We start from the raw sequence: 54,415 nt of genomic DNA on the forward strand, positions 1-54,415 counted from the left end.
TAGCCTTCGAGTTCGCCGGGGGCGTCATCGACATCGAGCAAGGTCAGCACCGGGACGGTGACGTGCACCTGGGCCTGGATCCCGTTCCACCCGTGGGGCTCAACCGGCCGGCCCGGAACCCTACCCGCACCGCCCGCATCTGCGCTGCCCGCGCCCGCCCGGGCCGCATCTGCACGGCCCGCGCCCGCGGGAAGGGACGCGGTGTTTGCGGGGCCGGGGCAGGTGTGGGTGAGCAGGTCGGTGAGCACGTCGGTGCGCAGCTGGGTGAGGGTCCGGGTTTCCTCGGTGCACTGCAGCGCCCGGGAGAGCCGGGTCAGGCGCCCGTCGATGGCCACTGCCTTTTCCGCCGGTAGGTACACGTTCAGCCAGGCCATCCCGTCGTCGTCGGGGTGGAACTCCACCCGGCGGTGCGTCTGCGCCGACTGGGTCCGCTTGCTGATGGCCTCCGGATGCATTTCCGCACGCAGCCGGCGGGCCCGATACGCCAGCCGCGCGGCCGTCGTGTCCTGCGCGACCGGAACGAGCTTCTGCTCGAAGTAGGGCAGGGCGAAGTCCGGGATCCCGGCGCACTCATCGACCAAGGTGAGCGCGTGCCGCCAGGAGATGGCCCCGGTTTCCAGGGCCTCGAGGGTTGCAGGGAGATGTCCGGTGAGCACGAAGGCGTGCTGGATCAGGGACCCGGCGGTGCGCTCGGGGATCCGCAGGGCGCAGGCGACCTCCGAGGCGGCCAGGGTATCGGCCAGGGAGCCGGCCTGCATGCCGCGTTCCTGGAGGTGTTCTTCGGTGAGGATCCGGACCCGCTCGGTGAACCTCACGGTCTGGGCATCGGCCCAGTTCTTCAGCCGCGCCATGGCCTGCAGCCCGCCGATCGCCTCATCGAGCCCGGCGGTGTCCGGGGCGCCGCCGGTGAGGAACCCGGCACCGAGGATCTCCGCGGCCGCCTCAAGCCACCCGGGGTCCTGCGCTGGGGGATCCACCCCCGAATCGGGGGAGCCTGCCCTTTCCATAACCCAAGAATGTCACCCCCCACCGACATTCTTCGGTCGGAAAGTCAGCAGGAAAACCACCCGTAAACCAGCCGAACCGCCCGACTTCAAGGCGGCACCACTGGCCCGCCCATCAACAGGGAAGCCAGTCCGGACACTAAGGCAGGAAGCCGGCCCGCCCATTAGCAGGAAAGCCAGTCCGGACATTAAGGCAGGAAGCCGGCCCGCCCATTAGCAGGAAAGCCAGTCCGGACATTAAGGCAGGAAGCCGGCCCGCACATTAGCAGGAAAGTCAGCCCGGACATTAAGGCAGGAAGCCGGCCCGCCCATCAACAAGGAAGCCGTCCCGGACAATAAGGCAGGAAGCCAGCCCGGACAGCAAGGCGGAAGCAGGGGCGACAGCTGACAACCGGGCTGAGAACCCGCCGGAGAACCAGCCCCCGGGGCCGAAGCGTGCCAGACGCCGATGACCGGTCCGGTAGGCGTTCACCCCCTCCGGCGGGTACTGCTGGGCGCTCGACGGTGGCGTCACCGCGCCCGGTTAAGCTGGGACTATGCTGCCGTCCGCCACCACTCCGCCCGACCCGGTCAGGGTCGACGTCATCTCCAACGGCACGCCGTGGTGGGAGGTGGTCAGCTCGTTCGGACCACTGGCGATCCTCCTGACGGCGGTCATCACCGGAGTGATCGCGTGGCGCAACGTGCGGGACCGCCGGGAGGCGGACCAGCGTTCCCAGTGGTGGGCCCGGGCCGAATGGGCGCTTGATGCGGCCATGTCCGAAGACCCTCCGCGCCAGGAGATCGGGCTGGGCGTCCTGGACAGCCTCGCCGCCAGCGACCTCGCCGGCCCCGAGGAGGTCGCGATCCTCGAGGTCGCCTGGGCCCGGTTCCTCCCGTCGGAAGTGGACGGGGTTGACGGCGTGGGAGACAATGGAGCAGCAGGGGAACCGATCGTGGAGGAGGCAGGGCAATGAGCGCAACCACAAGCCGCAATGTGAACGCTGGACGCCGCCAGCCCGCCGATCACCCCGCCCAGGGCGACGAGCAGCGGGTCCGGATCCGTGCGGCACGCCTGCGGCTGACCACTGACCGGAAGCTGGGCAAGGAAACGCCCTCCTGGGTGAAGCAGCTGGCCAAGAAGCCGCTGTAGGACGCACCCCGGGCGGACGGGGCAGCACGTCGGCTGTGCTTGGATGATTTCATGGCTTTCACACCCCTGACGCTCACCGGTTCCCGGGTTGTCCTCGAACCCCTCGCCCACCGCCATTACCAGGGGCTGGTGGATGCCGTCCGTGACGGTGAGCTGTGGAAGCTTTGGTACACGAGCATTCCCTCTCCCGAAGGCATGGCGGAGGAAATCGACCGGCGGCTAGCACGTCAGGCGGAAGGAGAAATGCTTCCTTTTGCGACCTTGGACGCACAGACCGGAGCGGTGCTGGGGATGACGACCTTCTGCGACATCGACAGGGCGACGCCGCGCGTGGAGATCGGCTACACCTGGAACCGGTTGTCGACCCAGCGGACCGGGACCAATGCCGAAAGCAAGCTCCTGATGCTGACCCACGCCTTCGAAACCGAGGGCTGTGCCTCCGTCACTTTCACCACCCACTGGCACAACCTCCAGTCGCGGGAGGCCATTGCCCGGCTGGGGGCCCGCCAGGACGGTGTGCTCCGGGCGCACAGCCGGATGGCCGACGGCACCCTGCGGGACACCGTTGTCTTCTCGATCACCGCTCCCGAATGGCCGGCGGTCGCCTCCGGCCTCCGGCACCGCCTGGAGCGCGCCAGCTGACACCTCCAGGCGGAAGGCTGTCCGCCGTCCCGAGCGTCAATGCCCTCAGGTCCGCCTGACCGTCGCCGTCAGTCGAAGGCGGCGGCCACCACGAAGCTGAACACTGGACGCGGATCGGCTTCGTCGTGCCGGGCGATGCGGTGCAGCAGGAGACCTTCGAAGCAGGCCATAACCGCTGCGGCGGAGGTGCGTGGGTCCCGCGCCCCCAGCCCTGCGAGGGCCGGCAGTAGCGCTGACTCCATGGCGGCCCTGCCCCGCACGACGGCGTCCCGGATGGCGGTATCGTGCCCCGCCTCCATGAACAGGGCCAGGCGTGCCGCCGTCAGGGTCCGGTTGGCGCCGCTTGTCTGCTCGAACAGGAGGCAGAGCCCGTCGACGAATTCGGGCGCGGTGCCCGGAGCGAGCTGCGGGCCGTACGCATCGAGTTCCCTCTCCACGATGCGGTCCACCACGCCCGCCAGCAGCGCCCGGCGGGTCCGGAAGTAGTTGGAGGTCGATCCCCGAGGCAGCCCCGCCCGCTCATCGACCCGGGCATGCGACAGCGCGCGCAGGCCGGAGGAACCCAGGAGGTCGACGGCGGCGTCGAGGGCGCGGAGACGGATCGGTTGCATGAACCTACTATAAACATAGTGATTTTCCACTATGAAAGTAGTAACCTGCTTCCATGTCATCCGATGCGATGCATCTCCCCCAGCCGGACTCCTCCAACGCTGGCAACCCGGAGGCGCCGAATTCCGGCGTGTACTCGCGGCTTCTCGGGGCGCTTGAGCATGCAGACGGCCTGGACAGGTACGTCGACGCCGCGGCCCCCGCAGCCCAGCGCCTCATCGTCCGCGAGCGCGCACGACGGCTATTCCACGGCGACACCTCGGGCATTCCCCTGCACATCATCGTCAAGGACCTTCCATTCGGCGCATGGTTCATGGCCCAGTTCCTCGACCTGTTTCCCGATCCCGGCTCACGGCAGGCAGCCACCCGGCTCGTGGCGCTCGGGCTCGCCTCCTCCGGGGCGGCGGGGATCACCGGCTGGGCCGAGTGGGCGATGGCCGACCGGCCTACTCGCCGCGTGGGAATTGTGCACGCGGCAGCCAACGGCATGGCCGTCCTCGTCTTTTTCGGTTCCTGGTATGCGCGCATACGGGGCCGGCATGGCATCGGCGTGGGTCTGGGCCGGGTTGGCGGAGCGCTCCTGGTGATTGGCGGCTTCCTTGGCGGACATATGGGCCGGGGACGGGCGGCCCGCCCGTAGCATCAGGGTCCCGGGCGTGGATGGACCCCGGCCGGGGCCGCGCACCTCCTCTGGTCGGACGTGTGCCGCCTATAGGCTCCGTCCATGCACATCACCTTGAGGGCCATGGGTTCCGGCGATGCCGACGCCGTGGTGGAGTTCCTCGCCTCCAACACCTTCCCCTTCCACGTCCTGGCCTCCCCCACCCCCGGCGGCCTCCGTCCCGGTGTGGAGACGGGCCGCTTCTGGAACGAGGAAACCCAGGGTTACTGGATTGACGATGCCGGACACTGCATCGGCATGGCCGTCCTCCAGGACCTGCGCGATGACACTCCGATGTTCGACCTGCGCCTGGGCGACTCCCACCGGGGACGGGGTGGCGGGACCGCGGCCCTGCGGGCGTTGTGCGCGCTCGTGTTCACCTCAATGCCGGACGTCGTCCGCTTCGAGGGCCAGACGCGCGAGGACAACATCGCGATGCGCAGGACCTTCCTGCGTGCCGGCTTCCTGAAGGAGGCGCACTACCGCCTGGGGTGGCCAACCGCCGATGGTGAGAGGCTCGCCTCCGTGGCGTACTCGATCCTCCGGCAGGACTGGGAGTCGAACACCGTGACCCCGTTCGACTGGAATGACCTCCCCGACTGAAAGAAAGGCTGCCGGCGGGTTCAGCTGCGAGCGGCAAGCCTCTGGCGGAGCCAGCCGAGGACGGCGTCCCCCTGCTGTCGCTGGAAGGTCCGCAGCGTGGGCAGTCCGGCCGGTGGCGGCTGGCGGGCGGCGTCGGTGAAGTAGGCACCGAACCCCGAAAGGACACCGTCGATGCTCTCGGGTGCCACCCCGTCGAAGATCGGGTGGCCCGACAGGATCGGCTCCACCTCAAAGGCCGGGTCGAAGACCCGGGTGTTGATTAGGACACTCAGCGCGTCGAACCACGCGGCTCCGACGCATGCCCACGGCCAGTCGACCAGCACCGCCGCGTCGGCCGGGGTGATCAGGATGTTGTCCGCCCTCAGATCGGTATGTACGAGGCACTCGCCCCGGAGGTCCCCCACTCCGCGCGCCGCCAGCCGTTCGAGGACATCGAGGTTCTCCAGAACCCAGCCGGCGGCGTCCTGCGGCGGATTGGCCCGGACGCGCTCCCAGCCGGCGAACTCGGGGCCGACGTCCGAGGCCAGGTCGGGAAGGTGGTCCAGCGCCGGGAGGACAGGTGTCCGGGCTACCGTCAGCAGGGCATCGAGGACCAGCCCCACCTCGCGGAGCTCCCACGGCAGGTGGGGGTGGCGTCCGTCCACGTCGGTGAGCACGAGGGCGATCCATTCGCCGTCGTCGAAGGTGCCGATTAGGGACGCTGTGGGCAGGGTCCCGGGCAGGACGGCGGCGACAGCCGCTTCCTTCCGGTGAATCCCCGGTGAAGCGGCGTTCAGGGCCGGCCCCACAGCCTTGACGAACGCCCTCCGGCCGGTGGGGGTTACCACCCGGTCCGCGCTGCCGGGCGAGAATCCTCCCTGCTGACCGGTGAACCCGGCCACAGGCTCCCCAAGGACTCCTTCGACGCCGGCCCGGACGTGCGCGGGCAGGTCGTTCCAGCCGATCCGGGGGGTCCACTGTGGCTGCATGCGCCTCATTATGCCTGCCGGTTCTCCGTCGGTGAGCAATGTCGACGCGTGGCATCGCCCCCAGCCCACCGAAAGGGACTAGGTTGTGCCAATGGAGTTGGAAGCGGAGGCGTTCTACATCGACGGACGGCGGACCGGTGCGTTGGTGCGTGAGACCGGAGGTGGCGCGCTCCGGACCACGGTCGCGTTTGTGCTTCCGGATGGACAGCTTGTCCACCTAACCCAGGAGACACGCTATGAAGGTGATGTCCTCGGCTGGACCTCATACCGCTATGTGGATCACCGCTCCGACATCGATATCACCGGAGTCCAGGCAGGCGACGCGGGCGGGACAGGCCCCCGCCCGGTGCCGAGCTACGCGGCACACCTGCTCCTGGTGCAGGCGCTGCGGGCGGGGAAAGATCGGCTGGAGTTCAGCCAGTTCGTTGAGGACGGGGACCGGAGGGCTCGCGACGCCGTCTTCGCCGTGCAGGGGCCGGAGACGATCGACACCCCGTGCGGCCGGCACGAGGCACTGAAGGTCCAACTGGAAGTCGAAGGAGAGCCGCGGAACACGTTCTGGTGGGACGGGAATACGGTCGTCAGAACCGACTGGCAGGGAGGCATTTCCTATGCGGCCCACGACCTGCCCCTCCTCCTCAGTGGGCTCGACCCGAGGGTGCTGTCCGCTCTGGATTCCGCACTTTCTCGGCCGGTGTGTCCGGAACGCCGGACGGGCTTCGGCGGAACGGGCGCCCCGGAGTGATCCCCGTCAGGGGGCAGGTGCCAAGGGATCCGGGACAGGAAGCGCAGCGATGGCCTCGACCTCCACCAGTTGGTCCTGGTATCCAAGCACCGCGACGCCGAGAAGCGTACTCGGCACGTCCCGGTCCCCCATCCTTGCCCGAACGACGTTCCAGACCTCGGCCAGGTCCTCACGGTCGCTCGATGCCACGAAGACGGTGGTCTTGACGAGATGGGAGAAGTCGGCGCCGCCGGCGGCGAGCGCGAGTAGAAGGTTGTCCATCACCTTGGCCGCCTGCCCCCGGTAGTCGCCGACGGCCGCCGTCGATCCGTCAGGATCCAGTGGACACGCCCCGGCAGTGAAGATCAGGTGCTCCCCTATAGGCACTCGTGCTGCCGCCGCATACTGCGCTCCCGTATAAAGCATGGAGCTGCGCAGGAAGGTCGTTTCGCTCATCGCCCTACAGTACAAGTGCCTGCGGAACGGCCGGTCTCGTCCGCGACTCACATAAGGGAGAGCACGAAAGACAGCAGGAAGCCTGCCGCGGTGCTCAGCGCCACGGCGGGCCCGCCGTTCTCATAGGCCTCGGGCATCAGGGTGTCGGCCAGGGAAGCGATCACCGCGCCGGCTGCAAAGGCAAGCGGGATGGAGATGGTTTCGGGGCCGCTGCCCGACAGCGGTCCGGCCCCAATGAGGACGGCAATCACCAGCAGCGCGGCACACCCCACCCACAGGCCGACGATCGCTGCCGAGGATTTCCCCTGGTCGCGCATCGAGGATGCGCCAACGAGGGCCTCCGGAAAGTTCGAGACGAAGATGGCGGCAAGGAGGGCCAGTCCCCCGGTGCCTTCCCCCAGGGCGACGCCCAGGGCGACGTTCTCGGGAACGCCGTCGAGGGTCACCGCCGCCAGCAGCGCCAGGCCCGCGGCCCCCTTCGTCGAGGCCTTCGAGGACGGACGGTCCTGGGCGGCGGAGTCTGTGTCGAGTTTGGCACTGCCCTGATATTCGTCGGCCGGGGTGTCGTGGGTCCCGGCCTGGGCCCACCGGTCGAGCAGCGCACTGAGGACAGTGAAGACGATGGCCCCTGCGGCGAGCCCGATCGCGGCCCGCCAGATCCCGCCGTGCTCAAACGCGTCCTCGAACAGCTCGAACGCCAGCGCCGTGATCAGCGAACCGGCGGCGAAGGACAGGAGAATGGCCAGCAGTCGCTTGGGAAGGTTGAAGCGCACCCCGATGAGCGCCCCAATCACCAGGGCGCTCGATGCCACGACACCGAACAGGAGCGACATTGCCACACCGAAAGTATAAAAGCCGCCCGCAGAAGCGGTAGGGCTCGCACCTGTTGACTTCCGGGAAAGATCCGGGTTGGCGGACGGCGCCGGCTGGTTCGGCAGGCATCGGAGGCACTCCGCCCGGGTTACCCGGAGGAAGGGTGCCGGGGGCACGCTCTGCTGGGTGTAGTGTCAACGCACGGAACCCCCTGGTTCCTCCTAGGGAGCAACGATGATCCAGACCTGCCCACATTCGGTCCCACCGAGGCCCTCGACCGCGTCCCCACCGGGAACACGGGATACGGCGACGGCGGCCCCCGCCGGACCCGGGAGGGCGTGAACCATGACGGAACTGCGCCTTGGTGTCCTCTCCCTCTCCAGCAAGCCGGACGAACGACGGCTTCCTCTCCACCCTCACCACTTCGAACGTATAGACGCCGCGATCCGCGGGCGGATGCGCGTTGAGCAGGGCTACGGTGCCCAGTTCGGCCTCTCCGACGCGCAGTTGGACCCGCTGGTCGGGCCCCTGCTGAGGCGCGAGGAGATCATCGCCTCCTCCGACGTCGTCCTGCTCCCCAAACCGCAGGCGTCCGACCTCGCCTCCCTGGCCGACGGCCAGGTGCTCTGGGGATGGCCCCACTGCGTCCAGGATCGTGAGATCACCCAGCTGGCCATCGACAAGCGGCTCACGCTGATTGCCTTCGAGGCGATGAACCACTGGACGGAGGACGGCGGGTTCTCCCTCCACGTCTTCCACAAGAACAACGAACTGGCGGGCTACTGCTCGGTCCTTCATGCGCTGCAGCTCTCCGGCCTCACCGGGGATTACGGCCGCAGGCTCACCGCGGCCGTCATCGGCTTCGGTGCAACCGCCCGGGGCGCCGTCACCGCCCTGAACGCCCACGGCGTCAGCGACGTGCAGGTCCTGACAAGCCGCGGCGTGGCGGCCGTCGGGTCACCCATCCACTCGGCACGCATCGCCCAGATCGAAGCCACCGCCGAGGATCCGCAGCTGAGCGAGGTCCTGACTGAGGAAGGCCGCGTGCCCCTGGCCCCCTACCTGGCCCGTCATGACCTGGTGGTGAACTGCACCCTGCAGAACCCCAACGCGCCGCAGATGTACCTCAAGGAAGCCGACCTTCCCCTGTTCTCCAGTGGCAGCCTCATCATCGATGTCTCCTGTGACCGGGGCATGGGCTTCAGCTGGGCCCGGCCCACCTCGTTCGCCGAACCGGTATTCGAGGTCGGGGACCACGTCCGCTACTACGCCGTCGACCACACCCCGTCCTACCTGTGGGACTCGGCCACCTGGGAGATCAGCGAGGCGCTGCTGCCGTTCCTCGGCCCGGTTCTGGAGGGGCCGGAGGCCTGGAATGCCAACGAGACGCTGAGGCGCGCCATCGAAATCCGGGATGGCGCGGTAGTCAACCCGGCCATCCTCGACTTCCAGGGCCGCGGTGCGCAGTATCCGCATCAGGTCCTTGCGGGACGTGGCTGACCCGGGGCCGGAACCCACACCGGGTCAGCAGGACAGGCCTATCGGCTGGTGGCTCAAGAAGGCCGACCGGCAGCTCGACAGCGCCTTCGAACGTGCCCTTGAGGGCCAGGGAAGCGACCGGCGGTCCTGGCAGGTGCTGGCCTCCCTGACACGGCGGCCCGAGAGCCGCGCCGGCCTGGTGGACCTGCTGAGCCCCTTCGATCCGCCGACTGTCGTCGCGGGCGTCGTCGCCGACCTGACGGAGCGCGGCCTGGTTGAGGAAACCGCCGGCCTGCTACGCCTGACGGAGGCAGGCAGGCACGTGCACGAGGCACTCTGCGTGCCCGTCGCCGACGTGCGGCGGCGGGTCGGCGAGTTGCTGCCCGGTGAGGACTACGCCACCCTGCTGCGCCTTCTGGGCAGGCTCACCGAGGGCCTGGCAGGGAAGGCCGGCTGAGCCGGCCGCCAGGGCGCGGCTAGACCTCAAAGTGGGTTTTCGGCGTCGATTTGCCGGTGGAGGCCACGATGGCGGTGGCGATGTCGCGCAGCTTCATGTTGCGGGTGTTCGAGGCCGACTGGAGGATTCCGAACGCCTCATCCTGGCTGCAGCGGTTCTGGCCCATGATAATTCCGACGGCGAGGTCGATGGTGGTCCGTGCTTCCATCGCGGCCTTGAGGTCATTCGCGGATTCGGTCAGCCGGGCGATCCGCACAGCGAGCCGCAGGGCCTTCGACGCCTCGTCCGCGAAGGTCTCGGCCGCGGCGACGGCATCGTCGTCGAACGCGTCGACGTGGTTCGAATAAAGGTTCAGCCCCGCGTTTGCGTCGCCCTCAAGCAGGATCGGGACTCCGAGGATCGAGCGGATGCCGTGCTCGGCGATGGCATCCCGGTACTCGGGGAACCGGGTGTCCCTGGTGATGTCCGGGACGTGGACGAGCTTCTCCTCCCTGGCGGCGCGCAGGCACGGCCCATCCCCGAAGTTGTACTGGATCTCGTCCATGTTCCGGGCGTGCTCGCTGCTGCTGGCCACGGTGCCCGTCCGCTTCGGACGCAGCAGGGTCACACCGCAAAGCATCTCGCCGTGCCCCCCCTCCAGGGTTGCGGCCGCGAGCTTCACCAGTTCGGTCAGGAACTCCTCGACATCGGTGCTGTCGAGCACCATGTCCTGGAGGAGGGTACCCACCTGCAGGGTGGGCGAATCGCCCTTGTCCTCAGCCATGCCCTTGCCTCCGCTTGTCCGCACTGATCAGCCGCCCTCTAACGACGCCCGGCTCCGGTCCGGGCAATAGCCCCACAATAGACCGCCTCGCTCAGCGAGCGACAGGCCCCACCCCTCAAGAAACCATTTTGTCGGCGATGGCGCGGATTCCGACCAACGTCTCCTCGAATGACGTGGTCAGCGGGGACAAGCCCAGGCGGATGCCGGAGGGGTTCCGGTAGTCGGGGATGATCCCCTGCTCCCAAAGGCCGGGCACCATGGTGGCGAACGCCGGATGGTCGATGGTGATATGGCCGCCGCGCTCACCCGGTGCGCGCGGCGAGGCCACCACTACACCGGCCGGCCCCAGGAGGGCGTCGACGGCCTCGATGGCGAAACCGGTCAGGGCCACCGACTTCTCCCGCACCGCCCCGATCCCGGCCTTCTCCAGCACATCCAGCATGTCGCGCAGGGCGAGCATGCCGAGGATCGGCGGAGTGCCGGACACAATCCTGCGGATGCCCGGCGCCGGCTCATATGACCCGCCCATGGCGAACGGATCGGCGCTGCCGAGCCAGCCCTGGATGGGCTGCTCGAAGGAATCGAGGTGCCGTTCGGCGACGTACGCCCAGGCGGGGGCGCCCGGACCTCCGTTGAGGTATTTGTAGCTGCAGCCGGCGGCGTAGTCGACATTCCAGGCATCGAGTTCAAGGGGCACCGAGCCCACCGAGTGGCTCAGGTCCCACAGGACCAGGGCGCCTGCGTCGTGCACCACCGAGGTGACGCCGGGAACGTCGGCGGCGTGGGCGGACCGGTACGCCACGTGGCTCAGGACCACGAGGGCGGTCGAGGGCCCGACGACGCCGGCAACGGCCTCGGCGCTCGCCCCGCCGTCGTAGGGAACGTCGAGCCACCGCACGGTAAGGCCGCGCTCGCGGGCGATGGCCTCCATCAGGAACCGGTCGGTGGGGAAATTGTCACGGTCAATCACAATCTCGGTGCGGCCCGGCCGGGCCGAGACCGCGGCGCGCGCCAGTTTGTACAGCAGGACGCTGGTGGAGTCGGCGACGATGCACTGCCCCGGCGCTGCGCCGAGGACGATGCTCCCCAGCCGGTCACCGATGCGTTCGGGCAGCTCGAGCCAGCCCTCATCCCAGCCGCGGATCAGGCGGGACCCCCACTGGTGCCTGACGAAGTCGGCAAGGCTCTGTTCGGTCGCCGCGAGGGGGCGGCCCAGGGAGTTTCCGTCGAGGTAGGCGGCAATGCCGTCGGCGTCGTCGATGATGAACAGGTCACGGTACCCGGCCAGCGGGTCCTTGTCATCGAGTTCGCGGGCGCGCTGCAGGAGCGGATCGTCAACCATGGGCCCAGTCTAAGGCGACGCCGGGTCCACCGCCTCCGGAGTGACCCATCCGGTGAAGGACGGCCGCTTCGCGCCGGGCGCCCAGCCGGTGACCTCAGTGCGCCGGACGGACCCGTCGAGTGGCTCCCCGGGACGGACGGCGACGGCGAGCGTGCCCGGGAGCAGTGCCGGCGACAGGAAGTCCACGCCCCACGACAGTGCCTCCGGCGCCGCTGGCTCCGCCATTTCCACCATGCGCGCGGCAAGGTACACTCCATGCGCGATGGCGCGCTTCATCCCCAGCAACCGTGCCGAGGGCGCGCTCAGGTGGATCGGATTCCAGTCCCCGGACACGGCCGCGTAGGCCCGGCCGGTGTCGGAGGCCAGGTGCCACTGTGCAGTGGGCACCGGCGGGGTGAAGGCGTCCCCGTTCCCGGGCAGGGCAGAGTCCCTCCTGTCGCCACCGACCGCCGGGCCTGCCCCCGTGGACCCCTCCGGGGAGGGCACCGGATCTGCTTCCCGGCCGCCGGCGGTCCGGATGCCGCGGGCAAGGTAGACCGAGCGGCCCGTCCAGATGCGCTGCCCGTCCACGGACACCTCGGTGACGAGGTCCACCGAGGTTCCGGACCGGTGCGGAGTCAGGTTCTCGGCGTAGGCCACCGACTCGAACTCCTCCCCCACGCGCAGCGCCCGGGTCTGCACCACCGTGTTGCTCAGATGGACCATACCCAGCATCGGGAGCGGGAAGTCCGGGCGGGCCATGACGCTCATGGCCACCGGGAAGGCCAGGGTGTGGACGTAGGCCGAGGGGACGGCGTCGCGTGCCGCCTGCCCGACGAGATGCTGGAAGGCGGTGAGCCGCTCCCGGTCCACAGGGCCGCCGGAGGCACGGTGGCGGTTCTCCGGCAGCGCCGTCGCGGGCCTGCGGCGGCCGGCCCGGCGCAGCACGGCGCCGAGTGCCGCCTGGCGGTACAGGCCCGCCAGCGCCGGCATGGCCGGCAGGAGGACCTCGTTCATGCTCCCACCAGGTTCTGTCCGCAGACCCGGAGAACCTGGCCGTTGATGCCGCCCGCCGGCCCGGACGCGAGGAACGCGATGGTCTCGGCGACGTCCACCGGCTGCCCGCCCTGCTGCAGGCTGCTGAGCCTGCGGGCCGCCTCACGGGTGAGCATCGGCATCTTCGCGGTCATATCGGTCTCGATGAACCCGGGGGCGACGGCGTTGATGGTGCGACCGGGCCCAGCGAACGCGGCCGCGGTGGCGCGGACCATGCCGATCACCCCGGCCTTGGAGGCGGCGTAGTTGCTCTGTCCGCGGTTTCCCGCGATGCCGCTGGTTGAGGCGAGGCTGATGATCCGGCCCTCGGGCGAGAACACCGGGGAGGCAAGCAGTTCGTCGTTGATGCGCAGCTGCGAGGAGATATTGACCGCGATGACCGCGCTCCACCGTGCCGGATCCATATTGGCAAGAAGCTTGTCCCGGGTGATGCCCGCGTTGTGCACGAAGATGTCGAGGGTGCCGTGGCGCTCCTTCACGTGGCTCAGGATCCGGGCGGCAGCGTCGGGAGCGGTGATGTCGACCTGGAGTGCCGTTCCCCCGACCCGGTTGGCGACCTCCGCAAGCTTGTCACCTGCCGCGGGCACGTCAACGACGACGACCGTTGCCCCGTCCCGGTTCAGGACCTCGGCGATCTTCGCTCCGATGCCCCGCGCCGCGCCGGTCACCACGGCGGTCCTGCCGGCCAGCGGAGCGGCGGCGTCGGCCGGCTCCTCCGACGCGGGCACGGCGGAGACCCGCAGGAACTGGCCGTCGACGTAGGCGCTGCGCCCGGAGAGCAGGAACCACAGGGCACCCAGGGCGCCGGGGCTGTCCGCCGCCGCCCCGTCCAAAAGCACGATCCCGTTGGCGGTGGCACCGGCCCGCAGTTCCTTGGCGACCGAACGCACGGCGCCGTCCACGCCCTGGCGGGCGGCGGCGGTGGCGGGGTCCCCGGCCTCCTCCGCCGGCCGGGCGACCGAAACGATCCTCCCGCCGGGCAGCAGGGCGCGGACGGCCGGGCCGAGCTCGAGCAGGGGCGCACCCAGGTCCTCCGGACGCGACACCGCATCGAGGGCCACGACCACCGCTCCGAGCTTCTCCCCCGGGCGCAGGTGCCGGCGGACGTCCTGGTCCCAGCCGAGCAGGGCCTCCGCCAGGGTGTCGGCGCCGGGGCCGCTGCCCAGGACCAGCACCGGGCCGGGGACGAGCGGGTCGCCGGGGGTGTAGCGGCGCAGCACCGCCGGGCGCGGCAGCCCCAGCGTCTTGGCCAGCTTGCCCGGCAGCGGCGTGTTGACGAGGCCGAGATAGGTATCCGCCACCTCAGCGCGCCTCGAGGATGGCAACAACGCCCTGCCCGCCGGCGGCGCATACGGAGATCAGGCCGCGGCCCGAGCCCTTCTCCGCCAGCGCCTTGGCCAGGGAGGCCACGATCCGCCCGCCGGTGGCGGCGAAGGGGTGGCCGGCGGCCAGCGAGGAGCCGTTGACGTTGAGCTTGCTCCTGTCGATCTTGCCGAGTGCGCCGTCGAGGCCCAACCGGGTCTGGCAGAACTCCTCGCTCTCCCACGCGGCGATGGAACTGAGGACCGTGGAGGCGAAGGCCTCATGGATCTCGAAGAAGTCGAAGTCGTCGAAGTGCAGACCGTTGCGCTGGAGCAGCCGCGGCATCGCATAGACGGGGGCCATCAGCAGGCCCTCCTGACCGTTGACGAAGTCCACGGCGGCGGCCTCGGCGTCGACGACGTTCGCGAGCATCGGCAGGTTGTTGGCCCGCGCGTAGTCCTCCGAGCCGAGCAGGACGACGGCGGCGCCGTCGGTCAGCGGCGTGGAGTTGCCCGCCGTCATGGTGGCCGGCGTATCGAGCCCGGCGCCGAACACTGGCTTCAGCTTCGCCAGCTTCTCCAGCGACGTGTCGGCGCGCAGGTTCGCGTCCCGGGTGAGCCCGCGGTAGGGGGTCATCAGGTCTTCGAAGAACCTGCGCTCGTAGGCCGCGGCGAGGTTGGCATGACTGCGATAGGCCAGTTCGTCCTGGGCCTCGCGGGTGATGCCCCAGGCCGCGGTGGTCAGCGCCTGGTGTTCGCCCATCGAGAGCCCCGTTCGGGGTTCACCGGTGGTTGGGGCGTTCGGTGCCAGGTCCCGGGGGCGCAGCCTGCTGACCGCGGCGAGCTTCTGCTTGGGCGTGCGGGCCCGTGAGAGGTCGAGAAGCACCCGGCGCAGGCCCTCACTGACCACGATGGGCGCGTCGGAGGCCGAATCGACGCCGCCGGCGATGCCGGAGTCGATCTGGCCCAGCTTGATCTTGTTGGCGAGGCCCACAACGGTCTCCAGCCCTGTGGCGCAGGCCTGCTGGAGGTCGTACGCCGGGGTGTGCGCGGAGAGGGCGGAACCCAGCACCGCCTCGCGGGTGAGGTTGAAGTCCCGTGAATGCTTGAGGACGGCGCCTGCTGCCACCTCGCCGATGCGTTCGCCCTGGAGGCCGAACCGTGCGACGAGGCCGTCGAGGGCCGCAATGAGCATGTCCTTGTTCGACGAATGGGCGTAGGCCCCGCCCGAGCGCGCAAACGGAATGCGGTTGCCGCCGATGACGACGGCGTTGCGGACGGTGGTGGTGCCCGCGCCTGCTCCTGGCTGGTTCGACATGAGGGATCTCCTGGTAGTGGTGGTGGATTACCGATACCCAGCGTACCTGATACGCTGAGTATCATGAACACTTCGTCAACGGTTTCCGCCGTGCCCGCCGGAACGGGGGCGGTGCCCGACGGCCGGTCAAGCCGATGGGAGGAACACCGTGCCGAGCGCCGGCGCGCGCTGATCAGCACCGCCCGCCGCGCCGTCGACACCCTCGGCCACGGCGCCTCCATGGAGGACATCGCGGCGGCGGCCGACACCTCCAAGTCCGTGTACTACCGCTACTTCGGTGACAAGACCGGCCTTCAGCAGGCCATGGCCGAGGTCGTCACGGGCCAGATGCAGCAGAAGATCCTTGCGGCGGCACGGCAGGCCCAGACGCCCCGCGAGGGCCTGCGCGCCATGATCTACGTCTACCTGCAGATGGCACAGACCTCACCGAACGTGTACGCGTTCGTCACACGGGTCGGCCCGGCCGACCTGGCCGCGGGCCCGACCGATGAGGCCCGGCCCGCCGACCCCCTGACCCACTTCCTCGAGGCCGTCACCGAGATGCTGGCCCGCCCCATGCGGGCCTACCTGCGGTCCTCGCCCCACCTGAGCGGCCCCGCCGACCCCCGGCTCGCGTACTGGCCGCGGGCCGCCATCGGCATGGTCCGCTCCGCGGGTGAGCTATGGCTCGCGACGCCCGCCGGCCCAGGCAAGCCCGGCGTGGAGCAGCTCGCCGACCAGTTGACCGACTGGCTCTTCGAAGGCATCAGCCACCAGGTGCCCACCGGGCAACCGTCCCGCCCGGCACCGGACTCCACCACCTCCTCCCCTGCAAAGGACAACTCATGACGCACACAGCAGCCGCCCCCCGGCGCGAGGTTCCCGCAGCGGGCACCATCACAGACAACGACGCGGCCGTTCTCGACCCCGCTGTGCTCGGGGAACTGCTCCTCGGCAAGTGGGCCTCGGTGCGCCGGACCGCACGGGAGCTCGCAGGGCGCCCCGAAGTGCACAAGATCGAAGGACTCACCTCGGCCGAGCACCGCAGCCGCTGCTTCGACCAGCTCCACTACCTGGTGAAGAACCAGGCGGTGCACAGGGCCTTCCCGACCTCGCTGGGGGGGCACGACGACCACGGCGGCAACGTCGCTGGGTTCGAGGAACTGGTGGTCGCCGATCCCTCCCTGCAGATCAAGGCGGGCGTCCAGTGGGGCCTGTTCGGTGCGGCGGTGCTCCACCTGGGCACCGAGGAGCACCACGAGGCGTGGCTGCCCGGCATCATGAACATGGACATCCCGGGCTGCTTCGCCATGACGGAGACCGGGCACGGCTCGGATGTGGCAAGCATCGCCACGACCGCCGTCTACTCCCCCGAGGATGAATCCTTCGCACTGAACACCCCCTTCCGGGCGGCCTGGAAGGACTACATCGGCAATGCCGCCGTCGACGGCCGAGCCGCCGTGGTCTTCGCCCAGCTCATCACCCGGGGCGTCAACCACGGGGTGCATGCCTTCTACGTCGAACTGCGCGACGCCGACGGCGCCTTCCTGCCCGGCATCGGCGGCGAGGACGACGGCCTCAAGGGCGGCCTGAACGGCATCGACAACGGCCGGCTCCACTTCGAGGACGTCCGGGTGCCCCGGACGCACCTGCTGAACCGGTACGGCAGCGTCGCCCCCGACGGCACCTACAGCTCCCCCATCGCCTCGCCGGGCCGCCGCTTCTTCACCATGCTCGGCACGCTCGTCCAGGGCCGCGTGTCCCTCGACGGCGCGGCCGTCGCAGTGAGCAAGATTGCGTTGAAGACCGCCATCACCTACGCCTCCGAGCGGCGCCAGTTCAACGCGTCCTCGGACCTCTCCGAAGAGGTCATCCTCGATTACCAGCGCCACCAGCGGCGCCTCCTGCCACGGCTGGCCGCCACTTATGCGGCGTCCTTCGCGCACGAGGAACTGCTTGAGAAGTTCGACGGCGTGTTTTCGGGAACCTCCGATACCGACGCCGACCGCCAGGACCTCGAGACCCTCGCCGCGGCCTACAAGCCGCTGTCCACCTGGCTGGCCCTGGATACGCTGCAGGAGTGCCGGGAGGCCTGCGGCGGCGCCGGGTTCCTCACGGAAAACCGTTTCACGTCGCTCCGGGCGGACATGGATGTCTACGCCACCTTCGAAGGTGACAACAACGTCCTGCTCCAGCTCGTCGCCAAGCGCCTGCTGATGGACTATGCCCGCGAGTTCAAGGGCATGGACTTCGGCGTCCTCGCCCGTTACGCGGTCTCCCAGGCCGCGGGGCGGACGGTTCACCGCTCCGGGCTCCGCCGTGTGGTGCAGACCGTCGTGGACACCGGGTCCGAGAAGAAGTCGGCGATCGCCCTGCGGGACGAGGCAACCCAGCACGGGCTGCTGTCGGACCGGGTCGGCACCATGGTGGCCGAACTCGCCGGCGCCCTGCGGGGGGCCGGGGCGATGCCGCAGGACAAGGCTGCTGCCCTGTTCAACGAACACCAGCACGAACTGATCGAAACGGCCCGGGCGCACGCTGAGCTGCTGCAGTGGGAGGCGTTCACGGCGGCGCTGCACCGGGTCGAGGAGCCCGGGACCCGGCAGGTCCTGACCTGGCTGCGCGACCTGTTCGGGCTGTGCCTGCTGGAACGGAACCTCGCCTGGTACCTGATGAACGGCCGGCTTTCCTCGCAGCGGGCCCGGACCCTCACGCCCTACATCAACCGGCTGCTCGCCAAGCTCCGCCCGCACGCCCTCGACCTGGTCGAGGCCTTCGGCTATGGGCCCGAGCACCTCCGCGCCGCGATCGCCACCGGGGCGGAGAAGCGGCGCCAGGACGAGGCCGCCGCGCACGCCCGGGCGGTGCGGGCAAGCAGCGGCTCCCCGATCGAGGAGAAGACCCTGCTGGCCCGGCAGGCGGAACAGACCAAGGCGCGGCGCAAGAGCGCACCGCGCAAGGCACGGCAGGTGCCCGAGAAGTCCTCAGCCTGACCGGCCGGTCTCCAATCCGGCGATGACCCGAGACCGGGAACTGGCGGTCCCGATCCGCCCGCCCGGCGGGCGGATCGGGGCTCCCGGGTTCACAGCACGCTGCGGTACACCTCGAGGGTTGCCTCGGCGATGGAGTCCCACGCGAAGTGCTGCTCGGCGCGGGTCCGGCCGGCCTCGCCCATCCGGCGGGCCTTCGCCGGATCGGAAAGCATCGCTGTGAGTGCGGCGGCGAAGTCCGAGACGAACCGTTCGGGATCGAGGGGGGTGCCCGTGCCGTCGGAGACCTGTTCGAGCGGAACGAGGGTTCCGGTCACGCCGTCCTCGACCACCTCGGGGATCCCGCCGGTGGCGCTGGCCACCACGGCCGCTCCGCAGGCCATCGCCTCGAGGTTGACGATGCCCAGCGGCTCGTAGATGGACGGGCACGCGAACACCGTCGCGTGGCTCAGGACCTGGACCACTTCGCGCCTCGGCAGCATCCGCTCGATGAGCACCACCGAGCCGCGCCGGTCCCGGAGCTCGTTGATCAGCTTCTCGGTCTCCGCGGCGAGCTCGGGGGTGTCGGCCGCACCGAGGACCAGGACCAGCTGCACGTCCGCAGGCAGCTGTGCGGCCGCCCGGAGCAGGTAGGGCACGCCCTTCTGGCGGGTGTTGCGCCCCACGAAGACAACGCTGGGACGGTCCGGGTCGATGCCGAGGGCCCGCACGGCGTCGTCGTCCTCGTCGCGCACCCACTCGGAGACGTCGATGCCGTTGTGCACCACATGCACCTTCGCCGGGTCGACGGCGGGGTAGCTGCGCAGGATGTCGTCGCGCATTCCCGCCGACACGGCGATCACCGCCGCGGCGGCCTCGTATGAGGTCTTCTCCGCCCAGGAGGACAGCGCGTAGCCTCCCGCGAGCTGCTCCGCCTTCCACGGCCGCAGCGGCTCAAGGCTGTGGGCGCTGAGCACGTGCGGGATGCCGTGGAGCAGGGAGGCAAGGTGCCCGGCCATATTCGCGTACCAGGTGTGGGAATGGACGAGGTCGGCACCATTGATGTTCCCGAGCATCTCCAGGTCCGTCCCGAGGGTCTGCACGGCTGCGTTCGCTCCGGCCAGCCCCGGGGGCACGCCGTAGGCGCGCACCCGCGCCCCGTGGTAGTCGGAGGGCCGTTCCGCGCCGAAACAATGGACGTTCAGATCCACCTGCCCGGCCAGCACGCGGCTCAGTTCCGCGACATGGACGCCTGCCCCGCCATAGATTTCTGGGGGGAATTCCTTGGAGACAATATCTACTCGCACTCCCCCAACGTAGTGCAGGAGGCCGCAGTCCTCTAGTGTGAACAGAATTGGACCGACACGTTGGAATACTCAAAGGGGGTTACCCGTGGCACTAAAGAAAGTTCTGGCGGTTGTACTGGCAGGTGGCGAGGGCAAACGCCTGATGCCCCTCACCGCGGACCGGGCCAAGCCGGCCGTGCCGTTCGCCGGAAGCTACCGGCTGATCGACTTCGCCCTCTCGAACCTGGTGAACTCCGGCTACCTGCAGATTGTGGTGCTCACGCAGTACAAGTCGCACAGCCTCGACCGGCACGTCTCCGAGACGTGGCGGATGTCAACCCAGCTCCAGCAGTACATCGCCTCGGTGCCTGCGCAGCAGCGCCGCGGCAAGAGCTGGTTCCTTGGCAGCGCCAACGCGATCTACCAGTCCCTGAACCTCATCCACGACGCCCAGCCCGACATTGTCGTGGTCATCGGCGCCGACCACGTGTACCGCATGGACTTTGAGCAGATGGTCAACGCGCACATCGCCTCGGGGGCCTCCGTCAGCGTCGCCGCCGTGCGCCAGCCCATGAACCTCGTTGACCAGTTCGGCGTCATCGAGGTCGACCAGCAGGACCCGACCCGCATCGCCGCCTTCGTCGAGAAGCCCAAGACCACCCCAGGGCTGCCCGATGACCCCAACAGCTTCCTCGCCTCGATGGGCAACTACGTCTTCACCACCGATGCGCTGCTGAAGGCTCTCGAGGAGGATGCGGCCCGGCTCGACACCAAGCACGACATGGGCGGGGACATCATCCCCCACTTCGTCGACCGCAACGACGCCGCCGTCTATGACTTCACGACGAACCTCATCCCGGGTTCGACCGACCGGGACCGCCAGTACTGGCGCGACGTAGGGACGATGGATTCCTACTACGACGCCAATATGGACCTGATCTCCCCGCTGCCCTTGTTCAATCTGTACAACCTGCAGTGGCCGATCTACACCCGCCAGAGCGTCTCGCCGCCGGCGAAGTTCGTGCGCAGCGCCACCGGCCGCTCCGGAGCTGCCCATGACTCCATCGTCTCGGCAGGCGTCGTCGTCTCCGGCGGCACCGTTCAGGGTTCGATCCTCGCCACCGACGTCTTTGTGGAGGAGAACGCGGAGGTGAGCGATTCGGTGCTGATGGACAAGGTGAGCATCGGCCCCGGCGCCATCGTCCGCCGCGCGATCATCGACAAGAACGTGAAGATCCCGGCCGGGGCACGCATCGGCGTGGACCGTGAGCTCGACCTCAGCCGCGGCTTCGCCGTGACCGAGTCCGGACTGACCATCCTGAGCAAGGGACAGATCGTCCCCGCAGGCTGAGCGGCCGCCCGGGGTGGGTCAGCTGTTCCTGCCCCGGGCCGCCACCGCCCAGCGGTCGACGACCGCGCCGTCCCGGACCACCTGCACCTCGTCCACCAGGTTCACGGGCAGGCAGACGTGGTTGGGGACCACGCGGACGCGGGTGCCGCGGGCCGGCAGGGGTTCTCCGGCGGGCACCTGCACCGTGGCGTGATGTTCCGAGAGGGCAACGATCCGCGCCTCCGGGTGCTCCAGCAGCCTGCCGTAGCCGGTCGCCCAGGCCGCCCGGTCGCTGCCGAGGACCTTGCTGCCGGCATCGAGCAGGAAGCGCCCCGGCTCCCCGGGGGCACGCCGGTGGTGGCTGACCACGGTGGCGGCCACGGTGAGGGCGATGTCGCCGGGGGCGATCGTGCCCAGCTCCCACTGCTGCGCATCGCCGAAGACGTAGACCCCCGGGCGCAGCTCGGTGGCGGTTCCGCCTCCCATCAGCGCCGACGGGGTCGACCCGCCGCTCAGCTCGGCAGCAGCGAAGCCCTCGGCGCGGAGCCCGGCGGCCGCTCGAGCCAACGCCGCGTCCTCGTCCCGTGCCGCCGTGACGGGCATTCCCGGGCCGTAGCTGTGGCCCGGAAAGGTGAAGGCGCCGGTGACCTCTAGACCGGCCTCCGCGGCTGCCACGGCCACGCCGGCGGCGTCCCCGGGCGCCACGCCGCTGCGGTGGTGGCCGCTGTCGACCTCAACCCGGACCGCGACCGCGGCGACGGCCGGGCCGAGGCTGCGTGCCAGGGCGGTGGCGCCTTCGACGGAATCCGCACCCACGGTGATCCGCGCCCTTTCCGCGAGCCGGCGCAGCCTCTCCCCCTTCGCCGAGTCAACCCACAGCGGGTAGGCGATGAACAGATCCTCAACCCCGGCCCCGGCGAAGACCTCCGCCTCGCCGACCGTGGCCACGGTCAGCCCGACGGCGCCCGCCGCCACTTGGAGCGCGGCGATCTCAGGGATCTTGTGGGTCTTGGCGTGGGGGCGCAGCGCCACCCCGCGGGCCCGCATGGCCGAGGCCATGGCCGTGATGTTCGCCTCCAACCGGCCGGCATCGATCTGCACGCTCGGAGTGGGTTCGTTCCCGGGAATTGTCGTGTCCATGCTTCGATTCCACCACGACCCGCCGTGCCTGCCGGTGCGCGGCGCGTGATTGAATAACCGGATGCGCAACGAGAACCTGCTCCGTGACGAGGCCGCCGCCCGCTCCCTGCTGATCCGGGTCGAACGCTACGATGTGAGGCTCGACCTCAGCGGCGCCGAGGACCCTTCGGCGGAGGGGTTTCCCAGCGAATCCACCGTGGTGTTCCGCTGCACCGCCCCCGGCGCGTCCACCTTCCTCGACTTCATCCACGGCGGCGTCGACGAGGTGCTCCTCAACGGGAAGACCCTCGACCTGGCCGCCGCCGTCGACGGTTCGCGCATCCACCTTCCGGACCTGCTTGAGGCGAACACTGTGACCGTTCGCGGCACCGCACTCTACAGCCGCAGCGGCGAGGGCATGCACCGGTTCGCCGACCCAGCGGACGGCCTCACCTACCTCTACACCCAGTACGAGCCCGCCGACGCCCGCCGGGTCTTCGCCAACTTCGAACAGCCCGACCTGAAGGCCGCCTTCACCTTCACCGTCACGGCCCCGGAGGCCTGGACGGTCGCCTCCAACGCCCCGGCGCTGGGCGCCCCCTCCCCGGTCTCCGCCGGGGCGCTGCGCTGGGAGTTCGCGCCCACGGAGCGCATTTCGACCTACATCACCACGGTGCTCGCCGGCCCCTACCACCACGTCGCCGGATCCTGGACCGGTGCGGACGGCACCGGCTCGCCCGAAATTGCGCTCGGGCTCTACTGCCGCCGGTCGCTGGCGTCCGCGTTCGACGCGGAGGCGATCTTCGACACCACCCGCCGCGGGCTGGACTTCTTCCACCGCCTCTTTGACTACCCCTATCCGTTCGGCAAGTACGACCAGGCCTTCGTCCCCGAGTACAACCTCGGCGCGATGGAGAACCCGGGCCTGGTGACCTTCACGGAGAACTACGTGTTCCGCTCCGCGGCCACGGCCGCCCAGTACGAGGCGCGGGCGAACACCATCCTGCACGAGATGGCGCACATGTGGTTCGGGGACCTCGTCACCATGACCTGGTGGGACGACCTGTGGCTCAAGGAGTCCTTCGCCGACTACATGGGCGCCCTCGGCGTGGCGGAGGCCACCGAGTGGAAGACCTCGTGGGTGAGCTTCGCGAACAAGCGCAAGGCCTGGGCGTACGTGCAGGACCAGCTGCCGACGACCCACCCGATCGTGGCGGACATCCCCAACCTTGAGGCGGCGAAGCAGAACTTCGACGGCATCACCTACGCCAAGGGCGCTTCGGTGCTCAAGCAGCTCGTCGCCTACGTCGGCTTCGACGCCTTCACGGAGGCGGCCCGGAAGTACTTCCGGGCGCACGCCTTCGGCAACACCACCCTCGCGGACCTGCTCGCCGCCCTCAGCGAGGCCTCGGGGCAGGATATGACGGCCTGGGCCCGGCAGTGGCTGCAGACCTCCGGGGTGCCGGCGCTCACCGCGGAGGTTTCCGTCGAGGACGGCGTGTACACCGCCGCGGCGATCCGGCAGGACGCGCTCGACCCCATCACCGGGGTGCCCGAGCCCCGTCCCCACTCCCTCAAGGTCGGCTTCTACAGTTACGACGCCGAAGGTTTTCTGGCCCGCACCGAGTCGCACGCCGTCGAGGTCACCGGCGCTTCGGCCCCGCTGGACGGGCTCGTCGGCCGGACCCAGCCGGACCTGCTGCTGGTCAACGACGAGGACCTCACCTACGCCAAGCTGCGTTTCGACCCCCGCTCCCTGGCGACGCTGCTGCGGTCGGTGGACCGGATCGCCGACCCGCTCGCCCGCGCCATCTGCCTCTCCGCCCTGTGGTCCAGCACCCGGGATGCCGACCTGGCCGCCGCCGACTACCTCGGCGCCGTCGAGCTGGCCGCACCGGCCGAACCAGGCGTCGGGGTGCTCCAGGTGCTCCTGCAGAACGCCGGCACCGCCGTCGAACGCTACACGGCACCCGCCGGCCGGGCGACGCTTCGCGAACGCTACGCCGGCTTCCTGGAGCGGGGCCTGCGGGACGCCGCGGAAGGCTCGGACCTGCAGCTCGCGTGGGCGCGGGCACTGGCGGGAGGCGGCCGGACCACCGGCTCCGCGGCGGCCGTGCTGCGCGGCCTGCTCGACGGCGCGGACACCGTGCCGGGGCTGGTCCTGGATGACGAACTGCGCTGGATGTTCCTTGCCGCACTGGCCGCGCAGGGCCTGGCCCCCATCGACGAACTGGAGACCGAGCTGGCCCGCGACAATACGGCGTCGGGCAAGGCAGCGTTCACGCTGGCCTGCTCGGCCGTGCCGGACGCCGCGGTGAAGGACCTCGCCTGGCGCGAGGCGGTCTTCGGGACCCGGCTGTCCAACGAACTGCTCAGCGCCACCATCGAGGGGTTCACCCTCGGCGGGCCGGAGCTGACGGCCCCCTACAACGGACCGTACTTCGAGGCGCTCCGGGAGGTCTGGGAGGCCCGGGGAATCGAGATGGCAACCCGCGTGGTGCGCGGCCTCTATCCCGGCCGCCAGGACCTCCAGGGCCGCCCGGAAGTGCACCCGGTGCTTCTGGCCACAGACAGCTGGCTCGCCGCCAACCAGGATGCGCCGGGGGCCCTCCGGCGCATCCTGGTGGAGGAGCGCGACCACCTGCTGCGCTCCCTCACCGCCCAGGCCTACGGCACCCGGTAGAGCCACTCCTCGGTGCCGAACTTCTCCTCGACGAGTTCGCGGCCGCGCCGCAGCTCGTCCTCGCTCAGGCCGGCGTCGACGGCGCTGAAGCGGCGGCGGAAGGTTTCGATCATCACCGCGATGATCTCCTCCCGGGCCAGCCCGGTCTGGCGCCGGAGCGGGTCGACGCGTTTCTTGGCACTCTTCGTGCCCTTGTCGGAAAGCTTTTCCTTGCCGATGCGCAGCACCTCGAGCATCTTGTCGGCGTCGATGTCGTAGCTCATCGTGACGTGGTGCAGCATCCCGCCGTTGGCGAGCCGCTTCTGCGCCGCCCCGCCGATCTTGCCCAGATCGGTGGCGATGTCGTTGAGCGGCTGGTACCAGGCATTGATGCCCAGGGCGGCCAGGGCCTCCATCACCCAGGCATCGAGGAACGGGTACGAATCGGCGAAGCTCATCCCGTCCACGAGCGTCTGCGGGATGTACAGCGAGTAGGTGATGGCGTTGCCGTGCTCCATAAACATGGCACCGCCGCCGCTGATCCTGCGCACGACGCTCACCCCGTGCCGGGCGACGCCGTCGGGATCGACCTCGTTGCGCACCGACTGGAAGCTGCCGATCACGACCGAGGGCGATTCCCACTCCCAGAACCGCAGGGTGGGGTTGCGGCGCCCGTCCCCGACGTCGCGGGTGAGCACTTCGTCCATGGCGACGTGCATGGCGGTGCTCAGCGCCGTCGGCGGGACGATCTCCCACGTGTGGTCCGCGATGCCCGTGGAGTGCCCCAGGGCGCGGCGCACGGCGGTGGCCACGGCCTCCGGGGAGAACCCGAAGAGCTGGGCCGAGGGGTCGAGCCCGGCCCGGACGGCCTCCGCCAGCTCGGACGGGGGCGTGTCGACCGCCAGGCCCTCGAGGGCGGCGTTGATGTCGTCGAGGGCTTCGTCGGGCTCGAGGAAGAAGTCGCCGTTCACCGACACCTGGGCCAGACGTCCGTCCACCACCGCGAGGTCGACGGCGGTCAGTTTGCCCCCCGGCGTCTTGTACTCGCCGTGCCGCCGTCCGCCGCTCGTTTCCTGGCCCTGACCCATCCGGGGTTCCTCCTGCTTGGTTGGCTTAACGCAGTGAAGCCACGGCGTCGTGCGCGCGTGGCTTCACTGTCGAAACTGAGGTGCTGAGAAGAGCCGGGACTACTTCTTGCCGAAACCCTTGAAGCGGGCGTTGAAGCGCTCCACGCGGCCGGCGGAGTCCATGATCCGCTGCTTGCCGGTGTAGAACGGGTGGGACTCCGAGGAGATTTCCACCTCGATCAGCGGGTAGGTGTTTCCGTCTTCCCATTCGATGGTCTTCTTGGACGTGGCCGTCGACTTCGTCAGGAACGACTTGTCGGAGGCGAGGTCGCGGAAAACGACGGCGTGGTACTGGGGGTGGATATCAGACTTCACAGGAATACCTTCTCTGGTTGCCTGGATTTTGCCAGGCACTGGGATTGAAAGCGGAAACGGTCCTTCGGGACCAGCTAGTAATCCTAGCGCAATCCGCCCAGCTGCGCTAAAGCGGGGGCCGTAATGGCCTGGGGCATGCCCCAGTCGGAGAATCCGACCTCCACCGAGCTGAGGATCTCATGTTCGAACCCGCTGATACTCAGGTGCGCCGGGCGCATCAGTTCGTCGAGCTCTATGTCGAGGGTGGCCATCTTGACGCCCTGCAGTTCGGGCCCGGACACCGCCGACAGCCGGGTATAGAGCATGCCGTCCCGTTCGCTGCGCGGTGTCACCAGGAACTCTCCGGAGTCCGCCAACAGGGCGCCGACGGCGGCCGGGTCGGCCGTGGCGGAGGCCGCCTCCACCAGGACCGCGGCGAAGCGCTCCTCCGGCCCGCCCTCGGCGTCGGCCGGTGTTCCTCCCTCCGGCGTGAGCAGGTACCCCTCGCCGCCGCTGACGATAATCTCCACCCCGTGCTCCCCGTTGCGCAGATGCAGGCCGAACTCGGGCGCCGTGCTCAGCACCGAGGTGTGCTCTCCGGCGGGAAGGCCGGTGGCGCGGGTCGACAGGGTCTGCTGCGCTCCGGTGCCGGCGCGCATCGACGCTTCGACGCAGGCACCCGCCTCCGCGGCGGGCAGCCGTTCCGGGAGCGTGCCGGTGAGCAGGGCACCGCAGGCCTTCACCACCTCGGCCGGCAGGGACTGCTGGCTCTGGGTCAGGGACAGCTCGGGGGCCTTCGTCGGCGCCGGCGTGGGCTTCGGGGCCGCGGAAGGTGCTGGTGCGGTGGCCACGGGTGCGGGCGATGGGGTCTTGACCGGCGCGGTCGCCAGGGGGGCGGGGGCGGTCAGCGGAGAGGATTCCGCTGCGTCGATCTGTTCGGCGAGCCGGCCGCATCCGCTCAGCGCGACGGCCGCGCCCAAGAGGAGCGCCGCGGCCACGGGGACGGTCCGTGCGCCGGGAGCCTTGAAGCGGGCCGATGGAGCGGTCACCCTCCCAGTGTTGCATCGGGTATCGGCGCCCGCTACTGCCGTTTTCCCGCGCCTTCCCCGCTAGGGGGTGCGGTAGCGGCACTCCCAGAAGGCGACGGCGGCCGCTGCGGCCACGTTGAGCGAATCCACTCCGGCGTGCATGGGGATCTGAAGCGACAGGTCGGCCTCGGCGAGGGCACCGGCGGAAAGGCCCTCGCCCTCGGTTCCAAGGACCAGCGCCAGCCGCTCGTGTCCGGCCGTTCCGACGTCCTGGACGGGCACCGAATCGGGCCCCAGCGCCAGCGCCCCGACGGTGAACCCCGCCTCCCGGAGGGCCGCGAGCTGCCCTGGCCAGTCCGTGAGGCGGACCCAGGGCACCTGGAAGACGCTGCCCATGCTTACGCGGATGGCCCGGCGGTAGAGCGGGTCGGTGCACCGGGGGCTGATGAGGACCGCGTCGATGCCCAGCGCCGCGGCGGACCGGAACAGCGCCCCGAGGTTGGTGTGGTCCACAATGTCCTCGAGCACCGCCACCCTGCGGGCCCCGGCGAGGACCTCGTCGAGGGTCCTCGGGGCCGGGCGGTTCATGGCGGCCAGGGCCCCCCGGTGGAGGTGGAAACCGGTGATCTCCTCGAGCGTGGCCTCGTCGCCGATGAACGCCGGAACCTCCGGGAACCGGTCGAGGACGTCCGAAAGGCCCGGCAGCCACTTCTCGGCGAGGAAGAAGGACCGCGGTGAGTGTCCGGCATCGATGGCGCGCCGCAGCACCTTGGAGCTCTCGGCGATGTACAGGCCGTTGGCGGGCTCAACACGGCGGCGGAGCTGGGTGTCGGTGAGGTTGCGGTAGTCCGTGGTGCGCGGGTCCCCCGGGCCCTCGAGCCGGATCAGGCCCACGCGCCCGCTCCCGGCGGAGCCGTGCGGTGCTGCGCCCCGGCCTCCGGCCTACGCGGTGCGGGCGACAGCACTGTAGCGGCCGTCGGCGCGGCTGACCTTCAGCGGCAGGCCGAACGCCTCGGAGAGATGTTCCTCGGTGAGGACGTCCTCGAGCGGTCCGGCGGCGACGATCCCGCCGTCTCGCATCAGCATCGCGTGGGTGAACCCGGGAGGAACCTCCTCGAGGTGGTGGGTGACCAGCACTGTGGCGGGGGCCTCCTCATCCTGGGCGAGTTCGGTCAGCCGGCGGATGAGGTCCTCACGCCCGGCGAGGTCGAGACCGGCGGCCGGCTCGTCCAGCAGCAGCAGTTCGGGATCTGTCATCAGCGCTCGAGCGATCTGCACCCGCTTGCGTTCGCCTTCGCTGAGCGAGGCGAAGGGGCGGTTCAGGAAGGTCGACATGCCCCAGGTGTGGAGCAGCCGGAAGGCACGGCGCTCGTCGAGCTTCTCGTACTGCTCACGCCAGCGGCCCGTCACACCATAGGAGGCGGTGACAACGACGTTGAGGACCGTTTCGTGCTCGGGGATCTGCGCGGCCAGGGCCGCCGAGGCGAGTCCGATCCGGGGGCGCAGGTCGAAGACGTCGACGGCGCCCATCACTTCGTCGAGGATCCCTGCCACGCCCGTGGTGGGGTGCAGGCGCGCTCCGGCGATCTGGAGGAGTGTCGTTTTTCCGGCTCCGTTGGGGCCCATGATGACCCAGCGTTCGCCCTCCTTGACCTGCCAGTCGACGCTGTTCAGCAGCGTTTTTCCACTCCGAACGAGGCTCACCCCGGCCAATTCAAGAACGTCACTCATAGCACTAGACACTAGGCTAAGACCGGGGTAGTTGGCGAAACCAGCACCGCCGTCCGGCCCCGCCCGTGGCACCCGTCCCGACCCACTGGGCACCCCTGCATCCCTGGAGGTTTAATGACCGCGCCGTTCCGAGTCGTCAGCTACGGTTTGAACGATTCCGAGGCGGGCTTCCTGGCCGTCGAGGACGCCGTCCGCGCCGCCGGCGCGAGGATCCTGGCGGCCAGTGACGGCGGTGACTCCCGGTACCGGGTGCGGACGCTCACGGTGGAGTACACCGGTCCGGTGGCGGACCTGCGTGCGGTCCTGCCGGGAGCGGGCGATGCCGCCGCCGGAGCGCCGGTGCGGCCGGTCGGGACCGCGGTGGTTCCCGGTGCGGTTTTCGGCCCGGGGCGCACGTTGCTGGTGCTCGACGTCGACTCGACGCTGATCAAGCAGGAGGTCATCGAACTGCTGGCCGCCTTTGCGGGCCGCGAGGCGGAGGTCGCCGCCGTCACGGAAGCCGCGATGCGCGGTGAAATCGACTTCGCCCAGAGCCTTCATGCCCGGGTCGCCGTCCTGGCAGGACTGCCCGAGGCGGTTCTGGACAAGGTCGGCGCCCAGATCGAGCTGAGCGAGGGTGCCGAGGTGATGGCGGAAGCGTTCCTCGGGGCAGGCCACCTTGTGGCGGTGGTCTCCGGCGGGTTCAGCCAGATCCTCGACCCGCTGGCGGCGCGCCTGCGCCTGACCCACGCCAAGGCGAACGTGCTGGAGATCCGCGACGGCCTCCTCACCGGTCGGGTGTCGGGCCGGGTCATCGACCGGGCGGAAAAGGAGCGCTCCCTGCGGCGGTGGGCGCAGGACGCCGGCATTCCGCTTGAGCGGACCATCGCGGTCGGCGACGGAGCGAACGACCTCGACATGCTCGGCGCCGCCGGGCTCGGGGTGGCGTTCAACGCGAAGCCCGCCGTGCGGGCAGCCGCGGACGCCTCCGTCGATCTGCCCTACCTCGACATTGTGCGGAACTTCGCGGGGATCTAAGGCCCGCACCGGCACCGTTCCCTGGGATCCCCAGCGGCGCGTAACAGGTCCAGCCGGCGCAGCGACAGTGTCGGTGCCGGTCACTACACTGGGACGCATGACCGGGCACGAACCGGCCCAGCCCCGGGCCGCTGCGGATCCCCTCGACGGCACGCGCGTGGACGCAGCCGTCCCTCCGACGCTGGACGGGGCGGATGCGGCGCCGCCGCCTGCGGACAGCGACGCCATCGACACCTCCCTGCGCACCCCGGCGGAGCGGTCCCGCACCTTCGCCGGGATCCTGATCAACACTGCCCTCGCCAATATCACCACCAGTTACCTGTGGTTCGCGCTGACGTTCTGGGTGTACCTGGAGACGCGCAACGTGATCGCCACCGGTGTGGTGGGTGGGGCGTACATGCTGCTCATCGCCCTCTCCAGCATCAGCTTCGGCACCTACGTGGACCGCTACCGCAAGCTGGCCGTGATGCGCTTCGCCGCGGGCTTCACCCTCGTCATGTTCGTGCTGTCCGGGATCATGTTCGCCCTGGCGCCCACACCCGCGCTGCTTGACCTGACCCGGCCATGGTTCTGGGTCTTCACCCTGATTATCCTGATCGGCGCGGTGGTGGAGAACCTGCGCAACATCGCCCTCTCCACGACGGTCACCATCCTCATCGAGCCGGACCGGCGGGCCAATGCCAACGGGCTGGTAGGCATGGTGCAGGGCCTGATGTTCATCGTCACCTCGGTGCTGTCCGGGCTGTCGGTGGGGCTGCTGGGTATGGGCTGGACGATCGTCGTCGCCCTGGTGTTCACGGCGCTGGCTTTCGCGCACCTGCTGACGCTGAGCATGCCCGAGGAGGTGCGCGCGGCAGCGACGGACGCCCACGGCGGCTTCGATTTCCGCGGCTCACTGGCCGCTGTGCTCGCCGTGTCGGGGCTGTTCGCGCTGATCCTGTTCTCAACCTTCAACAATTTCGTCGGCGGCGTCTACCTGGCCCTGATGGATCCCTATGGGCTTGAGCTTTTCCCCGTGGAGCTGTGGGGCACCTTCTTCGCGCTCGGTGCCACCGGGTTCATCGTGGGCGGCGCGCTGATTGGCAGGTTCGGGCTGGGAGCCAACCCGCTGCGCACCATGCTCCTCGCGGTGATCCTGATGGGGGTCCTCGGCGCGGTGTTTACGCTGCGGGAGTGGGCGTGGCTGTACATCGCCGGCATCTGGCTCTACCTGGTGCTCGTGCCCTTCGTCGAGGCTGCCGAGCAGACGGTCATCCAGCAGGTGGTGCCCCTGCAGCGGCAGGGGCGGGTGTTTGGGTTTGCCATGGCGTTCGAGTCCGCGGCAGCCCCTATCACCGCGTTCCTCATCGCCCCGATCGCGCAGTTCTGGATCATCCCGTATGCACGCTCCGACGAGGGCGCCGCCCAACTGGCTCCGCTGCTGGGAGAGGGCACCTCCCGCGGCATCGCCCTGGTGTTCTTGGTGGCCGGAATCATCCTGATTCTCGCCGCCCTGCTCGCCTTCCTGACGCCCGTGTACCGCCGCGTCTCGGCATCGTATGCGAAGACCGCGGCGGAGGCCAAGAGCGCCGCCAGCGCCGCTCCGACGTCCCCGCGGTGAGGCGCAGTCCGGGAGCCCGGCCAGCCGGTCACCCGCTGGTCGCACAGCTGCACCCCCCGTACTGTCGATGGAGTCGGCGGTGGTCCGCCGCACCATCAGGGATCCGCGACAGGGGGACCTGATAGCCTCGATCGCTAGTTGGACGGCTCTGGAGGGGGTCCTGAATGTGGTTTGACTCATGGGCGCAGATTCTGAGGGTGCTGCTCATCGGCTCGGTTTCCTATGCCGCCCTGGTGCTAGTGCTGCGGGCCTCGGGCAAGCGCACGCTGGGGCAATTGAATGCCTTTGACTTCATCGTCACCGTTGCGTTCGGGTCGACGCTTGCCACGATCCTGCTCAGTTCAGACGTCGCCTTCCTGGAGGGGGTCACGGCCCTGGCACTGCTCGCGGCACTTCAACTGGTCGTCGCCTGGGTATCGGCGCACTGGCCCCGGGCGCGCTCCTTCGTCACCGCGCAACCGGTTGCCCTTGTCATCGACGGAAAGCTTCAGCACAGCCAGCTGCGTCGAAACCGGCTGACAGAGTCCGAGGTGCTGCAGGCGGTGCGCGGCAGCGGGTTCGGGGACCTCTCCAGCATCGCCGCCGTCGTGCTCGAGACGAATGGGACGATCAGCGTGATCGCCCAAGCCAAGGCCGGCAGCGGGTCGGCCCTGGATGGTGTGGCCAACCGTTTCGGGGAAGAATCGCCGTGACGGGGCCCGCCGCCGGGCCCGGCACCGCTCCGGCGGCGTCCGACAGACTCCGCAGCGCGGAGGTCCTCGCCCGCCGGCTGGATAAACCCATGGGGATCCTCGGCGTGATCTTCCTCTTCGTGGTCCTTGGGCAACTCCTCGCCGAGGACCCGGCCGTGGTCCTGGCCTTCAGCATTGCCGGTTGGGTGTTCTGGGCCGTTTTCGTCGCGGAATTCCTGCTGCGGGCCTATCTTGGCGGCTTCAGCAGGGCGTTTTGGGCGAAGAACTGGTGGCAGCTTGTCTTCCTGCTCGTGCCGTTCCTGCGGTTCTTCCGTGCGCTCCAGGTCCTCCGGATCGTCCGGATCGCGCGGTTTGCCCGCTTCGGAGGGATCCTGTCCGCGGGAATCCGGGGGTCCCGGTCGGCGGGTCGACTGCTCTCGAGCCGGATCGGCTGGCTCGCGGCCGTGACCGCCGTCGTGATCCTCGCCGCCAGCCAGCTGCTCTACGCAACCGGTTCCCACACCTCCTACACCGAGGCGCTTTTCGAAGCCGCGATGGCCACCATCACCGGGAGCGGACTGACCCCGACGGATCCATTTGCCCGCATTCTTCAGGTGCTGCTGGCGGTCTACTCGGTGGCCGTGTTCGCGACCCTTGCCGGATCCCTTGGGGCTTTCTTCCTACGGGACCAGGACCGGGCCCGGGCCCCGGAGGCACCGGTGGCGGATGAGGCCGGACACCGGGCGCGCCCCCGGCGGGAAGGGTGAGCGTGCAACCGACCGTGGCACAGAGTGTGGTGGGCGCACTCCTGATCGCCGTGCTCCTCGCGGCGCTGCACCTGGGCGCCCCGCATATCCGCAAGCTGCCGCTCGTTCCCGAGCGGTACACCGGCTCCTTCGCGGGAGGCCTCGCCGTCGCCTATGTCTTCCTGCACCTGCTGCCCGAGGTGGCCGAGGGCAGCAATGCCATCGGAGAGGCTTTGGAGGATTCCCTCACCGTCACTCCCCTGCTCGACCTGGGCATCTTCGTTGTCGCGCTCACCGGATTCACACTGTTCTACGGGCTCGAGCGCATGGCCGCACGCGCCGGGGACCGCAGCGGTGGGACAGACTCCGGCTCCGCGGGAGTCTACTGGCTCCACCTTGCGTCCTTCATGGCGTACAACGTGCTCATCACGTACACCATGGCGCTGCGGGTGCGCACCGGAGTCCTGTTCGCCGTTCTCTTCACGGTCGCGATGGGTCTTCACTTCATCCTGACGGACCGCGGCCTGGAGGAGCACTACCCGCGGCGCTTCAGGTCAACCGGCCGCATCCTGCTGGCCGGGTCCCTGCTGGCGGGATGGGTGCTCTCGGCCCTGTTTGCGCCGACCAGCACCCTGGTCGTGGCGTTGCTGACCTCCTTCCTTGCCGGGTCGGTGCTGCTGAACGTCTTCAAGGAAGAACTGCCCTCCAACCGAAACTCAAGCTTCGCCTGGTTCGCCGTGGGCCTCGTGCTTTACGCAGTCCTCCTCACGGTCATCACCGCGCTCAGCGAATAGCGGGGGAACGCGCGCTGTCCTGGTGGTGCCGCACAGCCAGGCGCACGATGCTGCCTGCCACCCGGTCCACCGCATCGAAGGACTCGAAGAAATCCGTGCTGGAACGGTCGCAGTCGATGCGGATGAAACCGTCGTGGAGCAGGCGGTCGCGGCATGCCATCGGCAGGTCGGCGACAGGGGTAGCGAACGCTCCGCGCAGCCCCGATACCCTGCCGCCTCCGCCGGCCTCCATCTGCGATGACGGTACGCGGTCGCGTCCAAGCTCCACGGACCTCACCACACCGACCCGTTCGCCCGCCCGATCGAAAACCTGCATTCCCTCACGGATCCTGCCGAAAATGTTTATGCTTCCAGTCCCAACTCCTCTGCCCCCGGGTTTCCGAGGAGCACAATCGTCGGATCTGTTGCGTGTTCTGGGCAGTGCCTGCCGCTTATCTGCTTATGTCGGGGCCACCTCATAGGCCTCGGTTTGTCCGCCTGCGTCCGGCGCGGTGCCCGCCGGTTATCGCTGCGCTCCCGGCGCGGGGGCGGACCGAGCGGCCCCGCCTAACTGCGGCGGTAGCCGGCGGCGTCTGCGGGAGGATGGCGCCGCTCTTCTCCCAGCCTCGGCAAGCATCCGGTGCGTGGGACCCCTGGTCTATTCCATCGTTACCCGGGACCGGTCCCTGCGACCCAGCTGTGACCGGAACGTCACCAAGCTGTGGTGCGGGCCCCGAGGGGCGGAGCGGAGTGCCATCGGGCACCGGAACCTCCACAGCCTTCCGGTCGCCGCCTGCCCGTATCATCAGTTCCGTCCGTGATCCGGGCGGGGCCGACCGTCGGTCCGGGCGTCCTGGGCCGTGTTTGGGGCTAGGGCAGCGAGTCCGGCGCGGCGGGCGAGGTCACCCGGTTGGCGCCTGGAGGCGTTCGACCGGCCGGCCCGTTCTGGCGGATTTCCAGCCGACCAATGCAACGCCTGCCAGAAGCGCTCCGAGACCTCCGACCGCGAGGTCGGCCATGGTGTCGTTGTATCCGACGTGGATCTCCTCGGTGAAATAGGCATTCGCCGCCCATTCGAAGAACTCCCAGACAACCGCAGCGGAAAGTCCCAGGGCCAAGGTCATGGCTGCGATGGAACGGCCGCGAAGCACCTGCCCATCAGCGGTGCCCGGGGTCAGACCCGTGCGGGCCTGCACAAGGAACAGTGCCGCCGCCGTTGCTCCGGCCGTAATGAAGATCCCACCAGGAGATGGCCCGATAGAGCCCGGCGATCCCGCTCCAGGTCGCCACGAAAATATTCAGGCAAAAACCGAAATCGAAGGGACCGGGCAGGCGGGTGATCCGTGGAACGAGCAACCCAAGAAACACGATGGCAAAGCCCAGTGTGTCGGGCAGCCCCATCCCGGCCGCGCACACGCTGATGCTGAGTGCAGCGAGCAGTCTGACGACGTCGGCGGCCCGGCGGGTGCCGTGATGCCATGATCGGGCCGCTGTCGGCGTACTCTCTGCCATGGTGTGTCCCTTCCCGTTGTTCGGCGCGGCCCCGTCCGGCGCTCCGGACGGGGCCGCGCATCCAGTTGACGGTCAGCTGTCGGCGGGGACAGCGGTATCGACGCTCTTGGCCTCGACGTAGGGTTCACCGTCCCAATCTTCGAATGCCTCATCATCAAGGTCGATTCCCATTTCCTCCTCGACTGTTGGAAGGTCAAACGCCTCACGGACGACCCCTGTGACGCTGACCGTCAGTTCCGGGGCCACCTCGGGCAGTTCCATGTCATGCACAACCAGCAGAGCCTCGACGGTGGTGTCGTCGGTGCCGGCGATGGTGAATGACATCGGAGACATCACCTCGTTCACATCTGCGGACAGGGTCACTTCCTCCCCGACATAACTCTCCCGATCGTCGAAGAACGTGCTGTCATAGACCCCGTTGTAGGGTTCGACTCCACCCGGCGCCTCGGTGCCATCGGCCTCCTCGTCCACGATGTCTTCCACATCGGCGCCCTCCTCGGTGCCCGCGGTGCTGTCGCAACCCACGAGCCCCAGTGCGGTAATCGGCAGCATCGACATCGCAGCAGCCCGCATCGCCCATCGTTTCCTGGTCATCGATTCCATGACTCCTCCATATCGCTGGGGCCGGCAGCGCATCCGGTCCGCATTGTGGTTGGTTCCCCGCGCCGTCCAAACAACCTAGGCAGCACCGCTTCCGGTCCCCAACCGGCTTCATGGGTCTGTGACCTCGAGACGGGGCGCGAGACCGGGTTGTGGCGCAACGTATACCGGACCGACGCCCGAGGTGGACCGGCCCAGCCGGGGCGTTTACCGGATTGTGAGGTTCAAGCCGCCGAGATGGTGTACATAATGGGTCGATGGCATCGAACCCACATCAGCCCCGGCGGAGCAGGCGTGCACCCGCCGGATCCGGATCGCCCGCGGCGAGAAGACCGGGGAGAGCAGCCCTGCTGATCATTGCCGGCGTCGTCGTGAGCGCCGTTCTGGCGGCCATCAACGGCCTGCAACTCGCCTCCCTGCAGCGCGCAACGGGCGGCCTGGCCATGCCCGATACCCTGTTGACCGGGTACGACAGCGACTACATCACCCGCGTGCAGTCACGCATGACCGACGAACTGTACGAGCGCTACGGAGCATCCCACTACCTTTGGGATGTCCTGTTCCCGGTCGTCTTTGCGGCCACTGTCATGCTTCTGATCTCCACCATCACCCGCGGCAGGAAAATCCGGTGGTTTCTGCTGCCCGTCCCGGTGGTCTACGTCGTGGTCGACATCACTGAAAATCTGCTCCTCGAGGCGGTCTTCGCGGCGGAGTCTCTGGGGCCCGGCGCCGTTGCCGCCGCGTCGACGTTCACCATCCTGAAATTCGTTCTTTTCGCCGCGGCTGTGGCCGCGGGTCTTGCCGCTCTCCTGACCAGACCGAAGAACGCGGCGCCGCCGAAGCGCTGACACCAGCTGAACAGGGGGCAGCGGCGCGCGTCGTTCTGATCCTCCGCACCGAGCGGATCGGTGCATGTTGACCCGCAAGGTGCGACAGGCAGGCCCGCCGGGGACATCGGCGCGAACCCCGGAATGGAAGACGCCGCCTTCCGCACCGGCGACCCGGAGATCCCGTTACGGCTGATGCCTGGGAGCGGTTAGTCTTCTGGCATGACGTGCACCGAGGAAGACCCAGGAGCCCGCCCCCGGACCCGGAGTGGGCAGCAGTGAGCGGGCAGGTCTCCCGGAGCACCCTCCGGGATTCGCTCCGCACCCAACTCTGGCCCATTCCCCTGCTGGCGCTGTTCGTGGCCCTCATCCTGGGTCAGCTACTGCCACTCCTTGACCGTGCCATCCAGGACCGGGTTGCACCGCTGTTGTCGGGTCTGCTGTTCAGCGGAGGTCCCGAGGCGGCCAGATCGCTCATGGAAACCATCGCGGGGTCGCTGGTCACGGTCACGTCGCTGACCTTCTCGCTCACGGTGGTGACGCTGCAGCTGGCCAGCAGCCAGTTCTCTCCCCGCCTGCTGCGCACCTTCACCCGCGACCGGTTCGTCCACAACACGCTGGCCCTGTTTCTCGCCACGCTGGTGTTCGCGCTGACCGTTCTTCGCAGTATCAGGGCGGAGACCTCGACGGACCCCGGATTCGTCCCCGAGATCTCCGTAACGTTCGCCTTCGTTCTTGCCGTGGCCAGCGTCATCGCCCTCGTCCTTTTCCTGGCGCACCTGTCACGGCAGATTCGGGTTGAAACCATGCTGCGGGACGTCCACGCGGAGGCCAACGTGGCCATCGCCCGGATCTTCCCCGAGGATGACCAGCCCCGGCCGGACAGCGGATTCGCTGGGAGACCGCACGGCGTGGTTCTGGTCAGCAGTTCATCCGGGTTTTTGACGGGAATCGATGAGGACCGGGCGTTGAGTGCCGCAACCGATACGGGGGTCCTCATCTCCGTGGACGCCGCCCCGGGCAGCTCCCTCATCGTCGGAATCCCCTGCGCGAGGGCCTGGGACCCCGACGGGACGGCCATTGATCCGGCAGTGCGGGAAACCGTGGAAAAGAAGCTGAACGCCGCCCTCAGGACAGGCTTTGAGCGCACGTCCGTACAGGATGCCGGATTCGGGCTCCAGCAGCTGCTCGACGTCGCCAGCCGCGCGCTCTCCCCGGGGGTCAACGATCCGACGACGGCCGTTCACGCCGTGGCCCACATCTCCGCGGTTCTGTGCTCGCTGGTATCGCGGAATGCCGGCCCCAAGACCCTGCAGGACGAGGACGGCACGCCCCGGGTGAGGTTGACATACCCAGGCTTCCCCTCCCTGTTGGACCAAGCCATGGGACAGCTGCTCACCTATGGCATGACCGACCCCCGGACCGCGGAGCGCACGGTCCAGATGCTCCGGGAAATCGCCTGGACCGACACATCCGGGCGGCACCTCGACGCTGTGCTCCACCAGCTCTCCCGGACCCGCGCCGCCCTGGCCGATTCCGGCTTAAGCGACTACGAGCGGAAGCGGCTGGAGGAGTGCTGCGGCACCGTCGAAGCGGCCACAGCAGGGGTGTGGCCCGCGGGACCCACGATGGACCGCTGAGATCCCGTACACGGCTCTTTCACCGTAGTACCGACTGACCTGGACGGCGAAGGCGCAGCGGCCAGGGTAGGGCGCGCAGCCCGCCGCATCGTCAGCCCTGCGGCACGAAGCCGCGCGCTCCCCCGACCAGTTCGGTGTGGCCGGTCGGCACGTCGGCGGTGACCATCTTCACGATTTCCGAAGCGAACTCCGCCACTGAGTACAGCTTGCCTGCTTCGCTGCGCCGCGCCTCGATCGCACCGGGGGCCGCGCGGTCCAGCAGGGTTGCGGTCACCGTGCCCTCGATCATGTCGCCGGAGACGATGACAAGGCGTATACCCTTCTCCTCGAGCATCGGGATGAGGTCGCGCAGGGCGTCCTCACCGGCGCGCTTGCTGCGGGCCACCGGCTCGTAGGCGTCCATGGTGGGCACGGTGTCGATGAAGTGCGCCTGATGGCTGGTGACAAACACCACGCGGGAGCCGGCGGGCATGACCTCCGCGGCGGCCTTGAGCATATTGACCTGGGCATCCCGGTTGAGCTTCAGCGCATAGTCCTCGCCGACACCGCTCTCCATGCCTCCCGACGCATTCAGCACCAGCAGGCCAAGTCCTCCGAAGCTGCTCACCGCGGCGGCGACCAGTGCGGCCGGGCCCTCGGAAGTGGTCAGGTCGGCGCCGACTGCGACGGCCCGGCCGCCGGCACCCTCGATCCCGGCGACCACCTTGTTGGCCCGGGGGGCCTTCTGCCGGTAGTTCACCACGACGGCCGCGCCTTCGGCGGCGAGCAGCTGGGCCACATCGGCCCCGATGCCCCGTGATGATCCGGTGACGATTGCTCCAATGCCGTCCAATGCACCCATGACTACTCCTTCTTGGCGCGGGCTGGTTCCCACGCATCGTGACTTCGCGTTTCCGGTGCGGCGGCAGCGGACGCTGCCGCCGGAATGCTGATGGGGCCTAGTGGCCCATGCCGAGGCCGCCGTCGACCGGGATGACGGCGCCGGAGATGTAGCCTGCCTCCTCGCTGGCGACCCAGCGCACCACCTTGGCCACCTCGTCCGGGGACGCGAAGCGCCCGGCGGGGATGGTGGCCAGATAGCTCTTGCGGGTGTCCTCGGGAAGCTCCGCCGTCATGTCGGTGTCGATGAATCCCGGGGCGATGACGTTCGCGGTGATGCCGCGGGAGCCCAGTTCGCGGGTAAGCGAGCGGGCAATGCCGACCAGCCCGGCCTTGGAGGCGGAGTAGTTGATCTGGCCGGGGGCGCCGTAAAGACCGGTCACAGAGGAGATCAGGATGACGCGCCCGCGGCGCAGCCGGATCATTCCCTTGGAGGCGCGCTTGATCACCCGGAATGCACCGGTGAGGTTTGTATCAATGACGTCGGTGAAGTCGGTTTCGCTCATGCGCAGCAGCAGCGTGTCGCGGGTGATGCCGGCGTTGGCGACGAGCACCTCGACGGGCCCGTGGGCGGCCTCGACCTCGGTGAACGCCGCGTCGAGCTGCTCCTCACTCGTCACGTCGGCCTTCACGCCCAGCAGTCCCTCCGGCACCTCGCCGCTGCGGTAGGTGATCGCCACCTTGTCCCCGTTGGCAAGGAACGCATTCGCGATGGCAAGCCCGATGCCCCGGTTCCCACCCGTGACGAGGACGCTGCGTCCGGGCCTGTCTTCATCGCTGCGACTTGTTTCCTGCACAGGGATCCTCCGCTTCTCGCTACACGTTGTTACTTAACGAACTCATGTCAAAGTGTCCCGTCGATCCTAGCCGTGAGGCAGCCAACTTTAACAACGGGCGGTGGGATGAGATGATGGATGAAGCCCCTTGGGAGTGGAATGAGCAAGCAGACCAGGCACAGCAGGCACGACACCGACGTTCACAGCATTTCCGACGCCCGGGAGTCCCACACCGACGAAATGCGCTCGCGCATGATCAAGTACTCGATCTCAATGGGCATCCGGATGGTATGCCTCATCCTCGTCTTCTTCGTCGAAGGGTGGATGGTGTGGGTTGTGATCGCGGGGGCGGTGCTCCTGCCCTACTTCGCCGTCATCATCGCCAACGGGGGCAGCGACACCAGCGACATCCGCCACACCGACGCCCTGCTCGACCGCGCGCCGGTGCGCGAAATTGAAGCCCCGACCAGCCCGGTCGAGACGGAGGACCCCGGTCCAGACGTCCTGACCGGGGAGATCATCGAGGAGGAGCGTTTGGCACCCACCGATGACCACAATGAGAACGACGATCCGCTGCGCGGAAGGACGGACACCGCCGCGTGAGCACACCCGGTTTCAACATTTTCGACTCCCTCTCGGGTGCCCCTCAGCAGGCGGCCGAATCGACGGTCTGCTCGCGGAAGGGCTGCCGCGAGGCGGCCGAATGGCAGCTGCTGTGGAACAACCCCCGCATCCACACCCCTGAGCGCCGCAAGGCCTGGGCCGCCTGCGCCGCCCATGTCGACTGGCTGCAGGACTACCTCCAGGTCCGTGGGCTCTGGAAAGAGACAATAACGCTGGCTGGCGGTGCGTCCTAGGTGTACCGGTTCCTGATCTCCCGCCGCTGGCTCGGCTGGTTCGCGCTGGTGATGGCACTGGCGGCGGCCTGCGCCGCACTGGGCATGTGGCAGCTGGAGCGGCGCAATGCGGTGGTGTCCGACATCGGACGCATCGAGGCGAACTACGAGAAGTCCCCCGTGCCCTACGCAAAAGGCACAACCGACTTCGCCACCTACGATCCCCTGCGGGAATGGACTCCGGTTCGGCTCACCGGCGAGTACGACACGGCGGGGCAGGTCGTGGTGCGTAACCGCCCGATGAACGGCCAGCCCGGCTATGAGGTGCTCACTCCGCTGCGCCTGGCCGACGGCACGGCTGTCATCATCGACCGGGGCTGGCTGCCCATCGGCAATGACCGGGCGGGGAGGCCGGATTCGATCCCCGCACCGCCGGAGGGAACCGTCACGGTCACGGCGCGCATCAAGCCCGGTGAGCCGGCAGTGAATCGGGGCGCCCCGGAGGGCCAGGTCGCCTCGATCGACCTCAAGGGGTACGCCGCGAAGCTCGGCTACCCCGTACAGACCGGCGCGTACGGGCTCATGGCCGCCGAGGACCCCGCGCCGGCGGTCGCCCCCTCGCAGTTCCCCAAGCCGTCACTGAACGAGGGACCGCACCTTTCCTACTCCCTGCAGTGGTTCGCCTTCGGCGTGCTGCTCTTCGTCGGGCTCGGCTATGCCGCCCGGCAGCAGGCCCGCCTGGACCGCGAAGAGGCGGGAGGCCGGCCGGAGGCGACCCGGCGTCCCGGGCGGCGCCCCACGGCCGAGGAGGCCGAGGACGCGCTCCTGGACGCCCAGGGCTACCGCTGAGCCGCTAGGCCAGCGTCACGAGGTCGAGGTAGTCCTCGTTCCACAGGTCCTCGACGCCGTCAGGCAGCAGCACGACCCGCTCTGGCTTGAGGGCCTCGACGGCCCCCTCGTCGTGGCTGACCATGACGACGGCGCCGGTGTAGTTGGCTAGTGCCCCAAGGATCTCCGCCCGGCTGGCGGGGTCGAGGTTGTTGGTTGGTTCGTCGAGCAGCAGGACGTTCGCCGAGGACGCCACGATGGTCGCCAGCGCGAGGCGCGTCTTCTCACCGCCGGAGAGCACCCCGGCGGGCTTTTCGACGTCGTCGCCGGAGAACAGGAACGACCCCAGGATGCCGCGCACCTCGGCGTCCTTCATGTCCGGTGCCGCGCTCTTCATGTTCTCGAGGACCGTCCGCTCGGTGTCGAGTGTCTCGTGTTCCTGCGCGTAGTAGCCGACCTTGAGGCCGTGGCCCGGGATCACCCGGCCCGTGTCGGGGGTGTCGACGCCGGCGAGCATGCGCAGCAGGGTCGTCTTCCCCGCACCGTTGAGCCCGAGGATGACCACCTTGGAGCCGCGGTCGATGGCCAGGTCCACGTCGGTGAAGATCTCGAGGGACCCGAAGGACTTGCTGAGGCCCTCGGCGGTCATCGGAGTCTTGCCCGAGGGCGAAGGGTCGGGGAACCGCAGCGCGGCGACGCGGTCGCTGGCACGGACCGCATCGAGGCCGCCCAGGAGCCGCTCGGCGCGCTTGGCCATGTTCTGGGCCGCAACGGCCTTCGTGGCCTTGGCGCGCATCTTATTGGCCTGGTCCATGAGGACCTGGGCCTTCTTCTCGGCGTTGGCGCGCTCCCGCTTGCGGGCGCGCTCGTCGGTCTCACGCTGCAGCTGGTACCGCTTCCAGCCCATGTTGTAGATGTCGATGGTGGCCCGGTTCGCGTCGAGGTGGAACACCTTGTTCACTGTGGCCTCGAGCAGGTCGACGTCGTGGCTGATCACGATCAGCCCGCCCTGGTGGGTGCGCAGGAACTCGCGCAGCCAGGTGATGGAGTCGGCGTCGAGGTGGTTCGTCGGTTCGTCAAGGAGCATCGTCTCGGCGCCCGAGTACAGGATGCGGGCCAGTTCCACCCGGCGGCGCTGGCCGCCGGAGAGCGTGCGCAGCGGCTGGTTCAGGATGCGCTCGGGCAGGGCGAGGTTGGAGGAGATCGCCGCGGCCTCGGCCTCGGCGGCGTAGCCGCCGCCGGCGAGGAACGCCGCCTCGATCCGGTCGTAGCGGTTCATGGCCTTGGACCGGACCGAGGTGTTCTCGCTGGCCATATCCTCCTGCGCCTGCCGGAGGTCGCGGACCACGGTGTCGAGGTTGCGCGCGGAGAGAATCCGGTCGCGGGCGAGCTGGTCCATGTCGGGTGTTCGGGGGTCTTGCGGCAGGTAGCCGATCTCCCCGCTGCGTGAGACCGAGCCGGCCGCCGGCAGGGATTCGCCGGCGAGGACCTTGGTCATGGTGGTCTTGCCGGCGCCGTTCCGGCCGACGAGGCCGATCTTGTCGCCGCGGTCCACGCGGAAGGACACCGACTCCATCAGCAGCCGGGCTCCTGCTCGCAGCTCAAGGTTCGATACGGTAATCAATTCCGTGGCCTTTCGGTGCCCCTGTGCGCTGCACAGGGGCATTTTTTGTCGATAATCTACAAAGGAATGTTGCGGTTCCGGCGCTATTCTCGGGATGAGACGCAATGCGGTTGTCACATTGCCACAATGCCGCATCCACTCTGGATGCTGCCTCGATCCAATACCGCGAGGAAGAAACCATGAGCCAGGCCCACCCGAGTTCCTCCGGGGCAGCTGTCGTATCCCGTCGACGCGCCCGGAAGCGGTGGAGTTCCACCGATCTGTCATTGATCGCAGTGTTCGCCGCGCTTATTGCCGCCCTCGCAATCGTACCCGGTATCCCGGTCGGCGCGCTCGGGGTGCCGATCACGCTGCAGACGCTCGGGGTGATGCTCGCCGGGGTGGTCCTCGGTCCCGGCCGGGGTGGGGCCGCCGTCGGGCTGTATGTCCTGGCGGGACTGGCCGGCCTTCCGATCTTCAGCGGCTTCCGCGGCGGCCTTGCCGTCCTCGCGGGACCGTCCGCCGGCTACCTGATCGCCTTCCCGCTGGCCGCGATGCTCGCCGGCTTCCTCGCCACCGTGCTCCTGCGCCGGACCCGCAGGTTCCGCGTGGGCGTGCTGTTCATTGCCTGCTTCACGGCGAGCCTCCTGCTCATCCACCCGCTCGGAATCACCGGGCTGGTGGTCAACGGCGGGCTGAGCGTAGGAGATGCGATCGCCGCGGACGCCGTCTTCCTGCCCGGAGACGTTCTAAAAAACCTGCTCGCGGCCGGCATCGCGGCTGCGGTGCACCGGGCGTTCCCCCGGCTGCTGCCGCGCGCAGGCGCCGCTGCGTCGGGCCATGATGGCGCCGAAGGAGCCGCACGCACGGCATGATCCGTTTCACCGATGCGTCAGTCACTGCCCCCGGAGAGGACGGCGGCAGCCGCACCATCCTGCACCCGGTCACCCTCGAGCTGGGCGAGCACCGCATCTCGGTGGTCGGCGCCAACGGCTCGGGGAAATCGACGCTGCTCAAACTGATCAACGGGCTGACGCTGCCCACCTCGGGCAGCGTCAGCGTCGACGGCCTCGACACTGCCCGGCGCGGCAGGGAGGTCCGCCGCAAAGTCGGCTTCGTATTCACCGATCCCCTGTCCCAGCTGGTCATGCCCACGGGCCGCGAGGACGTCGAGCTGTCCCTGCGCGGCCGGATCCGGCGCGCGGATGAGCGCCGGGCGGCCGGCATGGAAGTGCTTGAGTCCTACGGCATCGGCCACCTTGCGGACCGCTCGATCTACGACCTTTCCGGCGGTGAGCGCCAGCTCCTGGCGATCGCGGTGGTGGCGGCAGTCGATCCCGAAGTCCTCGTCGCCGACGAGCCAACCACCCTGCTCGACCTCCGCAACGAGCAGACCATCCGCACCGTGCTCCGCGGACTCCCCCAGCAGGTGCTCTTCACCACCCACAACCTCTCCTTCGCCCAGGACAGCGACCGCACCCTCGTGCTCGACGACGGCCGCGTGGTGTTCGACGGCGACCCGGTCGACGCCGTTGCCTTCTACCAGGAGCTGTGCCTCCGGTGAGGGGCCATGGCCAGCTCCTCGGCCTCTACGTTCCCGGGCAGTCGCTGCTGCACCGCGCTCCGCTGGCGCTCAAGGCCCTTCTCTGCGTGGGGGCCAGCACCCCGGTGGTGCTGATCCGCCAGCCGCTCACCACCGCCGCCGGGCTCGTTCTGTTCCTTCTCCTGATGACCCTTGGTGCCCGACTGCCGCTGCGGAAGGTGCTCGGCGCCCTGGTGCCTGCGCTGCCCGTGCTGGCCCTGCTCGCTCTCTATTCCGGGTTCACCCGCGGCCCGGAGGCCGCCTTCGTGGTGCCCGGAGGCATCGCCGTGTGCATCCTGGCGGCCCGTCTGCTGACCGTCACCACCCCAGGGCAGGAACTGCTCGACGGGCTGGTGCGCCTCGTGCGTCCGCTGCGGCGGCTGGGAGCCGACCCCGAACGCTTTGCCCTCGCCCTGTCCATCATGGTGCGCAGCATCCCGTACCTGGTGGGTTCGCTGTCGGACCTGCGGGACGCGGCGAAGGCCCGCGGCCTGCAGCGCAGCCCGCGGGCCGTCGTGGTCCCGGTGGTGGTCAACGCCGTCGCCTATGCCCAGGCCACCGGCCAGGCCCTGGCCGCCCGGGGCCTCGGCGAGCACACGGATAGTGATGACGAGCCCTAGGGCGCCGCACCTCGGAGGGAACTTTTGGAGAATTCACCGAGGTGGTGGAGGGCTTGTCTGCCGCGAGGACCTCTTGCGTGGCGGCTGTCCCTCAGGTTCCGAGGACGGCAAAGGGGCGGCTCCATGGGAGCCGCCCCTTCTCGCTTACATGCGCGCCGGAGCGCGGACCTGCGGTCGTCCTAGATGTTGAACCCGAGGGCGCGCATCTGGTCGCGGCCGTCCTCGGTGATCTTCTCCGGGCCCCACGGCGGCATCCACACCCAGTTCAGCCGCCAGTCGTCGACCACGCCGTCGAGCGCCTGGCCGACCTGCTCCTCGAGCACATCGGTCAGGGGGCACGCGGCGGTGGTGAGCGTCAGGTCGATCAGGAGGGCGCCGTCCTCGGCGTACTTCAGCCCGTACAGCAGGCCCAGGTCAACGACGTTCACCCCGAGCTCGGGATCGATGACATCCTTCAGCGCCTCTTCGACGTCTTCGAGCGCTGTCTGCGCTGCTTCTACTTCACTCATCGTTTTTCCTTTCCCGGACGGGGACGTCGGGCCTACGCCTCGACGGCGGGGGTGGTTGCTGCGAAGCGGTCGTAGCCCTCTTCTTCGAGCCGGTCGGCGAGCTCGGGGCCGCCCTCTTCGGCGATGCGTCCGTCAACGAACACGTGCACGAAGTCGGGCTTGATGTAGCGGAGGATGCGCGTGTAATGGGTGATCAGGAGCGTGCCCATCTCCCCCTTTTCGTGCTCGCGGTTCACGCCCTCGGAGACGACCTTGAGTGCGTCGACGTCGAGGCCGGAGTCGGTCTCGTCGAGGATGGCGAAGCGGGGGCGGAACAGCTCGAGCTGGAGGATCTCCACGCGCTTCTTCTCGCCGCCGGAGAAGCCCTCGTTGACGTTGCGCTGGGCGAAGTCGGCGTCGATGCGCAGCTGGGACATCGCCTGCTTGACGTCCTTGGTCCAGTGGCGCAGGCTCGGTGCCTTTCCATCGAGGGCCGTCTTGGCGGTGCGCAGGAAGTTGGTCATGGTCACTCCGGGCACCTCGACCGGGTACTGCATGGCCAGGAAGAGCCCGGCGCGGGCGCGCTCGTCGACGCTCATGGCCAGGACGTCTTCGCCGTCGAGGGTGATGGAGCCGCTGTCGACGGTGTACCGGGGATGGCCGGCGATGGTCGAGGCCAGGGTGGACTTGCCCGAGCCGTTGGGGCCCATGATCGCGTGGGTCTCACCCGTGTTGATGGTGAGGCTGACGCCTTTGAGGATCTGCTTGGAGCCCTGCTCCGTCACGATGCTGACGTAGAGGTCCTTGATTTCAAGGGTGGACATCTGTTTTCCGTTCTCCTTTGCCCTGGCGGCCAGGGCGTCGTCTAAGTGTGCTGGTGCCGGGCCGGTCAGCCGAGCTGGGGGGTGGGTGCTCCGTTGGTGACCGTGGTGATGTCCACGTACACATTGTTGTCGCGGATCTCCAGGGCGAACACCGGAACCGGCTCATAGGCCGGCAGCTGGAGGGGAGCGCCGCTGCGCAGGTCGAACTGGGACCCGTGGCCCCAGCATTCGATGGCGCAGCCCTCGACGTCGCCCTCAGCAAGGGAGATGTCGGCGTGGGAGCAGGTGTCCCCCAGAGCGTGGATGTCACCCTGGGAGTCCCGCACGATCGCGACTGGGTAGTCATCGATGAGCACGCGCAGGGCCTGCTTGATCTCGATGTCGTCGACGCTGCAGATCAGTTCACCCCTCGGGGTGGCCTCCGCGCTCACAGGTTGCCTGCCGCGAGCTCGTTCTCGAGGGCCAGCGCGAGGCGCTCCTCGAGGGCAGGGACCCGAATCTGCTGGATGACCTCGGTGAGGAAGCCGCGCACCACGAGGCGGCGGGCATCCTGCTCGGGGATGCCGCGGGCCATCAGGTAGAACAGGTGCTCGTCGTCGAAGCGGCCGGTGGCGCTGGCGTGGCCGGCACCCTCGATCAGGCCGGTCTCAATCTCGAGGTTGGGCACCGAGTCCGAACGCGTCCCGTCGGTCAGCAGCAGGTTCCGGTTCACCTCGTAGGTGTCGGTCCCTTCGGCTTCCTTGCGGATCAGCACGTCGCCGACCCAGACGGTGTGGGCGCCCTGTCCCTGGAGCGCGCCCTTGTAGGTCACGCGGGACTTGCAGTTGGGCACCGCATGGTCCACCAGGAGGCGCTGCTCAAGGTGCTGGCCGGCGTCGGCGAAGTACAGCCCGTACATCTCGACCTCGGCGCCCGGCGCGGTGAACACCGAGGACGGGGTGAGGCGGACAAGGTCGCCGCCGAGGCTGACGACGACGTGCTTGAAGCGGGCGTCGCGTCCGATCTTCGCCTGCTGCGAGGAGACGTGGACGGCGTCGTCGTCCCACTCCTGCACGCTGACAACGGTGAGCTGGGCGCCGTCGCCGACGACGATCTCGACGTTCTGCGCGAGCGTCGCCGAGCCGGAGTGGTCAAGGACCACCACTGCGGTGGAGAACGCCCCGGCCTCGAGAATCAGGTGCTGGGCCGCCGGTGCCTTGTCGGCGCCCAGGACCGTGACGGTCACCTCGGCGTCGGCCACGGTGTTGGCGGGGATGGTGACGACGGTGGCGCCCTCGGCCGCGGCCCAGGCCGCCGCCGAGATGCGGTCCTCGGGGGTGGCGGCGGAGCCGATCCGGGCGTCGGACCTCCCGACAGTCTCCACCTCGATGTTGGAGGCGCCGGAGACCCGCACTGAGGGACCGGTCCCGGTGAGGGGGTCGGTATGGAGCCCGCGCAGGCGGTTGAGCGGGGTGAACCGCCAGTCCTCCTCGCGGCCGGTGAGCGGGGCGAAGTCCTCAAGCCGATAGGACTTCAGCCGCTCCCCGCGGGAGGCCTCAGGGACCACCGGGGCGTTGCCGTGGCTGTGCTTCTTCAAGCCGTGCTGGGCGGTGCCGGTGTTCAGCTCCGAGAGGCTCTCACCCTCCTCGCTGAAGCCCGCGATCGCTGCGGGCGCCGAGGACGGCGCACCGATCCGTGCCTTCTCGGCGGGCACTGCGGCGCCGGCCGGTCCGGTCTGGGGCGCTTCGTTGTTCATCTTGGTCGCTTCAGCCATTGCTAGCCTACGGCCCCTTCCATCTGGAGTTCGATCAGGCGGTTCAGTTCGAGCGCGTACTCCATGGGGAGCTCGCGGGCGATCGGCTCGATAAACCCGCGCACGATCATGGCCATGGCCTCGTCCTCGGGCATGCCCCGCGACATCAGGTAGAACAGCTGCTCCTCGCTGACCTTGGACACTGTGGCCTCGTGGCCCATCGTCACGTCGTCCTCGCGGATATCGACGTACGGGTAGGTGTCCGACCGGGAGATGGTGTCGACCAGCAGCGCGTCGCAGCGGACCGTGTTGGCGGAGTTCTTCGCGCCTTCACGCACTTGGACCAGGCCCCGGTACGCGGCGCGGCCGCCGCCGCGGGCCACCGACTTCGAGATGATCGAGGACTTGGTGTTGGGTGCGATGTGGACCATCTTCGACCCGGTGTCCTGGTGCTGACCCTCACCGGCGAACGCGATGGACAGGGTTTCGCCCTTGGCGTGCTCGCCGACGAGGTAGACCGCCGGGTACTTCATGGTGACCTTGGAGCCGATGTTGCCGTCGATCCACTCCATGGTGGCGCCCTCGTGGGCCACGGCCCGCTTGGTGACGAGGTTGTACACGTTGTTCGACCAGTTCTGGATGGTCGTGTACCGGACGCGGGCGTTCTTCTTCACGACGATCTCGACGACGGCCGAGTGAAGCGAGTCGGAGGTGTAGATCGGGGCGGTGCAGCCCTCGATGTAGTGGACGTAGGAGCCCTCGTCGGCGATGATCAGGGTCCGCTCGAACTGGCCCATGTTCTCGGTGTTGATCCGGAAGTAGGCCTGCAGCGGGATCTCGACGTGGACGCCCTTGGGCACGTACACGAAGGAACCGCCCGACCAGACCGCCGTGTTCAGCGAGGCGAACTTGTTGTCGCCCACCGGGATGATCGAGCCGAAGTACTCCTTGAAGATATCCGGGTGCTCGCGCAGCGCGGTGTCGGTGTCGAGGAAGATCACGCCCTGGCGCTCGAGGTCCTCACGGAGCTGGTGGTACACCACCTCGGACTCGTACTGGGCCGCGACGCCGGAGACCAGGCGGGCACGCTCGGCCTCGGGGATGCCGAGCTTCTCGTACGTGTTGCGGATGTCCTCGGGGAGGTCCTCCCACGTGTTGGCCTGCTTCTCGGTGGAGCGCACGAAGTACTTGATGTTGTCGAAGTCGATCCCGGAAAGGTCCGCGCCCCAGGAGGGCATGGGCTTCCGGTCGAAGTACTTCAGGCCCTTCAGGCGCAGGTCGAGCATCCACTCGGGCTCGTTCTTCTTCGCCGAGATGTCGCGGACGACCTCTTCGCTCAGGCCGCGGCGGGCGTTGGCGCTCGCCTCGTTCTTGTCGGCCCAGCCGTACTGGTAGGTGCCGATGCCCTCGAGTTCCGGGTTCTTTTCCAGGATGTCGCTGATGACCGACTCCGGGACGGGGGTCGGGGTCAGTGGCTTCTGGTCTACTTGATCCGTCATCACGGCCTTCCTTGCTGATGGTTTGGCAAATTCGAGGAGCGGGGTGCGGCGCCGGGCTCGGCGCGGGAGGCACCCGCCGGGGGCGCGGCTGATGAGCGCCCGAGGGGAATGTGGGTGGTGCAGACATGGCCGCCGCTGGCCAGGGTGGAGAGCCTGCGCACGTCGACGCCGAGCAGCCGGGAGAACGCCGCCGTCTCCTGGTCGCAGAACGCGGGAAAATCAGCGGCGAGCTGCTGCACGGGGCAGTGGCCCTGGCAGAGTTGGACACTGAGCAGGGTGCCGCGCGGGGCGGCTCCCCCGGCGGCCGGCCGAGCGGCGCCGGCCGAGCCAACGACCCGGGCCGAGCCGACAAATCCGTCGGTGCTCAGTGCCTCGGCGAGTGCGCGGGCGCGGGCCTCGAGGTTGGGCCCGGCGGCCTCGATCAGCGGGCGGTAGCGCTCCTCCATGCCAGCGAAGCGGGACCGGGCGAACTCCGCCACCGCGTCGGGGCCGGCGGCCGCCCCCAGCTGCTGAAGGGCGGCACGGGCGATGTCGAGGTAGTCGTTGCCGAGCCGGCTCTGCCCGCGCTGGCTGAGCACGTAGCGCCGCGCGGGCCGTCCGGCGCCCGTCGCGGTGCTTCCGCCGCGCTTGACTTCGATGAGCCCGTCACGGGACAGGGCGTCGAGGTGGCGCCGGACGGCGGCCGGGGTGAAGCCGAGCCCGCTGCCCAGTTCCGCGGCGCTGACCGGCCCGCGCTCGAGCACGGCCGAAAGGACCCGGTCGCGGGTGCGCTCGTCGGTGTCGCCCGCAGCGGGGGAAAGCCCCGCCCGCCCGGCGGTATGGTCAACCACACTCATGTCGTCATCCCTCCCGCCCGCGTCAAAAAATACACAACACAATCATGACGTAATGTGCCTTCCGGTGCCAGTAAGGGCAGGCTTCCCCCGCAGTCGACCTCTACAAGGGCGGTTACTACGTACCGTAGAATAGCCGGGTGCACCATACAGCCGCCGCCCTGGTGATCGAGGGCCTCACCAAGGATTTCGGGCCGGTCCCCTCGCTCGACGGCCGGATGGTCCGGGTGCTCGACGGGGTCCACCTCGAGGCGGCGATGGGCAGCGTCACCGCGATCCTTGGCGCCAACGGGGCCGGCAAGACCACGACGCTCGAATGCGCGCAGGGCCTCCAGCGCCCCACCGCCGGCACGGTCCTGCTCCTCGGCGAGAACCCGCACCGCGCGAGTCCCCGGCTGCGCGCCCGTGTCGGAGTCATGCTGCAGGACGGCGGGCTGCCTCCTTCGGTGAAGCCGATGGCCCTGCTGCGCCATGTCGCCTCCATGTACGCTGATCCGCGGCCGATCGATGAGCTCGCCGAACGGCTGGGGATCGACGACTTCGGCGGCACGGCCATCCGCCGCCTCTCCGGCGGCCAGAAGCAGCGGCTCGCCCTCGCGTGCGCCCTGATCGGGCGGCCCGAGGTGCTCTTCCTGGATGAGCCCAGCGCCGGGCTCGACCCCCAGTCACGCACCATCGTGTTCGAACTGATTCAGGAACTGCGCGCGGCGGGACTCGCGATCATCCTCACCACCCACCTGCTCGACGACGCCCAGAAGCTTGCCGACTACGTCTACATCATGGAGGGCGGGCGCACCGTCGCCCAGGGCACCGTGGCCGACCTGACGGCCGGAGCAGCTCCGGAGAACTTCAGGGAACTGCGATTCCATACCGTGCCCGGCCTTCAGATTCCGCCCGGAATTCTGCCGCACCTTCACCGCGCGGAACCGGAGCCGGGGCACTACCTGGTCAGCGGCGCCCTCACCGCGGCCGACTTCGCGGCCCTGGCCCAGTGGTGGGACTCCGAGGGGATCCTGCCGGTATCCGTGACCATGGCCCCTCGATCCCTCGAAGACGTTTTCCTCGACATCGCCGGACGGAGCATCCGATGACCTCTGCCGCCCCCCTCGCCCGGAGGGTGCTGCGCCACGGTGGCTACGAGGCCGCCGCGATGCTCCGCAACGGCGAACAGCTCGTGCTCGCCGTCGCCCTGCCCCTGCTGGCCCTCGCCGGCCTCGTGGCCACGCCCCTCCTCGACGGCTACGGTCCCAGCAGAATCGACACCGCGGCCCCGGGGGTGCTCGCGCTGTGCGTCATGTCGACGGCGTTCACCGGCCAGGGGATTGCGACCGGCTTCGACCGCAGGTACGGGGTGCTCCGGTTCCTCTCGACCACCCCGCTGGGCCGCTCCGGCCTGGTCTTCGGCAAGGCCGCGGCCGTGGCCGTGGTGCTGGCACTGCAGGTGGTGCTCATCGGCGGCGCCGCGGTTCTGATGGGCTGGCGCCCGGAGCTAGCGGGGCTGCCCTGGGCGGTCCTGACCTTCGCCCTCGGCGCGGCCGCCTTCACCGCACTCGGCCTCCTCGTGGCCGGGACGCTGCGGCCGGAGGCGACGCTCGCGGTGACGAACCTGCTGTGGATCCTGCTGGCCGCCGCCGGAGGGATCATCCTTCCCGCCGCCGGACTTCCGGCCGCCGTCGAGCCGTTCGTGCGGATCCTGCCGTCTTCCGCGCTGGGCGACGGGCTGCGCGCCGCCTTCCTCGAGGGATCCTTTCATCCCCTGTCCTGCCTGATCCTGCTGGGCTGGGCCGCGGTGGCCAGTGCCGCCGCCGTCCGCTGGTTCCGATGGAGTTGAGAACATGCCGTCTTCTGCCCTGACCCGCCTGCGCTCCCGGCTCCCCGCCACCGAGACCCCCCTCGTCCGGCGGTTGGCCATCGCATCCCTGGTGTCCCAGATCGTCATCGTCGTCACCGGCGGAGCGGTGCGGCTCACCGCGTCGGGCCTTGGCTGCCCCGAGTGGCCGCGGTGCACCGCCGACTCGATCGTGAGCACCCCGGAGCTCGGCCTGCACGGGGTCATCGAGTTCGGCAACCGCCTGCTCACCTTTGTGCTGGTGGTGATCGCGGTCGCCATGCTGGTGTCCGTGCTCAACCTGCGCCGTCAACGCCGGGATCTCTTCCGCCTCTCGGTGGCGCTCCTGGCGGGCATCCCCGCGCAGGCCGTGATCGGCGGCGTCACCGTGTGGACCGACCTGAACCCGTGGGTGGTCGGCTGGCACTTCCTGGTCTCCATGGCCCTGGTGACCGTCGCGACGGTGCTGGTGAACCGGACCCGGCTGACCACCGCCCAGAGCCGGGAGCGCCTGCCGCAGGCGGCCCCGCGGATCCTGCGCCAGCTCCTGGCGGTGATTGCCGTACTGACCGGGCTCGTCGTCGTGCTCGGGGTAATCGTGACCGGTTCGGGCCCCCACGCCGGAGATCACGGAGCCGCCCGGAACAACCTCGACCCGGAGCTGATGACCCGCATCCACGCCGCACCGGTCTACCTCCTGGTGATGACCGTGGCGCTGGCCGTGGCGCTGGCCTTCCGGTACCGGGTGGCGCCGGCCCTTCGCCGGTCGCTGGTGCTCTTTGCCGTCGTGGTCCTGGCCCAGGGCGCCGTGGGGTACGCCCAGCATTTCCTTCACCTGCCGGTGGGGCTGGTGGCCCTGCACCTGCTCGGTGCCTCCCTGCTGACCGCAGCGGCGGTCCACGCCGTCTACACGGGGTATACCCGGCAGCCGGCCGGCGCCGCTGCCGGGACTCCAGGGCAGGTCAGGACACCGGTCCGCTGAGGGCCAGCGCTTCCTCAACCACGTCAACGAGCCGAGCCAGTTCGCGCTGTTCGCTGCCCGGGACCGGGAGCAGCGGCAGGCGGGGATCCCCCGCGTCGATGCCGCAGACGCGCGCGAGCAGGTGCAGCCCGCTGATTTTGCGCAGGTTCACCACGTGCTGCACCACCGGTAGGAGCACCCTGCGGCACTCCGCCACACCGGCAGCGTCCCCCGCGGTGACCGCAGCGCGGAACCGGGCGTAATAGGCCGGAAGCAGCGCGGCCGGACCCGTGTGCCAGGCGTCCGCCGCCAGCTCCCCCGAGGCGATCAGCAGGTCGCCGCTCAGGCCGTGGCTGAAGCTGGCGTCCGTCAGCGAGCGGAGGCGGTCATACCGCTGCTGGAAGGAGTTAACGTCCGCGGCGGTGTCCTTGAACGCCACCACCGAGGGAAGCGCAAGGAGTTCCGCCACCAGTTCTAGCCCGTAGCTGAACTGGGTGGTGCTGGGGTTGTTGTAGAGGCAGATCGGCAGGTCGGTCGACTCCGCGACGGAGCGTACCTGGAAGGACACCTCATCCTCGGTCAGCGGCACATAGGAGACCGGCGAAAGGACCAGACCCGACGCTCCGGCACGTTCGGCGGAGCGGGCGGCCGCCAGCACCTCGCGGGTTCCCACGGAACTGATGCCGACCACCACCGGCACTGTACCTGCGGCCGCTTCGACGGCGGTGCGGGCCACCGCGTCGCGTTCGGCCGAACTGAGGAAGGCGAAGCTCCCGGAGGAACCGAGGACGGCGATGGTGTCGGCTCCCGAGACCGCCAGGGAGGAGACCAGGGCCGCGAGTTCGGGGGTGTTCACCCCGCCGTCGGCGGTGAAGGGCGTGATGGGGTAGGCGACGAGCCCGGTGAAA

The 54,415-nt window shown here is 69.1% G+C and carries 59 protein-coding genes (1 of these 59 cut by a window edge); 28 read left to right on the plus strand and 31 right to left on the minus strand.

Features of this window, described 5'->3' with window-relative positions; translation table 11 throughout:
* Positions 1–1,007: DUF222 domain-containing protein (locus GVV86_RS13045; RefSeq protein ID WP_159803063.1), on the minus strand; the 1,007-nt coding region annotated here is incomplete at its 3' end.
* Positions 1,008–1,540: 533 nt separating this feature from the next.
* Here GVV86_RS13045 and GVV86_RS13050 point away from each other — a divergent pair.
* The 3 genes from GVV86_RS13050 to GVV86_RS13060 are packed head-to-tail and all read left to right on the plus strand — an operon-like array spanning position 1,541 to position 2,778.
* On the plus strand, positions 1,541–1,960 hold the full coding sequence (locus GVV86_RS13050; protein WP_159616459.1) for a hypothetical protein: 420 nt from the start codon (positions 1,541–1,543) through the stop codon (positions 1,958–1,960).
* Positions 1,957–2,136, plus strand: a complete 180-nt coding sequence (locus GVV86_RS13055) for a hypothetical protein (RefSeq protein ID WP_159616457.1) — start codon at positions 1,957–1,959, stop codon at positions 2,134–2,136. The genes GVV86_RS13050 and GVV86_RS13055 overlap by 4 nt, the downstream gene beginning before the upstream one ends.
* Positions 2,137–2,187: 51 nt before the next feature.
* Positions 2,188–2,778, plus strand: coding sequence for a GNAT family N-acetyltransferase (locus GVV86_RS13060; RefSeq protein ID WP_159801316.1), 591 nt, complete (start codon positions 2,188–2,190; stop codon positions 2,776–2,778).
* 68 nt (positions 2,779–2,846) lie between these two features.
* Here the strand turns inward: GVV86_RS13060 and GVV86_RS13065 are convergent, their stop codons facing one another.
* Positions 2,847–3,389, minus strand: a complete 543-nt coding sequence (locus GVV86_RS13065) for a TetR/AcrR family transcriptional regulator (protein ID WP_159616453.1) — start codon at positions 3,387–3,389, stop codon at positions 2,847–2,849.
* Between the two features lie 53 nt (positions 3,390–3,442).
* On the opposite strand from GVV86_RS13065, the gene GVV86_RS13070 reads away from it, so the two are divergent.
* Both GVV86_RS13070 and GVV86_RS13075 read left to right on the plus strand, forming a co-directional pair.
* Positions 3,443–4,027 carry a DUF2231 domain-containing protein gene (locus GVV86_RS13070; RefSeq protein ID WP_246669855.1) on the plus strand — a complete coding sequence of 195 codons (585 nt, stop codon included), beginning with the start codon at positions 3,443–3,445 and terminating at the stop codon, positions 4,025–4,027.
* Positions 4,028–4,111: 84 nt separating this feature from the next.
* On the plus strand, positions 4,112–4,651 hold the full coding sequence (locus tag GVV86_RS13075; RefSeq protein ID WP_159801314.1) for a GNAT family N-acetyltransferase: 540 nt from the start codon (positions 4,112–4,114) through the stop codon (positions 4,649–4,651).
* A gap of 20 nt (positions 4,652–4,671) precedes the next feature.
* Here the strand turns inward: GVV86_RS13075 and GVV86_RS13080 are convergent, their stop codons facing one another.
* The gene (locus GVV86_RS13080; RefSeq protein ID WP_159801312.1) at positions 4,672–5,619 is read right to left on the minus strand and encodes a phosphotransferase; all 948 of its coding nucleotides are present in this window, start codon (positions 5,617–5,619) and stop codon (positions 4,672–4,674) included.
* Positions 5,620–5,710: 91 nt separating this feature from the next.
* Between GVV86_RS13080 and GVV86_RS13085 the strand changes: the two genes are divergently transcribed.
* Positions 5,711–6,364, plus strand: a complete 654-nt coding sequence (locus GVV86_RS13085) for a hypothetical protein (RefSeq protein WP_159801310.1) — start codon at positions 5,711–5,713, stop codon at positions 6,362–6,364.
* A gap of 6 nt (positions 6,365–6,370) precedes the next feature.
* On the opposite strand, the gene GVV86_RS13090 is transcribed toward GVV86_RS13085, so the two are convergent.
* Both GVV86_RS13090 and GVV86_RS13095 read right to left on the minus strand, forming a co-directional pair.
* Positions 6,371–6,799: a RidA family protein gene (locus GVV86_RS13090; protein ID WP_159801308.1), complete on the minus strand. Its 429-nt coding sequence runs from the start codon at positions 6,797–6,799 to the stop codon at positions 6,371–6,373.
* A gap of 47 nt (positions 6,800–6,846) precedes the next feature.
* The gene (locus GVV86_RS13095) at positions 6,847–7,632 is read right to left on the minus strand and encodes a ZIP family metal transporter (RefSeq protein ID WP_425483340.1); all 786 of its coding nucleotides are present in this window, start codon (positions 7,630–7,632) and stop codon (positions 6,847–6,849) included.
* A 325-nt stretch (positions 7,633–7,957) separates the two neighbouring features.
* On the opposite strand from GVV86_RS13095, the gene GVV86_RS13100 reads away from it, so the two are divergent.
* Positions 7,958–9,112 (plus strand): N(5)-(carboxyethyl)ornithine synthase, encoded by a 1,155-nt coding sequence (locus GVV86_RS13100; protein ID WP_159801306.1) that lies wholly within the window; start codon positions 7,958–7,960, stop codon positions 9,110–9,112.
* Positions 9,105–9,548, plus strand: a complete 444-nt coding sequence (locus GVV86_RS13105) for a MarR family winged helix-turn-helix transcriptional regulator (RefSeq protein WP_159801304.1) — start codon at positions 9,105–9,107, stop codon at positions 9,546–9,548. The genes GVV86_RS13100 and GVV86_RS13105 overlap by 8 nt, the downstream gene beginning before the upstream one ends.
* Before the next feature lie 19 nt (positions 9,549–9,567).
* On the opposite strand, the gene GVV86_RS13110 is transcribed toward GVV86_RS13105, so the two are convergent.
* The 5 genes from GVV86_RS13110 to GVV86_RS13130 all read right to left on the minus strand — a co-directional run bounded on the left by GVV86_RS13110 (position 9,568) and on the right by GVV86_RS13130 (position 15,307).
* Complete coding sequence (locus GVV86_RS13110) at positions 9,568–10,311, minus strand: GAF and ANTAR domain-containing protein (protein ID WP_159801302.1); 744 nt, start codon at positions 10,309–10,311, stop codon at positions 9,568–9,570.
* Between the two features lie 115 nt (positions 10,312–10,426).
* Positions 10,427–11,653: a kynureninase gene (locus GVV86_RS13115; protein WP_159801300.1), complete on the minus strand. Its 1,227-nt coding sequence runs from the start codon at positions 11,651–11,653 to the stop codon at positions 10,427–10,429.
* Between the two features lie 9 nt (positions 11,654–11,662).
* Entirely contained in the window at positions 11,663–12,649 is a 987-nt protein-coding gene (locus GVV86_RS13120) for a MaoC/PaaZ C-terminal domain-containing protein (protein ID WP_159801298.1), read from the minus strand.
* Entirely contained in the window at positions 12,646–13,989 is a 1,344-nt protein-coding gene (locus GVV86_RS13125) for a 3-oxoacyl-ACP reductase (protein WP_159801296.1), read from the minus strand. Before GVV86_RS13125 ends, GVV86_RS13120 begins: the two co-directional genes overlap by 4 nt.
* A 1-nt stretch (position 13,990) precedes the next feature.
* Positions 13,991–15,307 (minus strand): acetyl-CoA C-acetyltransferase, encoded by a 1,317-nt coding sequence (locus GVV86_RS13130; protein ID WP_159801294.1) that lies wholly within the window; start codon positions 15,305–15,307, stop codon positions 13,991–13,993.
* Between the two features lie 63 nt (positions 15,308–15,370).
* On the opposite strand from GVV86_RS13130, the gene GVV86_RS13135 reads away from it, so the two are divergent.
* Together GVV86_RS13135 and GVV86_RS13140 are read left to right on the plus strand one after the other, a co-directional pair.
* The gene (locus GVV86_RS13135; protein WP_159801292.1) at positions 15,371–16,135 is read left to right on the plus strand and encodes a TetR/AcrR family transcriptional regulator; all 765 of its coding nucleotides are present in this window, start codon (positions 15,371–15,373) and stop codon (positions 16,133–16,135) included.
* On the plus strand, positions 16,132–18,279 hold the full coding sequence (locus GVV86_RS13140) for an acyl-CoA dehydrogenase family protein (protein WP_159801290.1): 2,148 nt from the start codon (positions 16,132–16,134) through the stop codon (positions 18,277–18,279). The genes GVV86_RS13135 and GVV86_RS13140 overlap by 4 nt, the downstream gene beginning before the upstream one ends.
* 89 nt (positions 18,280–18,368) lie before the next feature.
* On the opposite strand, the gene glgA is transcribed toward GVV86_RS13140, so the two are convergent.
* Positions 18,369–19,562 carry a glycogen synthase gene (glgA, locus tag GVV86_RS13145; RefSeq protein ID WP_159801288.1) on the minus strand — a complete coding sequence of 398 codons (1,194 nt, stop codon included), beginning with the start codon at positions 19,560–19,562 and terminating at the stop codon, positions 18,369–18,371.
* A gap of 85 nt (positions 19,563–19,647) precedes the next feature.
* Between glgA and glgC the strand changes: the two genes are divergently transcribed.
* Complete coding sequence (gene glgC, locus GVV86_RS13150; protein ID WP_201291333.1) at positions 19,648–20,892, plus strand: glucose-1-phosphate adenylyltransferase; 1,245 nt, start codon at positions 19,648–19,650, stop codon at positions 20,890–20,892.
* 18 nt (positions 20,893–20,910) lie between these two features.
* Here the strand turns inward: glgC and GVV86_RS13155 are convergent, their stop codons facing one another.
* Positions 20,911–22,011 carry an alanine racemase gene (locus tag GVV86_RS13155; RefSeq protein ID WP_159801286.1) on the minus strand — a complete coding sequence of 367 codons (1,101 nt, stop codon included), beginning with the start codon at positions 22,009–22,011 and terminating at the stop codon, positions 20,911–20,913.
* 61 nt (positions 22,012–22,072) lie between these two features.
* Here GVV86_RS13155 and pepN point away from each other — a divergent pair, with 61 nt between their 5' ends.
* A complete protein-coding gene (gene pepN, locus GVV86_RS13160) occupies positions 22,073–24,673 on the plus strand; it encodes an aminopeptidase N (RefSeq protein ID WP_159801284.1) in 2,601 nt (866 codons plus the stop codon).
* Here pepN and lplAB read toward each other — a convergent pair.
* The 5 genes from lplAB to GVV86_RS13185 all read right to left on the minus strand — a co-directional run bounded on the left by lplAB (position 24,658) and on the right by GVV86_RS13185 (position 28,832).
* Positions 24,658–25,740: a lipoate-protein ligase LplAB gene (gene lplAB, locus GVV86_RS13165; RefSeq protein ID WP_159801282.1), complete on the minus strand. Its 1,083-nt coding sequence runs from the start codon at positions 25,738–25,740 to the stop codon at positions 24,658–24,660. The two genes, pepN and lplAB, sit on opposite strands and share 16 nt — an antisense overlap.
* A 99-nt stretch (positions 25,741–25,839) precedes the next feature.
* Complete coding sequence (locus GVV86_RS13170; RefSeq protein WP_120168169.1) at positions 25,840–26,094, minus strand: type B 50S ribosomal protein L31; 255 nt, start codon at positions 26,092–26,094, stop codon at positions 25,840–25,842.
* A gap of 83 nt (positions 26,095–26,177) precedes the next feature.
* Positions 26,178–27,122, minus strand: a complete 945-nt coding sequence (locus GVV86_RS13175; RefSeq protein ID WP_159616415.1) for a hypothetical protein — start codon at positions 27,120–27,122, stop codon at positions 26,178–26,180.
* A 60-nt stretch (positions 27,123–27,182) separates the two neighbouring features.
* Entirely contained in the window at positions 27,183–27,995 is an 813-nt protein-coding gene (locus GVV86_RS13180) for a TrmH family RNA methyltransferase (RefSeq protein ID WP_159616413.1), read from the minus strand.
* 48 nt (positions 27,996–28,043) lie between these two features.
* Positions 28,044–28,832, minus strand: a complete 789-nt coding sequence (locus GVV86_RS13185) for an ABC transporter ATP-binding protein (RefSeq protein ID WP_159616411.1) — start codon at positions 28,830–28,832, stop codon at positions 28,044–28,046.
* Positions 28,833–28,946: 114 nt separating this feature from the next.
* On the opposite strand from GVV86_RS13185, the gene serB reads away from it, so the two are divergent.
* The 5 genes from serB to GVV86_RS13210 all read left to right on the plus strand — a co-directional run bounded on the left by serB (position 28,947) and on the right by GVV86_RS13210 (position 33,660).
* Positions 28,947–29,849 (plus strand): phosphoserine phosphatase SerB, encoded by a 903-nt coding sequence (serB, locus tag GVV86_RS13190; protein WP_159616409.1) that lies wholly within the window; start codon positions 28,947–28,949, stop codon positions 29,847–29,849.
* Positions 29,850–29,946: 97 nt separating this feature from the next.
* Positions 29,947–31,449, plus strand: coding sequence for an MFS transporter (locus GVV86_RS13195; RefSeq protein ID WP_159801280.1), 1,503 nt, complete (start codon positions 29,947–29,949; stop codon positions 31,447–31,449).
* Between the two features lie 164 nt (positions 31,450–31,613).
* Positions 31,614–32,141, plus strand: coding sequence for a DUF421 domain-containing protein (locus GVV86_RS13200; RefSeq protein WP_159616405.1), 528 nt, complete (start codon positions 31,614–31,616; stop codon positions 32,139–32,141).
* Complete coding sequence (locus GVV86_RS13205; protein ID WP_159616403.1) at positions 32,138–32,887, plus strand: hypothetical protein; 750 nt, start codon at positions 32,138–32,140, stop codon at positions 32,885–32,887. Before GVV86_RS13200 ends, GVV86_RS13205 begins: the two co-directional genes overlap by 4 nt.
* The gene (locus GVV86_RS13210; protein ID WP_159616401.1) at positions 32,884–33,660 is read left to right on the plus strand and encodes a hypothetical protein; all 777 of its coding nucleotides are present in this window, start codon (positions 32,884–32,886) and stop codon (positions 33,658–33,660) included. Before GVV86_RS13205 ends, GVV86_RS13210 begins: the two co-directional genes overlap by 4 nt.
* On the opposite strand, the gene GVV86_RS13215 is transcribed toward GVV86_RS13210, so the two are convergent.
* The 4 genes from GVV86_RS13215 to GVV86_RS13230 all read right to left on the minus strand — a co-directional run bounded on the left by GVV86_RS13215 (position 33,650) and on the right by GVV86_RS13230 (position 35,745).
* A complete protein-coding gene (locus GVV86_RS13215) occupies positions 33,650–33,976 on the minus strand; it encodes a hypothetical protein (protein WP_159616399.1) in 327 nt (108 codons plus the stop codon). The two genes, GVV86_RS13210 and GVV86_RS13215, sit on opposite strands and share 11 nt — an antisense overlap.
* A 565-nt stretch (positions 33,977–34,541) precedes the next feature.
* On the minus strand, positions 34,542–34,763 hold the full coding sequence (locus GVV86_RS13220; RefSeq protein ID WP_159801278.1) for a DUF2238 domain-containing protein: 222 nt from the start codon (positions 34,761–34,763) through the stop codon (positions 34,542–34,544).
* A 34-nt stretch (positions 34,764–34,797) separates the two neighbouring features.
* Positions 34,798–35,151 carry a hypothetical protein gene (locus GVV86_RS13225; protein WP_159801276.1) on the minus strand — a complete coding sequence of 118 codons (354 nt, stop codon included), beginning with the start codon at positions 35,149–35,151 and terminating at the stop codon, positions 34,798–34,800.
* Between the two features lie 72 nt (positions 35,152–35,223).
* Positions 35,224–35,745 (minus strand): hypothetical protein, encoded by a 522-nt coding sequence (locus GVV86_RS13230; protein WP_159616395.1) that lies wholly within the window; start codon positions 35,743–35,745, stop codon positions 35,224–35,226.
* Between the two features lie 263 nt (positions 35,746–36,008).
* On the opposite strand from GVV86_RS13230, the gene GVV86_RS13235 reads away from it, so the two are divergent.
* Together GVV86_RS13235 and GVV86_RS13240 are read left to right on the plus strand one after the other, a co-directional pair.
* Positions 36,009–36,599, plus strand: coding sequence for a hypothetical protein (locus tag GVV86_RS13235; protein WP_159801274.1), 591 nt, complete (start codon positions 36,009–36,011; stop codon positions 36,597–36,599).
* 257 nt (positions 36,600–36,856) lie between these two features.
* On the plus strand, positions 36,857–38,218 hold the full coding sequence (locus tag GVV86_RS13240) for a DUF2254 domain-containing protein (RefSeq protein ID WP_159801272.1): 1,362 nt from the start codon (positions 36,857–36,859) through the stop codon (positions 38,216–38,218).
* A gap of 91 nt (positions 38,219–38,309) precedes the next feature.
* Here GVV86_RS13240 and GVV86_RS13245 read toward each other — a convergent pair whose 3' ends face one another.
* Together GVV86_RS13245 and GVV86_RS13250 are read right to left on the minus strand one after the other, a co-directional pair.
* Positions 38,310–39,059, minus strand: coding sequence for an SDR family oxidoreductase (locus GVV86_RS13245; RefSeq protein WP_159801270.1), 750 nt, complete (start codon positions 39,057–39,059; stop codon positions 38,310–38,312).
* A gap of 97 nt (positions 39,060–39,156) precedes the next feature.
* On the minus strand, positions 39,157–39,894 hold the full coding sequence (locus GVV86_RS13250; RefSeq protein WP_159616387.1) for a beta-ketoacyl-ACP reductase: 738 nt from the start codon (positions 39,892–39,894) through the stop codon (positions 39,157–39,159).
* Between the two features lie 138 nt (positions 39,895–40,032).
* On the opposite strand from GVV86_RS13250, the gene GVV86_RS13255 reads away from it, so the two are divergent.
* Genes GVV86_RS13255 through GVV86_RS13265 form a run of 3 tightly spaced genes read left to right on the plus strand, consistent with a single transcriptional unit; the run spans position 40,033 to position 41,558 of the window.
* Positions 40,033–40,476, plus strand: coding sequence for a DUF3099 domain-containing protein (locus tag GVV86_RS13255; RefSeq protein WP_246199614.1), 444 nt, complete (start codon positions 40,033–40,035; stop codon positions 40,474–40,476).
* Positions 40,473–40,730: a hypothetical protein gene (locus GVV86_RS13260; RefSeq protein WP_159801268.1), complete on the plus strand. Its 258-nt coding sequence runs from the start codon at positions 40,473–40,475 to the stop codon at positions 40,728–40,730. The genes GVV86_RS13255 and GVV86_RS13260 overlap by 4 nt, the downstream gene beginning before the upstream one ends.
* A complete protein-coding gene (locus GVV86_RS13265) occupies positions 40,731–41,558 on the plus strand; it encodes an SURF1 family cytochrome oxidase biogenesis protein (RefSeq protein ID WP_159616383.1) in 828 nt (275 codons plus the stop codon).
* A gap of 4 nt (positions 41,559–41,562) precedes the next feature.
* Here the strand turns inward: GVV86_RS13265 and GVV86_RS13270 are convergent, their stop codons facing one another.
* Positions 41,563–43,161, minus strand: a complete 1,599-nt coding sequence (locus GVV86_RS13270; protein ID WP_159616381.1) for an ABC-F family ATP-binding cassette domain-containing protein — start codon at positions 43,159–43,161, stop codon at positions 41,563–41,565.
* A gap of 179 nt (positions 43,162–43,340) precedes the next feature.
* Here GVV86_RS13270 and GVV86_RS13275 point away from each other — a divergent pair, with 179 nt between their 5' ends.
* The 3 genes from GVV86_RS13275 to GVV86_RS13285 are packed head-to-tail and all read left to right on the plus strand — an operon-like array spanning position 43,341 to position 45,342.
* Positions 43,341–44,015 (plus strand): biotin transporter BioY, encoded by a 675-nt coding sequence (locus GVV86_RS13275; RefSeq protein ID WP_159616379.1) that lies wholly within the window; start codon positions 43,341–43,343, stop codon positions 44,013–44,015.
* The gene (locus GVV86_RS13280) at positions 44,012–44,704 is read left to right on the plus strand and encodes an energy-coupling factor ABC transporter ATP-binding protein (RefSeq protein ID WP_159616377.1); all 693 of its coding nucleotides are present in this window, start codon (positions 44,012–44,014) and stop codon (positions 44,702–44,704) included. The genes GVV86_RS13275 and GVV86_RS13280 overlap by 4 nt, the downstream gene beginning before the upstream one ends.
* Complete coding sequence (locus GVV86_RS13285; protein WP_159616375.1) at positions 44,701–45,342, plus strand: CbiQ family ECF transporter T component; 642 nt, start codon at positions 44,701–44,703, stop codon at positions 45,340–45,342. The genes GVV86_RS13280 and GVV86_RS13285 overlap by 4 nt, the downstream gene beginning before the upstream one ends.
* Before the next feature lie 179 nt (positions 45,343–45,521).
* Here the strand turns inward: GVV86_RS13285 and GVV86_RS13290 are convergent, their stop codons facing one another.
* The 6 genes from GVV86_RS13290 to GVV86_RS13315 form a co-directional block, all read right to left on the minus strand.
* The gene (locus tag GVV86_RS13290; protein WP_120168199.1) at positions 45,522–45,851 is read right to left on the minus strand and encodes a metal-sulfur cluster assembly factor; all 330 of its coding nucleotides are present in this window, start codon (positions 45,849–45,851) and stop codon (positions 45,522–45,524) included.
* A 32-nt stretch (positions 45,852–45,883) separates the two neighbouring features.
* A complete protein-coding gene (gene sufC / locus GVV86_RS13295; protein WP_159616373.1) occupies positions 45,884–46,654 on the minus strand; it encodes a Fe-S cluster assembly ATPase SufC in 771 nt (256 codons plus the stop codon).
* A gap of 65 nt (positions 46,655–46,719) precedes the next feature.
* The gene (locus GVV86_RS13300; RefSeq protein ID WP_159616372.1) at positions 46,720–47,085 is read right to left on the minus strand and encodes a non-heme iron oxygenase ferredoxin subunit; all 366 of its coding nucleotides are present in this window, start codon (positions 47,083–47,085) and stop codon (positions 46,720–46,722) included.
* Positions 47,082–48,407 (minus strand): Fe-S cluster assembly protein SufD, encoded by a 1,326-nt coding sequence (gene sufD / locus GVV86_RS13305; protein WP_425513913.1) that lies wholly within the window; start codon positions 48,405–48,407, stop codon positions 47,082–47,084. The genes GVV86_RS13300 and sufD overlap by 4 nt, the downstream gene beginning before the upstream one ends.
* 2 nt (positions 48,408–48,409) lie before the next feature.
* On the minus strand, positions 48,410–49,885 hold the full coding sequence (sufB, locus tag GVV86_RS13310; RefSeq protein WP_159801266.1) for a Fe-S cluster assembly protein SufB: 1,476 nt from the start codon (positions 49,883–49,885) through the stop codon (positions 48,410–48,412).
* Positions 49,885–50,721, minus strand: coding sequence for a helix-turn-helix transcriptional regulator (locus tag GVV86_RS13315; RefSeq protein ID WP_159801264.1), 837 nt, complete (start codon positions 50,719–50,721; stop codon positions 49,885–49,887). Before GVV86_RS13315 ends, sufB begins: the two co-directional genes overlap by 1 nt.
* A 215-nt stretch (positions 50,722–50,936) precedes the next feature.
* Between GVV86_RS13315 and GVV86_RS13320 the strand changes: the two genes are divergently transcribed.
* The 3 genes from GVV86_RS13320 to GVV86_RS13330 are packed head-to-tail and all read left to right on the plus strand — an operon-like array spanning position 50,937 to position 53,528.
* Positions 50,937–51,809: an ABC transporter ATP-binding protein gene (locus tag GVV86_RS13320; RefSeq protein WP_159801623.1), complete on the plus strand. Its 873-nt coding sequence runs from the start codon at positions 50,937–50,939 to the stop codon at positions 51,807–51,809.
* Positions 51,806–52,549, plus strand: coding sequence for an ABC transporter permease (locus GVV86_RS13325; protein ID WP_159801262.1), 744 nt, complete (start codon positions 51,806–51,808; stop codon positions 52,547–52,549). Before GVV86_RS13320 ends, GVV86_RS13325 begins: the two co-directional genes overlap by 4 nt.
* A gap of 4 nt (positions 52,550–52,553) precedes the next feature.
* Complete coding sequence (locus tag GVV86_RS13330) at positions 52,554–53,528, plus strand: COX15/CtaA family protein (protein ID WP_159616369.1); 975 nt, start codon at positions 52,554–52,556, stop codon at positions 53,526–53,528.
* Here GVV86_RS13330 and GVV86_RS13335 read toward each other — a convergent pair.
* Positions 53,509–54,415: the 3' portion of a dihydrodipicolinate synthase family protein gene (locus tag GVV86_RS13335; RefSeq protein ID WP_159801260.1), read on the minus strand. It continues 5 nt past the right edge of the window; the window shows 907 of its 912 coding nt (coding positions 6–912); the start codon falls outside the window, past its right edge; its stop codon occupies positions 53,509–53,511. The genes GVV86_RS13330 and GVV86_RS13335 overlap by 20 nt on opposite strands.

The organism is Arthrobacter zhaoguopingii (assembly GCF_009828595.1).
GTDB lineage: Bacteria > Actinomycetota > Actinomycetes > Actinomycetales > Micrococcaceae > Arthrobacter_D > Arthrobacter_D zhaoguopingii.

Bases quoted from the DNA above. Each gene is read 5' to 3' on its own strand.
- GVV86_RS13280 (WP_159616377.1), top strand. From the start codon at position 44,012: ATGATCCGTTTCACCGATGCGTCAGTCACTGCCCCCGGAGAGGACGGC.
- GVV86_RS13225 (WP_159801276.1), bottom strand. From the start codon at position 35,151: ATGGCAGAGAGTACGCCGACAGCGGCCCGATCATGGCATCACGGCACC.
- sufB (WP_159801266.1), bottom strand. From the start codon at position 49,885: ATGACGGATCAAGTAGACCAGAAGCCACTGACCCCGACCCCCGTCCCG.
- GVV86_RS13075 (WP_159801314.1), top strand. From the start codon at position 4,112: ATGCACATCACCTTGAGGGCCATGGGTTCCGGCGATGCCGACGCCGTG.
- GVV86_RS13245 (WP_159801270.1), bottom strand. From the start codon at position 39,059: ATGGGTGCATTGGACGGCATTGGAGCAATCGTCACCGGATCATCACGG.
- GVV86_RS13275 (WP_159616379.1), top strand. From the start codon at position 43,341: ATGAGCCAGGCCCACCCGAGTTCCTCCGGGGCAGCTGTCGTATCCCGT.
- GVV86_RS13085 (WP_159801310.1), top strand. From the start codon at position 5,711: ATGGAGTTGGAAGCGGAGGCGTTCTACATCGACGGACGGCGGACCGGT.
- GVV86_RS13320 (WP_159801623.1), top strand. From the start codon at position 50,937: ATGGTCCGGGTGCTCGACGGGGTCCACCTCGAGGCGGCGATGGGCAGC.
- GVV86_RS13055 (WP_159616457.1), top strand. From the start codon at position 1,957: ATGAGCGCAACCACAAGCCGCAATGTGAACGCTGGACGCCGCCAGCCC.
- GVV86_RS13060 (WP_159801316.1), top strand. From the start codon at position 2,188: ATGGCTTTCACACCCCTGACGCTCACCGGTTCCCGGGTTGTCCTCGAA.
- GVV86_RS13135 (WP_159801292.1), top strand. From the start codon at position 15,371: ATGAACACTTCGTCAACGGTTTCCGCCGTGCCCGCCGGAACGGGGGCG.
- GVV86_RS13315 (WP_159801264.1), bottom strand. From the start codon at position 50,721: ATGAGTGTGGTTGACCATACCGCCGGGCGGGCGGGGCTTTCCCCCGCT.
- GVV86_RS13235 (WP_159801274.1), top strand. From the start codon at position 36,009: ATGGCATCGAACCCACATCAGCCCCGGCGGAGCAGGCGTGCACCCGCC.
- GVV86_RS13080 (WP_159801312.1), bottom strand. From the start codon at position 5,619: ATGCAGCCACAGTGGACCCCCCGGATCGGCTGGAACGACCTGCCCGCG.
- GVV86_RS13290 (WP_120168199.1), bottom strand. From the start codon at position 45,851: ATGAGTGAAGTAGAAGCAGCGCAGACAGCGCTCGAAGACGTCGAAGAG.
- GVV86_RS13100 (WP_159801306.1), top strand. From the start codon at position 7,958: ATGACGGAACTGCGCCTTGGTGTCCTCTCCCTCTCCAGCAAGCCGGAC.
- GVV86_RS13325 (WP_159801262.1), top strand. From the start codon at position 51,806: ATGACCTCTGCCGCCCCCCTCGCCCGGAGGGTGCTGCGCCACGGTGGC.
- pepN (WP_159801284.1), top strand. From the start codon at position 22,073: ATGCGCAACGAGAACCTGCTCCGTGACGAGGCCGCCGCCCGCTCCCTG.
- GVV86_RS13155 (WP_159801286.1), bottom strand. From the start codon at position 22,011: ATGGACACGACAATTCCCGGGAACGAACCCACTCCGAGCGTGCAGATC.
- sufD (WP_425513913.1), bottom strand. From the start codon at position 48,407: ATGGCTGAAGCGACCAAGATGAACAACGAAGCGCCCCAGACCGGACCG.
- GVV86_RS13185 (WP_159616411.1), bottom strand. From the start codon at position 28,832: ATGAGTGACGTTCTTGAATTGGCCGGGGTGAGCCTCGTTCGGAGTGGA.
- GVV86_RS13200 (WP_159616405.1), top strand. From the start codon at position 31,614: ATGTGGTTTGACTCATGGGCGCAGATTCTGAGGGTGCTGCTCATCGGC.
- GVV86_RS13195 (WP_159801280.1), top strand. From the start codon at position 29,947: ATGACCGGGCACGAACCGGCCCAGCCCCGGGCCGCTGCGGATCCCCTC.
- sufC (WP_159616373.1), bottom strand. From the start codon at position 46,654: ATGTCCACCCTTGAAATCAAGGACCTCTACGTCAGCATCGTGACGGAG.
- GVV86_RS13130 (WP_159801294.1), bottom strand. From the start codon at position 15,307: ATGTCGAACCAGCCAGGAGCAGGCGCGGGCACCACCACCGTCCGCAAC.
- GVV86_RS13330 (WP_159616369.1), top strand. From the start codon at position 52,554: ATGCCGTCTTCTGCCCTGACCCGCCTGCGCTCCCGGCTCCCCGCCACC.
- GVV86_RS13120 (WP_159801298.1), bottom strand. From the start codon at position 12,649: ATGAACGAGGTCCTCCTGCCGGCCATGCCGGCGCTGGCGGGCCTGTAC.
- GVV86_RS13050 (WP_159616459.1), top strand. From the start codon at position 1,541: ATGCTGCCGTCCGCCACCACTCCGCCCGACCCGGTCAGGGTCGACGTC.
- lplAB (WP_159801282.1), bottom strand. From the start codon at position 25,740: ATGGGTCAGGGCCAGGAAACGAGCGGCGGACGGCGGCACGGCGAGTAC.
- GVV86_RS13220 (WP_159801278.1), bottom strand. From the start codon at position 34,763: ATGACCTTGGCCCTGGGACTTTCCGCTGCGGTTGTCTGGGAGTTCTTC.
- serB (WP_159616409.1), top strand. From the start codon at position 28,947: ATGACCGCGCCGTTCCGAGTCGTCAGCTACGGTTTGAACGATTCCGAG.
- GVV86_RS13140 (WP_159801290.1), top strand. From the start codon at position 16,132: ATGACGCACACAGCAGCCGCCCCCCGGCGCGAGGTTCCCGCAGCGGGC.
- GVV86_RS13255 (WP_246199614.1), top strand. From the start codon at position 40,033: ATGAGCAAGCAGACCAGGCACAGCAGGCACGACACCGACGTTCACAGC.
- GVV86_RS13115 (WP_159801300.1), bottom strand. From the start codon at position 11,653: ATGGTTGACGATCCGCTCCTGCAGCGCGCCCGCGAACTCGATGACAAG.
- GVV86_RS13110 (WP_159801302.1), bottom strand. From the start codon at position 10,311: ATGGCTGAGGACAAGGGCGATTCGCCCACCCTGCAGGTGGGTACCCTC.
- GVV86_RS13065 (WP_159616453.1), bottom strand. From the start codon at position 3,389: ATGCAACCGATCCGTCTCCGCGCCCTCGACGCCGCCGTCGACCTCCTG.
- GVV86_RS13090 (WP_159801308.1), bottom strand. From the start codon at position 6,799: ATGAGCGAAACGACCTTCCTGCGCAGCTCCATGCTTTATACGGGAGCG.
- GVV86_RS13070 (WP_246669855.1), top strand. From the start codon at position 3,443: ATGTCATCCGATGCGATGCATCTCCCCCAGCCGGACTCCTCCAACGCT.
- GVV86_RS13215 (WP_159616399.1), bottom strand. From the start codon at position 33,976: ATGCAGGTTTTCGATCGGGCGGGCGAACGGGTCGGTGTGGTGAGGTCC.
- GVV86_RS13230 (WP_159616395.1), bottom strand. From the start codon at position 35,745: ATGACCAGGAAACGATGGGCGATGCGGGCTGCTGCGATGTCGATGCTG.
- GVV86_RS13095 (WP_425483340.1), bottom strand. From the start codon at position 7,632: ATGTCGCTCCTGTTCGGTGTCGTGGCATCGAGCGCCCTGGTGATTGGG.